Origin of the sequence: Kurthia massiliensis (assembly GCF_000285555.1) — a bacterium.
GTDB classification, from domain to species: domain Bacteria; phylum Bacillota; class Bacilli; order Bacillales_A; family Planococcaceae; genus Kurthia; species Kurthia massiliensis.
Genome location: NZ_HE610999.1, coordinates 141,893 through 198,337, shown reverse-complemented (window position 1 = coordinate 198,337; position 56,445 = coordinate 141,893). Strand labels below are relative to the sequence as shown.

Sequence of the window (56,445 nt, the reverse complement as noted above, 5' to 3'; positions counted from 1 at the left end):
TCAATGTGGATCAATGTCCAAACGAAACACGGACGTGTTGTAGCGAAAGTAAAAGAAGCATATACATTAACAGGTATGAACCAAACTGGTTTACGTGAAAAAAATAAACCAGATATCCAAATGCAATAATAAATAAGGGAAACCGTTACGAAGCGGTTTCTCTTTTTTTATATGAAGTGTCAATAGTTGCGTTTTCATTTTAGATATGTTTCACTTACAATGGTATATTTTATCAAATTTATAGAAAGGTTGAGAAGACTGTGAAATTTAATATTCGGTCAAAAATAACAAGTGGTTATGTCTCGCTTATTATATGCTTGATCGTGGCGGTCAGCATTATTAGTACGCAAATATCATCACTACAGGCTGAGCGTAATAATCTCATTACAAATAATTCACAAGTCCAAACGCTAATTAGCTCGTTAGAAAAAAATATGTTGAATATGAACCGTTCACAACGCGGTTATTTAATCACCGGGAAAACGAACTATTTAGACCCTTATCATGAAGCCGTAACGACATGGGAAGATAACTGGAACGAATTATATACGTTAATGAAAAAACATCCAGATCAGCAACAGCGCTTACGTACAGTAAGTCATCATATTAATACATGGATAGAAATTGCCGGAGAACCTTCTATTTCGTTAAAACGTAATAACGATTCTGTAGGTATTAAAAAATTCTACAGTGAAGAAGTAGGGCAATCTGAAGTCCAATCGACACTGAAAACACTTAAAGAAATTCGAGACAATGAAGCTACATATTTAAAAGCAGAAGCACAACGATTAGATAGTGTAAATAATAAAATCTTCTATACATTAGGCGCATTTTTATTTATTTCTGGTTTAGTAGCCATGTTCTTCTCACGTTTTATTTCAAAATCAATTACACGTGCTATTACGCGTACGACAGCAGCCATTCGTCATACAACAAATGAAAAAGGCGCGTTAAAAACACGTATTCCCGTCACATCAAATGATGAAATTCGTGATTTAACAATCGCTACAAATAAATTGTTAGATTCAATTGAATCACGTGAATGGTTACAAGAAAATACCGCAGAAACGGTCAAAAGTTATCAAGGTATTACGTCTATTCAAGAACTTGCTTCTTTATTCTTAACACAAGTGGCAAACGTGACAAAATCAACTTATGGTGCACTTTACATTCAACCAGATAATGAAGTAGATGTTTATGAGCGATTTGCTTCTTATGCGCTAACAGAAAATACCGTTGCACGTCGTTCATTTAAACTCGGTGAAGGGCTCATCGGTCAATGTGCAAAAGAAGGCCGTATGATGCGTTTAGAAAATCTAGACGACTATCAACTCATTTCTACAGGACTAGGTGATATCGCACCGAAAGACGTACTCATTATACCGATTACTTTTGAAGGGCAAACAATCGCTGTATTAGAAATTGCGAGCGTAGATGCTTACAGAAGTCTCGACATGAAATTCTTATCAGAAGTAGTCGATACACTCGGCTTAACGATTAACAGTGTATTAACACGTATGAAAGTTGTCCGTTTATTAAACGAATCACGTACGATGAGTGAAGAACTACAAGCACAATCTGAAGAATTGCAAACGCAATCTGAAGAATTACAAGCACAAACAGAAGAACTGACAAATATTAACGAACAACTTGAAGAGCGTACACGCGAAGCGGAAGAAAAAACGGCTGAACTCGAAATTACGAAAGCCGATCTCGAACGTAATGCAGAAGAGCTTATTCAAAGTTCAAAATATAAATCAGAATTCTTAGCGAATATGTCTCATGAATTGCGTACACCACTGAACAGTATTTTGATTTTATCTGAAATGCTTGGTGACAATATGAATGGGGTGCTTGGCGATGAGGAAGTCGAGTTTGCGAAAGTCATTAACTCTTCTGGTAAAGATTTATTAAGTTTAATTAATGACGTACTCGACTTATCGAAAGTAGAAGCAGGTAAACTCGAAATGTTATTTGAAGAAGTCAATATCGATGAATTACCGCTTTATTTAACACAATCATTCTCACACTTTGGCACAAAAAATAATGTCGAATTTAACGTCTATAAAGATGATGACGTCGGCGATATTTTCTATACCGACCAAAAACGTTTCCAACAAATTTTGAAAAACCTATTATCAAATGCATTTAAATTTACCGATGAAGGTGAAGTTTCTGTGCATATTACAACACCAACAGTAACAGATAAGCAATTAAGTTTATCTGATAACTGGATTCAAATCGCTGTAAAAGATACAGGTATCGGTATTCCGAAAGAAAAACACGATATGATTTTCGAGTCATTCCAACAAGCAGATGGTGCAACCGTTCGCAAATACGGTGGTACAGGCTTAGGATTATCAATTTGTAAAGAGTTTGCTGCGCTATTAGGTGGTACAATTACATTACAAAGTGAAGAAGGCAAAGGTAGTACGTTTACGCTCACATTACCAAGCTTACCAACCGGTAAACCTTCTACATTCGAAAAACCGAAAGCGCCAAAACAAAAAGAAAAACCAGATGCAGATATGACAACGCTAGCAATCGAAGCGGAACCACCTGCACTGCTTATGAAGCAAGATGAGCGCTTTAAAAACAAACGTGTTTTAATTGTCGATGACGACGAACGCAACATTTTCGCACTGGAAAAAACGCTCACGCAACAAGGCATGATCGTGAATAGTGTCAAAAACGGCGTCGAATGCTTAACGTATATGCAGGGACACGATGATATCGATATTATTTTAATGGATATTATGATGCCCGAACTAGACGGCTATGACACGATGAAAATTTTACGTGAAGAAATGAACGTTACTTTACCGATTATTGCGTTAACAGCGAAAGCGATGAAATCGGATCGTGAAAAATGTATCGCAGCGGGCGCTTCTGATTACATCAGCAAACCGCTTAACTTAGAACAATTATTCTCTGTATTACGTGTTTGGTTAGCGACCGAGGTGATTTAATGGATCGAACATCAATTGAAGCATTAGAAATTGAACTTTTATTAGAAGCTGTGTATCAACTAACATCATATGATTTTAGAGATTACAACCGTTCGTCGATTACGAGACGCGTACACAATCGTATGGCGCTAGAGCATTTACCGACAATTTCTCGTTTAACCGAAAAAATCATCTATCATCAAGAAACTAGAAGTCAGCTACTTAATGATTTTTCGATTAATGTAACGGAAATGTTTCGTGATCCATCTTTCTTCAAAGTGCTTCGCGAAAATATTTTACCGAGATTTCAACATTATGATGAAATTCGCATTTGGCATGCGGGCTGTGCAAGTGGCGAGGAAGTATTTTCAATGGCAATTTTGCTAACGGAGCTAGGAATGATTAATAAAACAACATTATACGCAACAGATATGAATGAAAATATTTTGGAGCGTGCCCGTTCAGCAAAATTCCCGATTCAAAAAATGCAGACGTATACAAAAAACTATATGCTTGCAGGAGGCGATCAAGCATTTTCGGAATATTACTATACCGATAATCATTTCGCCTATATTCAACCTGCGTTATTAGAACGTATTAGTTTTGCCCAGCACAACCTCGTGACAGACCAATCTTTCAACGCCTTTCACTTAATTATTTGCCGTAACGTACTCATTTATTTTTCGCCCAAATTACAAAATAAAGTGTACAACTTATTCCATGAAAGTTTAATGCGCGGTGGATTTTTAGGGCTTGGCGATAAAGAATCGATGCGTTTTTCAGAAATCATGCCAAAATTTGAAGAGACGATACCATCGGAAAAGATATACCAAAAAATTTACGAATAAAAAAAGGAGTTTCGCATTTGCGAAACTCCTTTTTTTATATTATTTAGCTTGAATAACGACCATACACATATCGTCTGGTTGGTTTTCTTGTTGTTCTTTCGGTACGACATAATCTAACACTGGACGGTCTAGCGTAAGCGTTTGCGAACTTAGTTCATCCATTCTTTTTTCAGCTTCAAATTCATCTGGATGCATTGCTTCTAACACACCATCTGTAAACATGATCAATTGTGCCGTCGTATCGTAGTGAATTGTTTCAGATGTCACATCGATATCATCGAAGAAACCGATGGCACATGCATTGTTTGATAAATGAACAAGTTCTTGATCATTTAACCATGCATAGCCATTCGGGTGACCTGCATTCACATATTCAATCGTTTTTTTATCTGTATCGACAAGCATGTAAATGCCTGTGAAGTAGTACGGAATTTTTTCTTTATCAGTATGCAATAACGCCATATAACGATTCAATTCCGTCATGACTTCTGCAGGTTTTACAAATTTATTCACACTCTCTCTGAGCACAGAAGAAATAAACATACATACGAGTGACGCCGAAATACCATGCCCCATCATATCAAATAACATAATGGCATAGCGATTATTATCGATTTTGTCCCAGTAATACATATCCCCTGCTAAATTAAAAGAAGGCTTATAAGAAACATGCACTGATAAATCATCGTTTTCAAACGGCTCACTTAATAAACTGCATTGTACGTGCGCAGCTAGATTTAGTTCGTTCTCAATTTTAGATTCATGAATAACGTGCCAATCCAACTCTTTCTTTAATCGTAGAGCAACTTCCATTCGTGCTAGTAATTCTGTTTTATCAATCGGTTTCGTTATGTAATCATTCCCGCCTGCTCCGAGCGCTTCTGATAACTTTTTCTTATCATCTAAAGCAGTGGTGAACAAAATTTGAATATTTTTAAAACGCTCATCTTTACGAATTTTACGACAGGCTGTGATACCGTCAATTTCTGGCATCATAATATCTAATAAGATTAAATCTACATCCGATTCATGCGTCGGTACGTCGATTTTAATATAATCATATAAAGCTTGCGCCGAAGTAAGGGAGACGCAATCATCATACCCTGCACTTTTTAAAATCTTCTCCATGACGAATAAATTCACATGATTGTCATCTACTAGTAGGATTGTCATCGTATCCCTCCCATTCTTTTTTAGTATACCAAATGTAGCTCAAATAAACCTTAATGCAATTCACCTATTATTCTTATCTATATACAGTAAATTAGACGTCTATTCATACTTTTATAATTTATATCGACAGAAATCATGAGACGTTAAAATGTTTTTAAGAAAAATAGTTTTACTTTTCTGGATATTACGTTATAGCGATTTTTGATTTTAATATGAACAGTTGCTTTGACTAAAAAAGACTACGCGTGTCACATTATTTTCTACACACTATTATTAAAAGACTTAGTAGACGACACTATATCGTCTACTATGAGCGAAAAAAGGTTTATTTTAGAAGCTACCATACTTTTATACCCACATATTATTATTTTAATAAATTTTTTACAAAAAATATTTTAAGCGCATATAAAAAAGAGATGTGATATTCACACCTCTTTCGCTCTTGTTAGATAAAACGTGTTAATTCTTTTACGTCTATACGTGATGAACCGTAAGCTTCCGCTGCTGCTTCACCAATTGAGATTAATAAGATTGGGAATTCATTTTCTGGTACGTCGAATGCTTCAGCAAATTGTTGTTTATTGAAGCCACCCATTGGTACAGTATCATAGCCCATATCTTTTGCTAATAACATGATTTGCATTGAGATTAAACCAGCATCAAATTGAATAACATTTGTTAATGCTTCGTCTGATAAACCACCGTATAATTTTTCACTGTTTTTAATCATGTTGTCGGCTACTTCACGTGACATGAAGCCTTGCTCATATGAAGCGTTGTAAATGTCTTCCGCTTTTTCGTACATTTTTTTATCACCTAATACAGCGATCGTTGCAGAAGATTGTACGATTTGCTCTTGATTGAAAGCGATTGGTAATAATTTTTGTTTTGCTGCTTCATCTTGAATGACCATAAAACGCCAAGGTTGCATGTTGCTTGATGATGGTGCAGATGTAGCTTGTTCTAATAAATATAATAATTTTTCTTGAGGAATAACGACGCCCTCTTTATATTTACGGACCGATTTACGGTCGTGCATAATTTTTTCTAAAGCTGTTTGCGTTTCAATCATTGTAATCCTTCTTTCATTTACATAAATTAATAAAAAAATATTTTTTTCATATTTAGTTGTTAAATACGAGATAATTATACATGGTTTACTATGTATTAGGAATCATTTTGCTCAAAACAAAAAAACGTATCGAAAGATCGACACGTTTTCGCCTATTATTTGTATTTTTCAAGTGCCTCTTTCAAAGCGATTTCTACAAAATCTGCCAAACGCACATGATTTTCTTCCGCATATGTCTTTACACGCGCGGCCAAATCTTGATCGATGTAAAACGTTTTGCTTTTACGATTGTCCGAAGAAAGAGAGGCTACCGCTTCATCAATTTGCGTCGGTGCTTCCGCTGGCTGATCCTTTTTAGCGACAAGCGCTTTTAACGCACTAATTTCATCGGCTGTAAATGTTTCGTCTGATACTGGCGGTGACCATTTTTCCGTCACTTCATCATATGAGAACCCTGCAGACATTAGAGCTTCATCAATTTCTTTTTTCTTCACCGTTACATCTTGTGCCTTTAAGGCCTTTTTAATCGCTTTCGTTGACTTTCCTGATAATGCGGCTTGTACGAGTTTTTCATGTAAATCCATACGATCACCTCATGATTTAGATTGTGCTGCGATAATTTTTTCATGTACAGGAATCGCTTTACGCGCCTTTAAATCAAACATCACACTGACAATTGTTGCTTCCACAAGTTTTTCATTCGCTTGATTGTAAATGACTTGGTGCAACGTAAAGCTTTTCGTCCCGACGCGCGCTAGTTTCGTTCGAATGACGAGTTGGTCTCCGAGTCGCGCTTCTTTTTTTAAAATCTGTCTCTAAATGTACGACAGCTGTCCCGACTTGTTGTTCTTCAATTAATGTACGAACAGGCATCCCAATGCCGTTGTACCAAGTATGACGTGCTTGCTCTAAATAATAAATGTAACGTACGTGATTCATATGCCCGTTTTGGTCTGTATCAGAACCGAGCACTTCTAACGATAAATCAATTATCATGTTTCCACCTCTACTCTTTCTGCATCACTTTGGCAACATCTGCTAACATCGCACGACTATAAAGCTGTACATCTTGGTCATTTGAAGCGGCGACATACGCATGAACGAGTAATGCCGTCGCTTCTGCATATAATTTCAAATCATAATACACAAGCGCTAAAAATGGTGGCAGTGCGTGATATTCTGGGAAACGTTCTCTTCCTTTTTCTAATATGCATCGCGCTTCTTCATGACGACCAATCGCACGATAACATCTACCTAATCCAATATAGACACCTACTTCATCAAAGCCGAGTGATAATGCCTTTTCATAAAAAGGGATAGCTACTGACGGTTGACCGAGCTTATCATCACAACAACCGATGCGGTAATAGGCTTGTGCATCATCGGGCACTTGTTCTATTATGTGCATCAATTGCTTTTTCGCTTCTTCGTAGTTACCTGCTTGCCATAGACGCATTGCTAAATCCCACATCTTGTATTCCCCCTTTATTTCAACATAGTGCTCTTATTCCCCATTTTATATAGCTTCATGCTTACCAATAAAAAAAACAGAGCTACATGCTCGTAGCTCTGACTTGTTAGACAATATTTAAAATATCGAGCGCTTCTGATAATACATATTGTGTATCAATACCTTCTGTTTCATGCGCGCCCCATAAAGCCAATGCAAACATCACTTTGGCATCTCGCGCACATGCATAATCGTAAATACTATCACCTATGTAAAGCACATCGTCTACGGTCGTTCCTAATCGTTCAATACATAAACGCAATGGCGCTGGATCTGGTTTCGGTCGGTCAGTATCGTCCGCCGTAATCATCACATCGAAATATTTATTAATGCCAAATGGCGTGAACTCATGTTGCAATTGTTGACGTGTTTTAGACGTGACAATGCCGAGCTTTTTCCCTTTTGATTTTAATGCTTTTAACACATCAGTAATGCCGTAAAAGAGCGCCACTTCATCTAAGTAAGCTTCAATCGCTTTTCCCCATTCGAGATACGCGGCGTCAACATCTTTAACACCGAGTCGGTTTAAAGCCTCTTTTCCTGGCACTCCAAAAATGACGCGCAAATCATCTAATGAATATTGTTGACCATGTTGTGCTAGCACTTGCTTTAACGCTTTCAACTGCGCACGTTCTGTATCTAGTAATGTACCATCAACATCAAATATAATTGTATCTTTCATATGTAATCACCCCTGTTAGCTCTATACCCTTTTTGTTTCATTTCAGAACAGAAGGGAACAGTTTTTTAACGACAAAGGAGGCTTTTTATGCATATTGAAACTTGTATCGGAGAATGTGTCACGACAGCCAAAATCGCCAATCGTTGCTTTGATTTATGTTTAGCAGAACAACATAATATGGCGGACTGTATTAGATTAACGAGCGAATGTAGTACGTTTTGTCATACGACAGCGAGTGCTTTAGAACGTAATAGCCCTTTTATAAAAGAAATGTGTACGTTATGCGCACAAATTTGCGAGGCATGTGCAACCGTTTGCGAGCAATACGCAGACATGCATGAGCATTGCAAAAAATGCGCGGAGGCGTGCACGCGTTGCCAAGAAGTTTGCGAATTAATGGCAGCTGCTATTTAACGGAAGCTAACAAACTCACTTACAGGACGACGGTATCCACGAATGCGTGGGTGCGTCGTTTTTTCTTTTCCAAGGGCAATCATAAACACTGGAATTTCTTCTTCGGGCAACTGCAAGGCAGCACGCACTAATTTATCATCGAAACTTACTGGACATGTATCCCAACCACTATTTTTCGCCGCAAGCATAAATTGCATCGCTGACAATGATGCGTTACGAATGGCATCAAAATGCTGGAATGATTCACCGCGTGATTCATAATACGTTTTCGTCGTTTTAATTTCTTCGGCTAATTCTTGAGATGATAGAATACCTAATTTTACAGCACCGACATTTAACGCTTCTGTATCGAGGTACGCTTTCGTATTAGCTGTCAAGACGATGACGGCAGAGGCTGTGCCTACTTTATATTGACCGCCACTTGCAATTTTAAGACGCTCTTTTAACTTTTGATCTTCTAATGCGACATAATATTTTGCTGGTTGTAAGTTAAAAGCAGATGGCGTTAATTTTGTCTCATCAAAAATTGTTTTGAGTTCACATTCGCTAATGTTCACTTCTACATCAAAATTAACAGCAGAATGACGTGCTTTTACTAATGCTTCAAATTCCATAGTCCTCATCCTATTCGTTTACATAATTTTTCATTACTTAATTACTTTTCGTAACTAAATATAATTTATATAGTACTATAAGTCAATTGAAAATATGACTTATGATTTACTTTTTGATAAACGTAATAAATAATTACATTTTACTACATCATTTTTTAACTATATTATGTATCAAATCATTAATATGTATTTTAAGATTGAAAAGTGCAAATTATATTTAAAATTATTAACTTTTCTGAAAATTAAAGTTTCATTTTAGAGTAATTGGGAATACATATACTAGTAAGAATACTTACTTCTTACCCATGTTATATTCTCCCTAACGATGTAAAAGACACGGTGTTCCCCAGGCACCGTGTCTTTTACGTACGTTAACAAGAACATATGTTCCCTTTATAAGCAAAAAAACACTCCCCTCATTGGGTGAGAGAAGCGTAAGCGATTTATACAGAATCTGTACTTGATTATCATAGCATAAATTTGATACAGATTCACCACAAAAGTGATTTTTATTCGATAAATTTTTCAATACCTTCTGTTAATAAAGGTAATTGGTCTACCATTGGCGCATGTCCACAGTCTTTTAATTTCAAAACTTGTGCTCTTCCACCAAAATCTGTAATAATCTCTTCTGTCATTTCTTTTGATACAACGTAATCACGATCACCGTATACGACGAGAACCGGCACTTGAATATCATCAATTTCATCGACAATATTAAACGTATGCAATGCATAGTACACTTCCCCAAGATTCCGTTGCTGCATAACGGCACGAATGTATTGACCGTATCGATGGCTATCTGGTTTGTTGTGTGTATACATTGTCTGATCAAGCACAGCTTGTACACCGATAAAGTTATTCATCATTTGCATCGCTTCAAATGATTTTGTCACGATGTCATGTTGAATTTCTTCAATCGTTTCCGCCACGCGTTGATGACTTTGTAAAAAGAATGGGTATCCACGCGTCGACGCAGAAGAAATGAGTACGCATTTTTCAATACGTTCTCCTACATTATCGATACACATATCCATCGCTACTGCGCCACCCATTGACCATCCCACAACGATGACATGTTTTAAATCGAGAATTTCCAACCATTCTTCAACGTCATGACTATAATCTTCAATCCGTTCTGCTGGACATTCATAAGATGAGTCCCCAAACCCTCTTAAGTCTACTGCATAAATCGTATATTTTGGATCTAACGCTTCCATCAATGTATCCCAATAAATAGATGATGATGTATTTCCGTGAATCAGCAAAATCGTTTGCTTCGATGTGCCATCTCCATCGCGTTTACGATATGCTAATGTTTCCCCGTTTTCTAACGTTACTTTTTCAACCGTTTCTAGTCCCAAAACGTTTCCTCCTATATAATTGAATTAATTGCCAATTATATTATACCCTATACCTATAAATCTACTCATGTAAACGCGGCGTCATCGCAAGTTGCAATAAACGTCGTGGCATTAAGATAAATGTAAGGATTATTAAACAACAGCCACTAACGCCAAACAATATGACTGGTGAGACGATATCAAAAAGAACACCGTATAACAACGTACCAGCAGGCATCATCGCCATTGCCATCATTTCAAGTAAACCAAAAACGCGCCCACGATAACCTTCCTCAATTGTTTGTTGGAACCATACCCCCATTGGCATATTCGTAATAATGATAAATGCGCCAAACAATAACATCAACACAGCATAGTAACTAACGTTGAACGTATAAACATAAGATGTCATCAATGGAATGACCATGAAGATCATCAGACTACTAAGCCCAAACAGCCCTATTTTAGAAACAGCGAGTGGATTTTGAAACTTTTTACGTGTAGCCATATAAGCAGACATTATAATCGTGCCAATCGCAATACAACTTTCAATCCAGCCGATATGTTTCGGCAATATCGCTAATTTTTCTAAAAAGATGAAGTTGCTACCAACTGAAAAACTAGAGAAGAAAAAGTTGATAAGCGTCACCATAATAAATACTTTCCGCAACGCTTCATTCCGTTGTACGTAAGCCCAGCCATCTTTTAAACTTTGCATCATTGACGTATTTTCTTCCTCTGCAACATGTGACTGGTGATATAGCGTGAAATGCATCGTCATATCTAAAATCACTTCTACCATCATCGTCACGAGCATGATAATGAAAAATACTTCGAATGACGCAAACCCGAACAATATCCCTCCGACAATCGGTCCCCCAATAGAAGCAACAGACGTCATCATTTGATTGAGCGACATCGCACGCTGTATGCGCTCTTCATCTACTAAATTCGGAATCGCTGCAGTAAATCCGATACTAATTAATGCACCGAACAATTGGAAAAATATAGTCGTTACATAGAGTACTGGTAATGATAGCCCGATAATAGACGTATACGCCAATACAACAGCGAGCGTCAGCACAATCCCAATTTGAGCTCCGACGACGAGCACTTTTTTCGACATACGATCTGCTAATACCCCAGCTATCGGCGACATTACTACACGCGGCACAATACTCAATATTAAGTTAATCGCAAAAGCAAGCGCTGAGCCGGTATGCGCTAAAATATACATCGATACGGCAAATGAATAAACAGTTGTTCCGAGTGTCGATACCATTTTACTGACAACGAACGTGTACATATTATATGAGGCACGTTTTAGTTTTTGCTGTTCTGTCACACTACCACCTTCTTTTTGTTTAATTTTATTAAACTTAATATACATCTTTTTAGACATATGCGCAACTCTAAAGTTTAATTAAATTAAACTTTAGATGTAAAAGAAGTCTTTACATTGTATAAAAAGTAAAGTTTCATTAAAATAAATGATAGAAAAAGATGAGGTGAACGGCATGCCAACACTAGGGGAAACAATTAAAGCGCTGCGAAAAGAAAAGAAATTGACACAATCTGACGTTGCGGGCGAACAAATGACAAAAGGAATGTTGAGTTTAATTGAAAATGATAAAGCGCAACCTTCTATGGACAATTTGAAATATATTGCGACGAAATTACAAGTAGACGTTGGTCAGTTAATGGGCGACTATCAAGATCAACAAGCATTGCGTGCCCTCATTCGTGAAGCGGAAATGATGCTGCAAGATTGGTTACACGTTGATAAACGACAAGTACTCGATTTGTTAACACCACACGTTGAGAAGTTTAAACCGTTGACGACGTTTGAAGAAATTCGGTTATTTGATTTATATAGCCAAATGGCATTAAGTGTTCATCACGTTTTTGATGAACAAACGTTTTTACAATTAAGCGAACGTTATGAAAATCTCGGCCTGTATGACTATATGATTCATTGTTATTTTTCAATGATGGGGCACGCGTTCTTTTCAAAAAATTACCCTCAAGTATTTCAATACATTACCGATGCGACAAAGAAATTTGAACAATATTATTTAGTGATTAGCGATGCTGTAAAACTAGACTTTTACTATAATAAGATGATTGCCGCAACGACTTTTGAAAGTGGCTACTCTTGGAAAAATGATGCAGAAAAAGCACTGTCATTGTCGAAACAAACGAGACTTTATTATCGTACGAACGATTTTTATCGATTTTTATTTACACATGCAATTGAAGAACGAGATGATGCGCTAGCGAAGCACTATTTAAATAAGCTAACACTCTACAGTGAGCTTGCTGAACTACCATTAGACCGTGCTGCTGTTCACTTATTTACGATGACTTATGAAATTTTTATTCAGCGTGACATAGATGCAGCTATTCAAATACCGATGCCTGTCGATCCAATCGTTAATGATGTATTTGACTTCGACATTTCTCATAAAGCACTGCTCTGTTACTGTTATTTACAAAAAGAAGATTTTGAGACATGTTATGAGACGTGGAAAGAAATGCGTGTTGCAGATGAAATGGCCCACCCACTCGACCGGTTAGCGATTTTCTTTGGTATCGCGGCAGGTGCGATGGCAGCTTACGAGCTCGGTCATACACAAGAAGCAAAAAAAGAAATATTGTTTATTTTAAATGAAATTAAAGACTACCCTCGTATGTCTTATACAAAATTTATTGAAGATGTTGCAAAAAAAGTTTTATAAATTTTTAGGAGAAGCGAAGCCCGCTATCATGCGGTTCTTCGCTTTTTTTGCACGCCAAAATATACCCTGCATAGTATTTTATCGTTGACATATACCTTATAGGGTATTATATTTTGTACTGTAGCAAACAAAAAACGCATTTAAACGTCGTATTTATATGATTTTTATTATTATACCGTTTAAAACGTTGTATTTTACCCACAAAGGTATATGAGGAGGTTTTCGTGTCAATGATTCATTCAGATGCACAATTAAATGCTCAAGGGCTTGCTTGTCCGATGCCCATCGTCAAAACAAAAAAGGCAATGGCCACGATTGAAGTCGGTGAAGTATTAGAAGTACAAGCGACAGATAAAGGCTCTATCGCCGATTTAGATGCTTGGTCACATACAGTTGGCCATCAATATATTGGTCATACAATTGAAGATGACATCATTTATCACTACATTCGTAAATGTGACACATCATGCAAATCAGACGTAACATTCGATCAAACGATTACGTTAGAAGATGCACTTACGGGTACAGGTATTTTATTAGACGTTCGCGAACAAGCAGAATATGCATTCGGTCATGCGCCAAATGCGGTATCTATGCCATTAGGTGAACTCGAAACACGTATGAACGAATTATCAAAAGACGATACCATTTATGTAATTTGTCGCTCGGGATCTCGTTCAGCACTTGCAGCACAACAATTAACGAATGCAGGATTTAAACATATTTACAATACACTACCAGGTATGAATGCATACACTGGTCAATTACAGAAAGAGGTACAATAACATGTCAAACAAAGTAGCAATTATCGCAGCAAACGGTGGTCTTTTCGACGCTTATAAAGTATTCAATATCGCAACCGCAGCAGCCGCTTCTGAAAAAGAAGTCGCAATTTTTTTCACATTCGAAGGACTTAACTTAATCCACAAACAAGCAATGCACGCATTAGAAATGCCCGCTGGTAAAGAACAGTTTGCACAAGGTTTTGCAAATGCAAACGTTCCTTCTATCCCACAACTTGTTGAAATGGCACAAGATCTAGGCGTGAAATTTATCGCTTGCCAAATGACAATGGACGTGATGGGCTTAACAAAAGAAGATTTCGTAGATGGTATTGATGTTGGTGGCGCAGTCACATTTTTACAATTTGCTGAAGACGCAGCACCAACTTTAACATTCTAGGAGGGTTTTAAATGACAGTATCAGCTTGGACAGCAAAAGAAGTTGCACAAAAAGTAATTACACAAGCACCACTTTTCATTTTAGATGTACGTAATCATGACGCATTCGCTGATTGGAAAATCGAAGGAAAATCATTCGACTATTTAAACATTCCTTATTTTGAATTGTTAGATGGCGTCGAAGATTTATTACCCCAACTGCCAACAGACCGAGACGTTTTAGTCGTTTGTGCCAAAGAAGGCTCATCAATGATGGTCGCGGATATGTTATCAGAGGCTGGTCGTGATGTTGCTTACTTAGCAGGCGGTATGAAATCTTGGTCAATGCACATTGAACCATTAAAAGTAGCCGATCTTTCAGACGGTAGTGAATTGTATCAATTCGTTCGTCTTGGTAAAGGTTGCTTATCCTATATGCTTATTTCAGATGGCGAAGCGGCAGTAATTGATGCCGTTCGTTTCACAGATGTATTTGAACAATTTGCAGCAGAAAAAGGCGCTCGTATTCAACATGTGTTCGATACACATTTACACGCCGATCACATTTCAGGTGGTCGCTTACTCGCTGAAAAAACAGGTGCAACGTATTACATACCACCGAAAGATGCTACAGAAGTGACATTCGAATATGCTGCTTTAAACGATGGCTTCACTGTCAGCATCGGTAGCGCAAAAATCGACGTCAACGCGTTATACTCACCAGGTCATACAATTGGCTCTACATCATTTATCATTAACGAACAGTTTTTATTAAGTGGTGACATTTTATTCGTTGATTCGATCGGCCGCCCTGACTTAGCTGGTCTTGCAGAAGACTGGGTTGGCGATTTACGCGAAACACTTTACACACGTTACCGTCAACTAGCAGAAAATTTAATCGTCTTGCCTGCACACTTTATGATCATCGACGAATTAAATGAAGATGGTACAGTGAGTGCGAAACTAGGCGATTTATTCGCAAACAATCACGGTTTAAACGTAGCAGACGAAGCAACATTCCGTTCAATGGTGACAGACAACTTACCACCGCAACCGAATGCTTACACAGAAATTCGTCACGTCAATATGGGGAAATTAACACCTTCAGAAGATGAACAAACAGAAATGGAAATCGGCCCGAACCGTTGCGCCGTACGATAAAGGAGTTTTCAATATGCAAACATTAGATGCAAAAGGTTTAGCTTGTCCAATGCCTATCGTCAAAACAAAAAAAGCGATGGATCAACTACAAGCTGGTGAATTATTAGAAGTACTTGTGACAGATAAAGGTGCTGTGAACGATTTCGCAGCATGGTGTCAAGCAAGTGGCAACACATTAGTCGCACAAACTGAGGACGAAGACGTGCTGACATTCCGTATTCAAAAAGACTAACCAATGTTTACCTTCTCGTTTACATGGATTGCTGTCCTCGCAGTCCTCGGTGTCATTGGTTCCCTTTTGTCGGGTATGCTCGGCATTGGTGGCGCCATCATTAAATATCCAATGTTACTCTATATCCCACCAATTTTTGGTCTAACTGCTTTTTCAGCGCACCAAGTATCTGGTATCGTCGCTGTTGAAGTATTCGTCACATCACTTGCTGGTGTATGGGCTTACCGAAAAAGTGGCTTTTTATACAAAAAGCTCATCATGTACATGGGTGGCGGTAGTTTAGCAGGTAGTTTAGCAGGTAGCTTCGGTTCTCATGCGCTATCTGCAGGTGCCGTCAATATCGTCTATGGCATACTTGCATTAATCGCCGCTGTCATGATGTTGTTACCGAGAAAAGGTGCAGACGAGGCAAAAAATGTACCATTTAATAAACCACTTGCGACCGTACTCGCATTCATTGTCGGTTTAGCTTCAGGCATCGTCGGCGCTGGTGGTGGCTTTATGCTCGTCCCTATTATGCTGACAATTTTAAAAATACCGATGCGTACTACCATTGCAACGAGTCTTGCGATTACATTCATTTCATCTATCGGTAGTAGCATCGGTAAAGTGGTAACACATCAAGTTGACTATGCCCCTGCCATTATTTTAATGATTGTCGGTCTCATCGTTGCCCCACTTGGCGCACGTATTGGGAAAAAAGCAAATGTCCGTGTACTACAGTTTTTATTGGCCCTAATGATTTGTGGGACCGTCATTAAAATTTGGTCAGACATTTTATAAACAAAAAGCAGAAATCGCTATTGATGCGATTTCTGCTTTTTTTGTTATATTAACGACTTTTCACAACGAGTGAAATTGCTTGTTCGACAACTTCATTCATTTTTTTATCGTCACCATCGTGTTCACGTAAGCATTCAACTAAATTATCTGTTACGATGACACCCATCGTACGGTCTACACCAGAGCGAACGGCACTTAGCTGCGTAATCACTTCTTTACAGTCTTTACCTTCCTCCATCATGCGGAGTACGCCGCGTAACTGACCTTCAATACGTTTTAAGCGGTTAATCGCTTTGTTATCGTATTCCATCCAACCACCCTTTCTTGTTGGTTTATACCTTTATCATAATACCCCCATCCGTATAAGTCAAATTGTATGTACACAAAAAGCTGAAGCATAACGCTCCAGCTTTTGACGCCTATTGTGTAACTGCTACTTTCGCAACATCTGTAATGCGACCTTCTTTCGTATTGTTCACCTTTTCAAACTTTTTCAATTGCTCTTCAAGGTTTTCCCAATCTGATAAACCTAAATCTTGAACGCGTCCTTCTTTATACGCAGCTTCAAATGTTGCGAAACCGTCGCCACCTTTAGCTGTGAAGGCATTTGTCGCAATAACATATGTTTCGTTATCATTTACATCGACATAGTCATCACCTTGTTTGACTTGGAATGATGTCACACGTTCACCGACAGGTTTTGATGAATCGAACGTATATTTACCACCTGAAATGTGTAGGAAACCACCGTTCTCTTTTGGTGCTTCTTTTACACCGTGTTCTAAAGCTGCACGTAAATCTTTACCAGTAATTGTTACTGTCGCAAGTGTGTTACCGAATGGTAGTACGGTAATCACGTCACCGACTGTAATATCCCCTGCTTTAATTTCAGAACGGATACCGCCGCCATTTTGGAACGCCATGACCACTTTATCATTTAACGTCTTCGCCTTTGCTAACATACCGTCTGTAATGTAGTTACCAAGTGCTGTTTCGTTTGCACGGACGCTATCACCACCGTCTGAAGAGCGTGGGTTCGTTAACGTTTCTTCTGCTACGACACCGATTTTTTCATTGTTAATTTCTGCAATGCGATCTTTATATACTTTTAATTTCGCCGCTGCTTCTGGATCTTCTGCTTTATCCGCTACTTTTACAAGCGTTTCAGATGCATTTGTGACTTTACCTTTATGGTCAAACGTCACGCTTAAGTTTCCTAAATTTTCACCGTATTGACCTGTTTGTACGATGACTGTCGGCGCTTTATCATTACCGTTAATGTCTTCTTCGATGATAACTTCTTTATCTAACTGCGTATGCGTATGTCCACCGACGATGACATCAATACCTGTCACTGTTTTCGCTAAAATTTGGTCGTTATCATACGCTGGGCTATCGTCGTAACCTAAATGTGATAATGCGACAATTTTATCGACATCTTGCCCTTTAAATGCTTTTACTGCTTTTTGTGCTTCTTTAATATAATCTTCAAATGCGATAGAGCCAGGGCTCGCAATATCAACCGTTTCAGCTGTCGTCAAACCGAAAATACCGACTTTTTCACCGTCAATTTCTTTCACGATACCTGTATAAATTTTTCCGTTTTCAGGGTCCGCACTCACTAAATCTGAGAATAGCCCTGTAAATAACTTATCTTTTGAAAAATCAACGTTCGCACTAACGAATGGGAATTTCGCAGCTTTGACGTAATTTGCTAATGCTTCATGTCCTTCAGGAGATGAACCTAAATCAAATTCATGATTTCCGAATGTGACTGCATCATATCCAAGTAAATTCATAAATTCTAAATCTGCTTGACCTAAATATTCATTGAAGTACAATGTTCCGCTAAATACGTCCCCAGCATCTAGTAACAATGTATTGTCCGTTTGTTCACGAATTTCTTTTACTGCTGTGACACGTTTTGCGACATCATCTAAATGCGCATGTGTATCGTTCGTATGCATGATCGTTAACTCAAACGATTGCTTCACGCCATTTTTAAATTTATGCACTTTGCCATTGATCGTCACATTGCCGTTCGCCAATTTACCGTTCGTATAATATTTATCATCTTTCCATCCTTTAAATCGTTTACCATCTTCAAATAAAATATTGCTATAAGTACCTGTTAACGGCGTGCCGTCTTTAAAGCGTAGTTTTTGAAGACCTGAGTAACCTGTATATGGCTTCCCTTGGTGATAATACACGTCTTTATACCAATAAGAAGCTTTCTTTCCTTTTTTATAGTAAGTTTCTTTATAAAGACCCGTAAATAATTTGCCATCTTTATATAATTTGTTTTTATATGTCTTATATCCTTTGACTACTTTTTTTGTCTGAGCATCAATAAGTTTGCCGTTTGAAACTTTGTAAGTTGTTTTTGCATTCGCTACACCAGGTGTTGTGACCGCGACTGTTGATGTGATCATAGTTGCACTTAAAGCTAAAGCGGTTAATGTTCTTTTACGCATGTTCATCCTCCTAAAATGGAAAAAATAGTCTTTCTACTATCTAGTATATACGATTTCACATTGAAACATATAAAAATGACAGAAAATATAAAAATGACAGAAAATATAAAAATAAAGTAGCCACCAACTATGGTAGCTACTTTATTTACGTTTCTGTTTTCGTAAAGCGTTTCACTTTAGGATTTTTATGACCTTTTTTCTTCGCAATCGACTCAAAGGCAAGTTTCTCTAGTTGCTCATCTGATGTATCTACTGCGACATCTTCTAAAATGACACGGTCTTCAAAGTTATCACCTGACACACTGTAATAATAAAGCACTTCTACATCCATCTATAAACCCCCTTTATATAGCGAAGCTTATAGAACGTATACCCTTCTCAACGATACATGCACCCTATGAATGAAAAAAATATAATATAGAAACAATTTTTTAAGTCGTCACTTTAGCTTCATATAAAAAGTGCGTTCTACATTGACTTAGTGCTTGATCAACGTGCTGCTGAAAAATTTTCGTCATATGAAAATGATGAGAGAAAATCGATACAAATACTTTCTGTTCTACATACAATGTCGCATCTAATGGCTTATCATGTAATTTTTCATGCAATAAAAATGCAAAAAAACGTGCGAAACGTTGGATATTCTTGCATCTCATTTCATTTTTTAACTATTGTGTTCTTATTTTGGAAATAAAATTAATCCACTATATCAAAAATAATCATGTTTTTTTATCATATGGATAACTAAATATATGATAGGTAATATCTTTAGCCCTATACTTCCTCATAAATTGATATTTTTAAAAACAGGAAAATTATACTTTGCATAAAAATGATACCGCTTTCATAAAATGAATTTAAAAATTTTTTCTAAAAAAGGCTTATCATCAGCAAAAATTCGTTAGAATAGAACGTCTCTTAAATTCCAACTATCGAACGAGATTAATGATGTGGAAAAGAAGGAATTAATAAACGTGATAAATTTTAATATAAAGGTGGTCAAATGATGGTCAAAGTAGCATTAATTAGTGGTAGTTTACGTAAAGAATCTTATTCAACAAAAATCGCCAAAAATGTCGGTGCACTATTTCCAGAAGGATATGAAACACAATTTGTAGAAATCGGACAGTTACCGCTTTATAACGAAGATATTGATACAGAAGAACATGTACCAGAAGCCTATACAGCTTTTCGTGATACAATCAAATCGGTAGATGCTGTCTTATTCGTCACACCTGAATATAACCGTTCAACGACAGGCGCTTTAAAAAATGCATTAGATGTCGGCTCTCGTCCATACGGTCAAAATGCATGGGACGGCAAGCCAGCAGCTGTCATTAGTCAATCCATCGGTAATTTAAGTGGTTTTGGCGCAAATCATCATTTACGTCAAAGTCTCGTTTTCTTAAATGTACCAACGCTGCAACAACCAGAAGCATACTTAGCAAATTCACCACAATTATTTGAAGATGATGGTACGTTCAAACCTGATACTGAAAAGTTTTTACAATCATTCGTTGATGCTTTTGTGACATTAATCGAAAAACATCAACTATAATCACAAAAGGGCGTTTCTTTCCTAGCACGTCCTTTTTTTATGCCGCAACCATATAAAAAACGCGCACATCCTATTAATGTACGCGTTTTTCATCCTAGACAATCCTATAATCAATTATACCCAATTTCCAGCAGAAATAAACTGTTATTTGTTCGTTCACTACTTGAAACGCCCATGATTTGACCGATGATATATTTATGGAGGTGTCTGCATGTATCTTCTAGGAATTATTGCATTCGTGAGTGCCTTTTTAATGATCGCATTATTTGGCTATTTATTTGCACACCAAGTACCCGTCGTAGATGATTTGAGCGAAGAAGAGCGTGATGTTGTGCTCGAAAATGATGAATATCAACAAACGCTATTATGGCGTAGTGGCTATATTTTAATCGGCATTTTTGTTGTAGCGATTGCACTCATTTTCACACAATCATTAATGCGTTATTACGGATAATGAGAAAAACCTGCCGACATGGCAGGTTTTTTTACAAGTATATTTGTAAACATTTTTATTTATTAACTTTTATCTCGATTCACAACTATAAGTAATTGAATCATTACAAATAACAACATAGATTGTTTAGAATATACCGTATATCTAGATGTCCAGTGATCAGCATATTTTTCTTTATACGTTCTCAATCCTTTAAAAGAATAAAATCGATTGCCATATTCATATAAGAAGAAAGCGAGCCGTTCTTCAATAAAGCTATCTTTAGAAGCACCTACTTCTGAAAATGGAGCCATACCTAGATTAAAATACGTATATTGTTGTTGCTGCATTTCTATAAATAATGAAACGAATAAAAAATCCATCATTCCTGGTACCGTATCTTTTCGATAACGCATAAGATCAATCGATACAATCTTTTTCGTTTGAGTGGGCATTAATGTAACAAATGCTTCAATTCGACCATCTTCTCGTTTTACAACACCAATCGGAGCTTTATTTAAATAATAACGATCAAAACTACCAACCGAATATCCTTTTTCATGTCGGCCAGCCAGCCATTCTGTTGAAATTCCCTCTAATTCATCTAACAAACTATCAGTAAACGGAGGAGAGAGCAACTGAAAATGATAGCCTTCACGTTCTAGCTTGTTCATATTCGCTCGCAATGTTTTACGTTTTTTACCTGACATCGTAAAATTGTCTAATGAAACGTGTCCTTCTTCTCCCATTTTAATAAAATCAAAACCAATTTCATGAAGTTGCATAACTATCGACTCTGTTGCTTCATAAAATACGAGTTTTATATTCCGAAGATCCATTTCATATTTCAATGCACGTAACCCCGACTTGATTGCAGATTGTTTGCCAATAGGGTCTCCCATGACAATACATTTATCGGCGATCAGTTCATACTGCATAAGTAATACATCCTCATCATCTTCTTGATAAAAGAAAAGATATTTATCACGCATAAATGCAAGATGACTGTGTACATGTCCTCCGTATTGCGTTAACAATTTTTTAACACGCACTTCATCAAAATGTTTGACGGGCGGTTTTCCTTTTAAATACCGAATGAATAATAGCTCAATAGCAAACGTCATTAAAATAAGGCACAATCCGTAAAACCATAGACGTTCAGATGGAAATAAATAAAAATGCGCTTCGAGCTTATGCAATTCTTCATGTGGCATAACAAAGTATCCCAGCAATAAATAAAGTGCTATTAATATCGTGTATAACGAAAGATCAAACACGCGTGCTTCCCAAGAATAATAAAAAGCCAATTTTGAAAAACGATGGCGAGATAAAATTGCTAATAACATAATAAATGAAATGTACACGAACATGAACCATGGATAGCCTTCTATAATACAATAGATTCCGGTCATACAGATTACCACACACATCGGAAGAAATGATTTTCGTAAGCGTAACGTCGATGTTCGCCCAAGGAGCAATAATAAAAAGCCAAGAACAATGCCAATGATTATGCTGAAAAATTCTGAAGATAATACTGACTGTTTTACAAATGCTTTAGTTGGAATCGCATTTGATAAAATGAGCACGACCCCGGCAATAAATAACATGGTACTTAACAACTTTTTAGTGCTAAATGCAATTATTTGTCTCGGAATACCATTAAATCGCGCATTTAAATTTTTACCAATATTACCAGCAAATAAACTCATCCCTAGGGCAAAAGGAATAAAATAATAAACAATACGATAAATAAGCAACCAAGATACAGCAACTTCATTATCCACGCCTAATGTACGTAAACTAATAATCATGAAAACATCGAAACTACCTAAACCTCCTGGAACCAGTGAGGCGATCCCGATAATAGAACAAACGACGAAAAGTACGCTGACATCTAATAATGGCATATCTTGACCGAGTACTTTCCCAACGGCTAAAAACGTTACGAGTACCATAACCCATTCCAAAACAGAAATACTAACTAATTGTAATTTAATGCCCAGCTTTAAATCTTTGAGCCAATGACTGCGAAGTGTCATCACATAAATGATTGGAAAATAGAAGCTAGCTGCAATTAACCAAATGATATATTTAGATGCGATATGGTTGTTTAACATAAAAATGGTTATCCCTAATGCAATCATCGCTAAAATAGATAAGCCCGACAATGCGAAAATTAATATAGAAGAAACACGTTTTAGCACATTTCTTTGTTCAGCATCATTTTCACTAAAAAATGTTGACCTTAGACCACTTCCTATTAAACCTCCAAATCCCATCAAATTGTTAAAAGAATTAATAATCCAACTAGACTTAACGATATAACGTTTCTGATATGTTGTTTGTAATAACTTATTTAATACAAAGTCATAACCAATCATCGTCGCTGTAGCTAGCAAACCTATTACAACTAATATAAGTAATTGCATAAATGGAATTTTTTGAAATATTTGTTGTAACTGTGAAAAATCTGTTTGACGAGAAATAACTAATATTTCTCTCAAGACGAGTACAATAATGGAAATTAAAAAAATTGGTCTTACATAGTGAAGCCATTTCTTATCTATTCGTTTCAAAGCCTATCCACATCCTTTTAAAAATCGAGCAATAAACGCTGCATCTATCGTTTGAATCGTATGTCCTTTATTCAATACAGTATGATAACGTACATTAGGCAACATACGAACGATGCGATTTGTTTCTTGTTGTCGTATAATATCATGTTCTCCCACTATTACGAGTGCTTCAATGTTTTTTAAACGTTGGGCTTTTTCTTCATTAACAGGTACATCCATCATTAAAAGTTTTAATACACGATATCCCCGCTTCCAATGTAATATATAACGAAAAAACATATAACGTAACGTCAGCTGCAATTGTTTTCTATATACCAGTCCATGAAATGTTATATTCCCGGAACATAAAACAAGCTTATGGACAGTAGATGGATATCGACAAGCGAATACAAATGCAATGTTTGCACCATCACTAAAGCCAATTATTGCGCATTTTTTGACATGTTCTTGCTTTAAAATTAATGCCAAATCGTCACTAATGATCGTGTAATTTAACTCTGAAGCAAGATTATTTGATTTTCCTTGATCTCGTGTATCCATCGCAATCACTTTATAAAAACGCGAGAAAAAAGCAATTTGTTTCTTGAAATAACGATGATGTTGAAAATTACCATGTATTAATACAATTGGTTTTCCTACGCCAACAACTTGATAATAAATATTCGAGTTATCTTTCGCTATAATTCTACGCATTGGGAGCACTCCTCCATTTATCTTCTAATACAGACGTATAACTTATAAATAGGTGCTATTTATAAACATGTAATTATTTATACATGTTTACAATTTAAAAAAGACTACGTCATATGACGCAGCCTTTCACGTATCTATGATGGAATCGCATCTTCACCGGTTGTATGCGTTTCGTTGCTTGCTTCAATATGACCGCAGTGCGGACAAGTGTAAACAAATGATGGGTGCAAGTTCGTAAAAGTACAATCATCAATGATGATGCGATCCTCTTCTCCTAAAATTCTGCTACAGTTCGCACACATTATGAATTGCTGTGTCATATGCACCGCCTCTTTTCAAAAATTAACAGACATGCTAGCTACCGCTCTGGATCTGCTTACTGATATACATCTGGTAAATCTTCCGGCACTGTTAACGTACGATTTAACATCGTCTCAGCCTCTGGAAGATCAGATGCCATCAATAAGGCGCGCTGTTTTTCTAATGATAATGGTTCAATGTATAATCCTTCATCCAATACATGTTGTAAAATTCGATCGGATAGTAAATCCATGTGAATCGTATAATCTTTCCCGTTCATCTCTAACACAATAGCATCACGTTCAATTTTTTTCATCGTCGCTTTCATGTATCTCACCCTTTCAATAAAATTTGAAAATATTGAGCGGTGGAGCGCTATCTATGCCTATTGCCAACCTTTACCCTCATTTTATTTTTTAAAAACAAAAAACGAGGGAAGTCTTTTAAAAACTTTCCTCGTTTTGATTACTTATATAAGTCCAATTAATTTACATCATAATTGCGCCGTCAACGTGCAATACGTGACCTGTAATATATTTTGCTTCATCTGAAGCTAAAAATGCATATGCATTCGCAATATCTTCTGGCTCACCAAGTTTTTGAAGTGGCACTGTCGCTTCCATTTTTTCAATTACTTTTTGTGGCATTGCTGCAACCATTGCTGTCTTAATAAAACCTGGAGCTACAGCATTAGCTGTTACACCATTGCGGCCAAATTCCTTCGCCCACGTTTTTGTCATGCCTACAACTGCAGCTTTTGAAGCGGCATAGTTTGTTTGGCCGACATTGCCGTAAATGCCACTAACTGATGAAGTTGTAATAATACGGCCATATTGTTTTTCTTTTAAAATTGGATAAACAGCTTGCGTACAGTTGAACGCACCTTTAACATTTACATTAATAACATCGTCAAATTGTTCTTCTGTCATTTTGTGAAGCATCGCATCACGTGTAATGCCAGCATTGTTTACAAGAATATCAACCGTCCCAAATTGATCTACTGCAAATTGTACCATTGATTCTACACTTTCTTTATTACTCACATCGACTTTAAAGAAACGTGCAGCATCCCCCAAATTTTTGGCTACTTCTTCACCTGCATCTGCAAAATCGGCGACAATAACTTTCGCGCCTTCAGCAACAAATTTCTTTGCTGCTGCTTCCCCAATACCATTTGCAGCTCCTGTAATGATAGCTACTTTGTTTTCTAAACGCATATAGAACCCTCCTAATAAATTCATTTTATTTCAAGAAAAACAGTAAACCATTACCTGTTTTGCCTAAAATATGTATTAATTGTAGCAAATAATGACAGGACAATTGATTTATTTTACATTTTTAAGTTAAAACGATACGTAAATTAAAAAATACGTTACACCAATCGGAAAAAAACTAAAATTTTCCATAAAAATAAAAATAAGGTTTATTTCTTACTAGGAATGGGAATGTTAGAAACAGCATAAAGGGGGACTGTCATTGAAATAAAAAACACTTATTACAAATGAAAATCGTCATGAAGCACTCGGCATTTTTGATAAAAGAACGTAAGCCGAACGCTCATAAAATAACCGATATCGACGCGTAACACACGCGTTTTTTTTATGGATTTTATTTTTACATGTAAAAATAATTACTTGTTTACAAATAAACGTTGGAAATTTATCACAAATCAAGACGAGCACACCATTTTTTTTGTATAATAGATAAAAAGGGGGGATCAGTGTGAAGACATTATACGTATCAAAATATAAAGAGGATGCCTATACGACTATTTTAGAAGCATTAGAACATGCTACTGAAAACGATGTAATTGAAATTTCGTCTGGTACTTACGATGAAGTACTCGTGATACGAAAATCGATTACATTCCACGGTCATGGTATTGTGAAAATCATAGGAGATGTGGTCGTTGCACCAAAAGTAGAAGCAACGATTCAAAATATCCAATTCAATCAACTATTCGAAATTAAAGATGCGACAGCACACTTTGAAGGCTGTCATTTCCACACAATTTCTACGATGCAATCTGTCATGGTACAACAAGCAACCGTTACATTTACAGATTGTCAATTCAACGGAGATGCAAAAGATACATCGAAAGCATTTGTGACCCTTGCAGATAGCCAAGCACAATTCACAAAATGTCAATTCAATGGAAACAAATATGCGATTTATGCGAAGGGAAGTACGATCACATTAGATCATTCCGTTCTGTCATCGCAAGCTGACACACAAGTTTATTTAGAAAACACAAAATTACATACATCACATACACGCTTCCAGTCAGCACAACAAGCAATTCAAGCAATTGCACAATCAAGTGTTTCAATCGCGCATGGATTTTTTGCTCACCATAAACAAACACAACTTGTCATCAACGATGGACATCTTACATTGCGCGATAGCCAACTACAAGAAACAAAACACCACGTAGCGTTAACGCATAGTCATGCAGTTGTAACAAGTACGCTATTTACGAAAACGACAGATACGCAAATCTCTTTATTAAACGAATCTACATTGAATGCAAAACATGTAGATTTCACGTATGGAGATAGTCATGCAATTCAGGCTGCTGATAGTGCCATTCATTTAAAGCAATGTACTATTACACAGCACAAAGCGAAAGATAAAGCCCAACTACACATTCAGCATAGTCAATTGCATATTGATGAGACATCAATTAGTCGTGGATTACAACGTGCGATTTTTGCTGAAGCAGCATCAACAGTTACATTATATAAAACAAATTTTGCGACACATCACGCTGTCCAACTTGAAATGATTGGTGGCCGCGCAACGATTACCAATTGTGAATTCCAAGCAGAACTTTCAAGTGCGATTTTATTAGTAGAAGATGTAGAAGCGACAATTACTGGCTGTGCTTTTTTAATTTCTGCTAAAAATCATATTACACTTGCTGCACAATCAAATGTGACAGTTACAGATTGTCGTTTTGACCGTTGTGGTGGTAACGACATTAATGCGAAAAACGTTACGTTGACGTTGCGTAATTTAGCAGTACACAGTCACCCATCGGAGTATCCATCTGTCTATGCCGTACAAACACAATTTACAATTGATCAAATGACATTTGCGAATTGTCGTGGTATCGCGTTGCAGCTAACAGACCGTAGTAACGGTACAGCCCAACATTTAACGTTCCACAACAACCAAGATATTAATATCGACTTATTAAATAGTGAAGCGATTTTTAAAGACGTCATGATTCAAGATGGCACATATGGCATTTATGCGAATAATAGTAAATTAACAGTGAATCAAATCGTTTGTGATCGTCAATTATTCGATGGTATCCACATGATTGAAAACGGCCATCTATTATTATCGAATGGTTGCTTTAAAGGTGCGCAACAATATGGACTTGCGAGTGAATATTGCACGCTTTCTATTGAGCATTCTCAATTTACGAATAATAAAAATGGTCTCTATACAAAAGGCGCGACTGTAACGATCAATGATAGTCAAATTATGCAAAATGACCAGCACGGTATTGAAGCATTTAGTAGTTCATTCAATTTATTTGATACACTTTTCTCTTACAACGAAGGCGTACAATTTGAAGCGACACGTTCAACACTACAATTCCAAAATACATTTTTCAATCATGGTCAACATGCCATTGTTTTACACAATAAAGCGAATGCAACGTTTAATCATGTCGCTTGTACAGACCATAACGACACAACGATTATTACAGAGCAAAGCACGTTAATCGGTAAAAAATGTTTATTTGCAAATGGTCAAAAACAAGGTGTCTTCAGTAAAGGTAGCCAATTAACCTTCACAGATAGCCGTTTTAAAGGTCATTTACAAGATGAATTTTATTTACAAGATAGCAGTGAAGCCGTCCTAACAGATTGTTCGCTAACACCTTCTCGCAAAGAAGAACGTGGTGCAACAATTTTAGATCAGTCAACGGTATCGTTAAACGGTTATATGATGTACCGCAAACGAAGTTCGTAAATGATTAAACATATTTACATGTAAACAAAGGGGCTCGGACATAAGTAAAAACTCCATCCTCTAATGAAGAAGGTGATGTCGAATTTGACATCACCTTCTCTATTTTTATGCCCAAATTGGGAATTATCCTTCCCGTATTGTGTATTTTCTTAAGTTTGTTGCCATTACCCCAGTATCTATTTAAGATACTGGGGTTTATTGTGTTTAAACAAGTATAAATGTTTACATGTTTACTTGTTTAAATGTATATGTGTTGTCTAATTGTTTCTCAATAAATTTCGTAACGATAGCTTTTGGTACCGTATCATTTGCAATCGCTTCATAGGCTTGTGCTACTTGTTCGATTGAAAATGTATCTTGTAACAATTCAAGCGCAATTGGTGTATATTGCATTTGCTCACGCATGCGCAAAATCGCATAAACAATTGCCTTCGCATGGTCAAAACCGATACCGTTACTTTCAAGCAATTCAATTTGCTCTTTTAACTGTTTCCCAACAAGTGTGTAATGCACATTTAGCTTTGCTGTTAGCTGTCCTTTTTCACGATGTGTGAGCGTCAATGTCAATTGTTGTGTCCCTTGTTTTTTAAATACGACCGGACAATCAACGACGAAACGTGCCACATCTTCGGCATCATCTGCTGCCTTTGCTTGTAACAGTGCTTGTTCATTAACGAGCGCTAAATATGAAGCACTAATGACGCGCATACGTGGATCACGGTCTACATCTGACCACGTATATAATTGTGTTGCATATACGTTTTCAAGCCCTGTTTCTTCTTTTAATTCACGAGCAGCGCCTGTATCTAAATCTTCATCCATATTCACAAATCCACCAGGAAATGCCCAACTCCCTTTAAATGGATGTTGCTTACGTTGAATCAATAATAGTTTTAAATCTTTCCCTTCGTTCGTAAAAATAATCATATCCGTCGTCATACTTGGCGTTTCATATTTTCCTTTTTCATTCGCTTTGTACCAGTCGATAAATTGTGCTTCTGTCATTTGTGATGTATCCATTTCAACCACCCTCATTTAACGTTTTTATTCCTATTGTTATCATACCGCTATTATGCAATTCCAAAAAGAATATTTACATATTTACGCAAAAAAACAAAGATTCGCTATTTTTTGTTGTATAACTACTTGTATTTTATTTAATCTGTTATATAATAGATATAATTATATGACATAGAGGGGATTGGTTATATGATTCAACTATACACACATCCAAAAATGCACGCAAAATTTATCGGTCTAGGTTCTACACGTAAAGTCGAAAGATATGATGATTTTGTTGTAAAATCTTTTTTACATGTACTAGGCGAAAAGCAAAGTCGCCTCGAAGAAAAAATGTATGCGCGTCTTCATGAAGAGAACTTACACCAATACGTAGCACCTATTTTATATGTTGATGAATCTGTATGTGTTCAACCTTATTATCGTCCCGTCCCAGCTGATTATGGTCATTACAAAATTGATTTTGAAACAGATCCACGCGTCACCGATTCATTGCGCCAAGCTATTTACTTATTAAAAGAAGAGTTTGCATGCTATGACATTTTTGATAGTAGCAATTATGCATTGTCGAAAGACGGCAAACTCGTTTTAATCGATTATGGCATGACATATGAAATGTACAAAAAAGAATGGCAACCGCTAGCGAGACAAGGCATTTTACCACAAATTGCGCATGGCGTTTGCCAAGAATGTGGCGTTGAAAAAGAGCTGCGTTTGTATGGTATTGATGATCCTGATAGGCGCTGTGTCTCATGTGGAAAAATATAAACATGTAAAAATGTTTACAAATATACAGAAAAGAAACTGAGCGAGCATCTGCTAACTCAGTTTCTTTGTTTTGCGTATTCACTTAAAAATTTACGCATGCGTGCCCCATCTGTCGGGTGTGGCATGTTTAAATGGTGTGCAATGATTTTTGTATAACGTTCAAAAAGTTCACAACATTTTTCATACGAAACGATCAACGCTTCCATATGATGCATTGCCAACGTTTGCAAAAGCGCTTCATATTCTTCATCCGTTATATACTGTTTAATATGTTTATAATGTTTCCCTAAACTAAAATTAAATCCGTACTTAAAACCAATCGACCAGCTTATTAGTCTTAACAGTTCTTGACGCAACACTTCGTTGAAATGATCCACCGCAAAAAAGTAGTCATCACGATAAATCTCTTTTACGACATAACTTGCGACATGCCAAAATTCATTACAACTATCTTTTAACATTTCTGGTGTAGGCTTTTGAATCCAATATTGCTCATCAGTGGCAACGATTTTTTCTGTCACCCAGCCATCTTTGTCGATGAGTACACGCATAAGACCATCACAATCTGCGACATATTGTTGAATTTCATGTAGTGGAATTAGTGTAATATCTATTCTCACACCATCATCAAAATAAGTAAGATAACTCATCCAACCCGGAAAATCTGGTGGAAACAATGTCATTCGTTCGGGCTTCTGTAAAAACACGACATTTCCAAAAGCTGATAGCCAGCGATCATCTTTTTCATAAGAATCTAAGTCTGTCACAAAGAAGCTAACATCATAATCTTGAAAAGCATCTTTTATAGCATTTGGATTTGTTCGTGAACCTTCTAATGTAGCTACTCGGATACGCTCGTCTTTTTGAATGAATGTTTCAATTAAGGCCATCACTTCTTTTTCGCTTCGCATATATTCCTACCTTTACATGTTTATTTGTAAACATTTTTACTTTTTGACTTTTAAATCTGTACAACAAATATAGCATACATATTGTAATGACAGTGAATAGAAAGTATAGCACTCATACATTTTACAAACAAAAAGAGATATTACCCAACGAGGGAATAACATCTCTAAAATAAACATATAAACTTGTTTACATATTTACTTATTTAAAATACGATTCATTAACTCTACATCAGCACGTTTTTCGTCATCTAATGACTTCATATACACGTCGACCATATCATTAATTAATTCATTTGCACTTTTAAAATCACATACTTTTACAAGGTTTGAGATTTTATTTTTCGTTTGCTCATCGACACGTAACATCGCTGCTTTTTGTTGTATCGGTTTTACAGATTTAATTTCTTCTGTTACTTCTTCTTTATTGTATTTTAAATGATCGGGTAAGGCACGATCATGACGTAATAATGATTTCTTAGCCATCGTTATGCTTCCTCCAATTCTTGAATACGTTGTATGAACTCTGCAATAATTTCGTCATATAAATTGTGTACACGATGATCGTGCTGATCATCATTCGTAATACCGACAGAATTGAAACGTTTAATACGCTCCATCGTACGCACATGATTTTCGAAAATATTTTCTTCACCGAAAATTTGAATTGCATTTTGCATCGTTGCTTGCTCCACGCGTGAATCCGCTTTTAAAATGACCGGTAAAATACCGACGATATCTAAATTCGCTTTTTGTTCATCTAATAAGTCTTGTAAATAACTAATGAATACTTCCGCCCCATCTAATGATGCTTCTTGCGTTTGTAATACTAAAACAACATAGTTTGTCGCTGCAAGCGCTGCATCTGTAATATCAGAAATTGTTGGTGGCACGTCAATTAAAATAAAGTCATATTCGTCTTGAATCGGTTCTAACAATTCGCTGAAATAGAAAATACGTTCGCGTTCTGCTTGTTCGCTCATACCTGTAAATTTCTTTTGTAAAAACTTCGGATATAAATGGAACGTCGGTGTATTCGGAATTAAATCTAAGTTTTCTTTAATTGTTAAAATTGTTGGTGCTAAGTCACCGGCCTTTACACCGTCTAACATATATTGATCAATCTTTGGTGATTCGTCATGCTCAATCATATACGTCTTTAATAAAAATGTTGTAGCATTCGCTTGTGGATCTTTGTCGACAACTAACACTTTATATCCTTGCTTCGCAAGTGTATACGCGAATAAAACCGCATTCGTTGTTTTACCTGTACCGCCTTTAAAATTCGCAAATGTAATAATTCTTGTCACAAAAGAAACCTCCCTTTATATATGTATCTATTGAATATACTTATTATACACGATTTTTCGTTAATTTCATAAACAAATAAAATAGTAAAAATGTTTACATGTAAACTAAATACAGATGTTTCACGTGGAACAATGGTATATAGAGCATATAACAATGAGGAGAAAACTACTTAATATTCTTTTTCTCCCTACCAGTATATAAAGAAGATACCTATTATTGAACATTGCGCTTGAAGACGAACAAATTTATTTTTTCTATGAAAAAGGCACCTCTACGTAATGTAAAGCTGCCTTTTTTGTAAACAAATAAACTTATTTACTTGTGAGTAATTGTTGTGCTAACAGTTGATAGCTTTCTAATCGATGCTCAAATGATGATTGATTTGAATTAATCATCACTTCATCAAAACCATATGTTTCTTGGTCTTGTAGTAGCTTTTCAGCGACTTGTTCTTTTGTACCGACTAAATGTAATTTGCGGTTATGCTCAATTTGCATTTTATCCATTTCAGATAGAGGATACTCTTGTGCTTGTTCAGAAGTAAGTGCTGGTTGCATTTCACCACGCATTAACCATAAACGTGAAATGTCGATTGGAAGAGCACGGAATTCTGCTTCTTCTTCTGTCGGTGCAACTGTTGCTGCATAGCTCACGATAATTTGTGGTTTTTCCATGAACATAGTCGGGATAAAGCGATCACGATAAATTTGGAAAATTTCTTGTGTAGCTTGTCCACTGAAAAATTGTGCAAACGAATAACCAACGCCGTAATCAGCTGCTTTTGCGGCACTTTGTCCAGTAGAGCCTAGTAGCCACATACTTGCAGGCGCTACTTTAAATGGCGTCGCAATTACTTGGCTATACGCTTGATCTTCAGATTTTTCACCAGCCATTAAATGTTGAATCGCTTCTAGCTTTTGATATTGCTCATCGACATATGGGCGTTTGCCTTGTGCAAGGGCAAATGTTGCTGCATAATCGCCACCGGGTGCACGGCCTAGACCTAAGTCAATACGCCCTGGCGCAAGAGCACTCAATGTATTAAATTGTTCTGCAATTTTTAAAGCAGAATAATGCATCATCATAATACCACCTGTACCTACATGGATACGGTTCGTTTGTGCAGCGATAAAACTTGCCGTAATCTCTGGTGCACTACTCGCTAATGTTCTTGTACTATGATGTTCTGCTAACCAAAAACGTTCATAGCCGATATCATCCGCCATTTTCGCAAGCGCTACACTATTATGTAAAGCTTGTTGTGGCGTTAGTCCGTTCGGTACGGGAATTTGATCGAGAATACTTAATTTCATTGTAAAATCCTTCTTTCTTTGCTCTAGCATAGTATCATACTAACAAGTAACATTTTTTTTGCCTACAAATATGCACTATATAATAGAAGAAACTCCATTCAGATGAATGGAGTTTACATGTAAACATTTTTACTTATTGACCTTCTTGTGTCATTTTCACAAGTGTATACCACTTTTCACAATAAGCTTCGAGTGGCTTACGATTTTTTAATGAGATTTTTTTCGGTGGATTTTTCAAATAGCGATGCAGCGTGCTATATGAAACATTTGCTTCTTCAGCTGCTACTTTAATTGTAATATTACGTTCTTCAATAATGTATGCAACTTTCTCTATCAATGGTAAGTCGTCTAAAATTTTTGGCTCGATAACCGCTTCATGTGGTACATCGATAATTGGGGTATTTACTTTCATTTCAGCAATTCGTTGATTTTCAATAATGACTTGGTCAGGCGGGGTAATCGCAATCTCAAGATTTTCCCACACTTGCACATACCATAATCGTTTCGTCGTTTCGACTTCTTCAAACGGTTGTGTATACTTCCAACATTTAATTACTTCATCTTTTAATAAATCATCAAGCACGCGTTCAACACGTTCACGCAAGCGCGCACCGTGTACACTATTTTTTCCAAAGTCCATAATTTCTACTAAATGACCAACTTTAAATGTGGACGCTTCTTCAACACGGCTATTTTTCCATTCTGAATTTAAAAAGCGAACGAGTCGTTTATGTTGGCGATGTTTATAGTAATTGTACTGAAACACTTTGTAATCTAAATACGCAAATGCTTGCTCATTATGTACGAGCAAGCGGTCAATAATAGGAGACGGTTTAATCGTCACCGAATAAATACCTTTTGCCTTCTTTGTCTTTTTATCATAGGCCATTTCAATAGAACCAATTTGGAATAGGGGATGGAAGTCTGCAAATTCATAGTTTTGTCGGTCGATATCTTCCGTTTCAGGATTGATAACAATAAAGTCGTCATTATCCATCGCAATCCAAACGGATGATAACGTCGCAACGCGTTGCATAATATCAAATCGTTCTTTCTCACGAACACGGAACGATTTTTCATACGGATTTTCAAATTTCAATCGAAGTGCTTGGTCACTATCGAAATGGATATATCCGTAATCATTTTTTGGTTGCTTCATCCATGAAAAGGCGATCAAATCAAATAAATCCGCAGATAATTCATCGAGCGCTGAGTTCGTGGATTCGAGTAAAGAAAACCAAATATGTTGTTTTTCTAATGTATCCGCAGGTAAACGTTGAATTTCTTCATCGGTACGAATTTCAGCCGTTCCTTGCTTCACACCATCGACAACGATTTCTTTCTGCAAATCGCCATCCTCATTTTCTTCAAAGTCTTTTTTCGTCACTAAATCTCGCAATGCTTGATAACTATGACTCGCATTTGTAATTAAATACTCTTGATCTTTAATAACCGATACGACTTGTTCCGTACCGATTTCCGGAATTTCTAATGATAATTGTTCTTCTGGTACTACTTCAACGACCGTTGCTTCAATAGGGGCTTGTTGTGCCTCACGTATGACTGGCTTCGTATCCGTCGTACTAGGTTTCGGCGAAGGTGTCTTTTTCACCTTAGTAGTGGTTGATTCACTGCTTTCTTCTAATACCGGACGCATTACTTGGTCTAATAAATGACGCTGTGTTGGATCCGCCAATTTCTCTCGCAAATCAATTTTTCGAAACGCACGGCTGTCGAGCATAATTAACTGCACAAAGTTTAATAATTTTTGAAAGCTTTTCGATGGGACGTAATCACGATCTTGCTGCATCATCATGACATCTGTCGTCCATTCAGCTACATGTTCAAATTCATCAATATATAATGGCTGTACCGCTTCGCAAATAGCAAGTGGCTGCAGGTCCTTCGTTAAATATACATTGTCTAGCATTGAGGAATAGTCCATTGCTACATCATCCTTCTCGTTATTCATTATTAAAAGTATATCAAATCTACCGCACAAAATCTTATAATCTCATTTTTGTACACGATGTACCCAATATTTAAGATTTCATTTTTCTACGCTATCTACCCAATATTTGAACACCACTTTTATTGGGTACTTCATGCACTTTTCTTAGATTTCACTTTTTGGCGCGATCTACCCGATATTGGCACTCCACTTTTATTGGGTACATCATGTATTTTTCTTAGATTTCACTTTTTTGCGCCATCTACCCGATATTGGCACTCCACTTTTATTGAGTACATCACACACTTTTCTTAGATTTCACTTTTTTTGTGCCATCTACCCGATATTTTGAACAACTACATCGTAATTTTTCATCCAGTTAGGATATTTTTGCATCATCTACCCAGTATTTGCAGCGCAATCATTGTGTAGATGCGACATTTTTTATCTCAAATCACTTTATGTGAAGGGTATAGACGTGAATAACGTGCACATTCATCAAATTTATTGTGTACATTGCGCATTGAAAACTTAAAAACTACGAAAATGTCGCATGTACCCAATAACTTTTTATAGGAAATCTCATTTTTATGCTGTATCTACCCAATAATTTTAAAAATGTGCTTAAAACGTTGATATATCAGCAATCTTATAATTTCATTTATATACATTATGTACCCAATAACATAAGATTTTTCATCAAAATCTCATTTTTGTGTTCTATCTACCCAATAATTTGCGGTTGTATCTACCCAATAATCCACTTTTCACTCTCATTTATATACCGTATCTACCCAATAATTTTTTGAGCGATTTCTTTAAAGCATTGATATGACTGTATTAATGGCCAATCTCACTTTTATATTTAAAATCTCATTTTCGTGTTCTATCTACCCAATAAATATAAAAATGCGTTGAATTTCTATCATTTTTGCCCAATTTAACGTGTTTTCGTTCTCACTTTTTTTCATATATAAATGAAAACACACATAAAAATTTTTTTGCGGTTGTATCTACCCGATATTTTAATGATTTTCCACTATTTTTTTATGTTATTCGTTAACAAAAAGAAAAAAATGTAATTTATGGAAATTGTCGTATCTACCCAATAATTCATTTTTTGCGGTTGTATCTACCCAATAATTTTTAAATTATTTGTATAAAATATTATCATTACAACGTTTATCGCGGTTCTCTTCAAAAATTTAAAATCTCAAAATCTCATTTTTGCGGTTGTATGTTGCATAGTTTGACACGATTAACGTTGTTCACAATTCCCGGAAAACGTTGTCATATCAACGCTTATCGCTATTTCCAAAAATGAGATTGTGTAAAATGTAACCTTTTTTCTCATTTATACTATACGTATTAAACGAGAGGAGGATACGTATGGACTTTCAAGTTGAACAATTAATTAAAACATTGTTTCACAACAGCTTAAAAAATCCTGGCAATGTTGAGACACAACATCGCCAAGGTGGTATTTTTGCTGTCACTGAAAAGCGCAACTTACAAACTGCTTATGGTGTAAAAGGTGAGATTATTACATCAACTACACAGCTCATGAAAAATATGGACAACTATTCTCATTTCACACCGAATACGTATACGAAATATCGTTATACAAATGGGTTTAAAGAGTATGTAAAAGGATTTAGCGAAGAAAATTTAATGCAGGTGAATGCCTTCGTTATTGATATTGATACGAAGCAATATACACCTCAAGATATTTTGCTCGCTTGCTTAGATGACAGCATTGGTGTCCCAACACTACTGTTAGCTTCTCCACGCGGTTATCAACTTTATTTCATGCTGACATCACCGCTTCACATTAAAAAAGGTGGTACAGGTATTTTCGTGGCGAAAAAAATTGCTGAACAATTAAAAAAAAGTTTAAGCCATGTCGGTGCAGATCTATTTTGTAATGACTTTGGTTTTTTCCGTGTGCCAACGCCGGATAATGTCGTATGGATCAATTTAGAACAAACATACGATATTGCACAACTCATTCGCTGGTCACAACAAGTAAGTGAAGAAGAATTGTTCACAAAAACAAATGCTGTCCGCCACCGTCAAAATTTAACCAATCAAACTTGGTTTAAAGCGCTTTTGCAAACGCCACATATTCGCGGTGAAAAGGGTGTCATCGGTCGTAACAATACATTATTCACACTCGCGCTTGCTTGCTATGCAGATGGCATCTCATTTTCAGATGCGATGTGCACGTTAAGTACATTTAATGCACAGTTATATACACCACTCTCTCAGCGCGAATTCGAAGCGATTATCCATTCAGCTTATAGTGGACGCTACCAAGGCCCAGAACGCTTTTATATCGAGCAATTAACAGCAGCTTATACAGACGTAAAGCCGTACGTGAACTATAAAGGTTGGTACAAACATAAAAAAGACCGCGCAGATCGTACACGCAGCCATTTACATGAATGGGAACAAGATATTATTCGTTACATTGAACGTGCTGAAAAACAAGATGGCTTCGTTTGGATCACACAACGTGCACTATGTGAAGCGATTGGTATTCCGAAAAGCACATTAAATAAATTGTTAAAACAATCTCAAACGTTACTTACACGTACATTCGGTAAAGGTCGTAAAGCCATTACTGGTTTTTCAACACGCACTATTATTGAACAAGAATTTATCGCACGTTATTTAGCAAAGAAAGAACGTACAACAAAGATATATGCAGCGTTCTTACTAACATGCATTCATGAAGTAGAAATCTATGATGCATCTGTTTGTCGCACTTTACTGTTAGATGATTTACATAGAAAACGATCCACTTTATTAAATGGTCCACACTGCCATTACATATCTGTATCTAGGCAGACAAAAAGCACAGCATACGAATATACTGTGCTTCAACATTAATTATTTACTGAATACATCTTTTGCTTCTTCACGAATTTGTTCTAAGCGTACACGGTCTTGTTGACGTTGGATAACTTGTTCATCTTTTACTTGTTTATATTCATCAATACCTTTAACGATTGTATCCCACATATCTTCAATCGTTTCCATTTTGATACTAGATGTACCTGTACGTCGTGCAATATCAACACTTTGATTCATAATGTCTTTTGTTGTTTCTCGTAGCATTTCATTAGCACGATCTTCAAAAGCATTTAATGAATCAGCATGGAGCTTTTGACGTTTAGCATTTACTGCATTGATGATACCCATTTTAAAGATTGGGATTGTTGTAACGAATGCGCTGTTGATTTTAGCAATGAGATCATTGTTCCCACGTTGAATCGATTTGATTTGAGGAGCAGCAATAACAGCAACCATACGTGCTTTCTCAAGATCGTCTACTTTACGATCTAATATTTCTTCAGCTGTACGAAGGTTTTCTAGTTGGATACGAGCCATTTGATTACCATTTGCGACATCAGCTTCAAGCTTTGGAATGTCTTGATTGCGTAATTCTTCTAGCTTTAATTCAGCTGCTACTGCATATTTTTCGAGATTTAAATAGTACTCAATATCTTGATGATACAAGCCTTCAAGATCTTTATTGTTATGTTTCAGTTCATCTTCAATAATTAAAAACTGTTGATGAATTTTATCAATTTCAGTACCGAGAGATGTATATTTTGCAAAGAGGGAATCAATGCTTTTCTTTGCACGATTAAATAGCTTCCCGAAGAAATTTGGTTCTTTTAAAATCTCATTTTTATCAAACTTGTTCATTACTTTTTCAAGTTGTTTCAATAGTTCACTTGAATCATCTAATTTCGATAAAGTCATCGAATGTAAAATTTGGTCGGTAAAGCGTGATAACTCTTGTGAAGGTTCTTTACCGAGTGCAAGAATATCGTTGGAATCACGCCAATCAACAGCTTTAATGATTGCTGCAACTTCAGGATCATTTCGTAAAGCGAGACGTGTCTCATTCGCAGTTTGTTCGTTTAAACCTTCTTTTTGTAACGGGATTAAATCTGACATATCATTTCCTCCTTAGTCAAAAAAACGTTTTCGAATTTTATCAATCAATGAAGCACTTTTCTTACGTTCTTGAAAGGCTTTATCAAATACCATTTCATCTAAGCGGTGGAGCGTGTAAATCTCATTATCTAAATACGTTTCAATATCTTGTTTACCAGTAGGGGTATAAAATATAATGTCAAAGCCATAGCGATTTAAGAAGCTCAATAAAATGGCATCTGCACGACTAAATTGCCCAAGCGTTTCATCGTAGTAGACGATGATTTTAGGAATATGTTGTGCATAGTCAAAACTTTGCATCATGCGTAATATATCTTTCGGTAACATCGACAGTTGTTTCAATGTCGTAATTGACAGTTCTCGATTCGATTCACCCGGCAATGTTTGCACACTCGGTTGTTCGCAACAGTCAATAATAATGAGCGCGATGGCACGCTGAATTTCAGGCGTTAAATCTTTATATTGCCAAAAGTCATTTTGCATCATACGTTCTGCATCTAGCTGACCGCCTACGAGACTTTTTTCGTAATGAAAGCGGAAATTGGCTTTTGATTCTTTCGCATATGGGAACTTTTCGATTCGCAACGTATGTGGCAAATCTAATAGCTCATGCATACGCCGCCAATAGTCTGCACGATCTCGGCTCATACCATTTATTTTTGCAAAAATCGTTGGAATATAAACCGTTGGATTTTGGGCTTTAAATCCCGGACGCATCATTGCAGGTTCTTTTGCATAAATGAAAATATCATCGTACGTATGTTGGAGCTTTACACTATGTGGCTCGTAATGTTGATATTGCCACGGACGATAAATACCTTGCTCGTCTTGTATGAGACGTTCTAACTGTTGTGTCGAACGATAGCCAACTGTCGCTTGTACTTCACGAATTTGCGTTGGAAATGGCTGTAGCGGAGCTGTATTGCCGTAATCGTAAATAACGCTACTTGTTTGTTCTGGGTCAATCGCTGCAAAAGCATCTTTCCCAGTTGGGTCAAATATCGCAACGTCACATCCTAATTTCATCAGAAGTAATAAAAAATATTGTTGGCTTAGGGTGCATTCACCGTACCAAATGACTTTTGGGAAAGGTGTTTCAGGTGTCGCCGTTTCCATCCATTGAATCCAATGATTTTTTAACCATTTTACGATATCAATTAAAAATCGTCTGAAACCATTTGATAACAAGCCTTCTGTTTGTTGTGACTGAAATTGTTCAATGACATCAATCACCGCCAGCTGTAAATGTCGATTAAGTCTTGCATCTTGATGTTGCGGGATGAGTTTTGCACCGTACATCATTGCGACGAGTCGATTAATAGATAATCCTTTTGGGAGCTCTCGATGCTTTTGTAAAATGTTTTGGAGCAGTTGGAAATCTTGATTGTCGATACGTTTATCGAGCTCTTCACTTAAAACGTGAATCTCGCTTCCGGTATGCCATTCATATAATGTATTAAAGTATTCAACTTCATCTAATGGCACGCCGAGTACGCGAACTGCTATGCGCTCGAATGTTAATTGTTCATCACTTGTTTTATAATGCGGACGTTCGTGCGTTGGTGCTAAAAAATATGTTAGCCAATCTGTCGTTTCTTCTCGTAAAACAGGTGTGATGAGAAATGGGTTCATGTGTTAGCCCCCTCTCTAATACGTTCTAATATTACTGTACCACGAAGTACCTCATTTAATCTTTGTGGGTACATCGCGCATATTTTTGGGATTTTGAAATTGAACTACCCCCACTTAGCCGTTCTTCGAACATGCTTGAAGTGGGAGATTCCTACGAATAGTGCTTGCTTGTTTCCACTTGCTCGAAGCAGCGGCTTCACTTTTTGAGTAGGCGAGCCCCGTAGTCCCTACGGTTGTTGGTGTAACATGCTTAGTCCTTCAGCTAAAATATTTTGACTTGCATTGATGTCGCGGTCTAGTGTCGTATCACAAGATGGACAAGTCCACTCACGAATATCCAAGAAGAAATGATAAAATGAGAAACATACGTGGAAATACTATCCACATAATGTGCACATCAGACATAAAAATGAGATTTTGAGATTCATCTAGTATGTAAAAAAGATACTTACTGAAATCAGCAAGTATCTTAAAGGTAGGGAAATTAGTTTACATCTAGACCGTAATCTGTCGCAAGTGCAGCTAAGCCACCTTGGTAACCAGCGCCTACTGCGTTAAATTTCCACTCGCCACCGTGACGGTATAATTCACCAACAACGATTGCTGTTTCGATAGAGAAGTCTTCTCCTAAATCGTAGCGAATTAATTCTTCGTTTGAGTTTGCATCAACGATACGGATGTATGAGTTTGATACCATACCGAAGTTTTGACCGCGTGAGTCTGCTTCGTGAATTGTTACTGTGAATGCGATACGGCTGACGTTTTGTGGGACGTTTTGAAGATCCACTTTTACTGTTTCATCGTCGCCATCGCCTTCACCTGTTAAGTTGTCACCAGAGTGCTCAACTGAACCGTTACCGCCGATTGTGTTGTTATAGAAGATGAAGTTTGCAGGATCATCTACTTTGCTTGCTTCGTTTAATAAAAATACTGATGAGTCTAAGTCAAAGTTTTGACCGCCATCGTATTTATTTGTATCCCAACCAAGACCTACGATAATGTTTGATAAACCTGGGTTGCCTTTTGTTAAATCAACTTTTTGACCTTTTTGTAATGAAATCCCCATTTTAATTCCCCCTTATTTATAACTTGCGATAACGGCGCTTAAATTGGCATCATTTGTGCCATTGCCGATTGCAGCAAACTTCCATTCTGTACCGTGACGATAAATTTCACCAGTAACAAGCGTTGTGTTACCAGAGTAATCGTCCGTTAAGTTATAGCGAATTAATTCTTCATGGCTATTTCCATTCAAGACGCGAATGTACGCATTTTGAATCATGCCAAAATGTTGCTTGCGGTTAATCGCATCGTAAATGTTTACGACGAATACGAGACGATTATATTCTTGTGGGATGCTGCTTAAATCGATTGTGATTACTTCATCGTCACCATCGCCGTCACCTGTTAAATTGTCACCAGAGTGCTGAATCGCACCATTTTGACTTTTGAGGTTACCAAAGTATACGACGTCGTTTTTAGAACGAACGTGATCGTCTTGCAACATAATGACAGAAGCATCACAGTCGATGTTTGCTTGCTTACCGCCACCACCGAATAGGCTACCTAAAAACCCACCGCCACTCGCTTTTTGAGCAGGGTCCCAGCCTAAACCAACTTGAATACGGCTTAAACCAGCATTGCCTTTTGTTAAGTCAACGCGTTGACCCTTTTGAAGATTGATACCCATCAAATGTTCACCATCCTTATAAATGGAAATGTGCTAGTAAAGACTAGTCTTTAATTAATACGAACAGGTACTAGAAAAGTTTCATTTTTTCGAAAATAGGAAAAAGAAAAATGAACTTTTTTGAGAAGAGGGATGAATATGATCGTACTAGCTACATTAAAAGCGCAATTTGAAGATTTACGAACGGCTGTACATCATAGTGAGATAGAAGAGAATTTGACAAAATTCAAAGCGCTTTATGACGAATTTATAAAGATTACCGCATATGATGATGCGATAAAATGTTTCACACAATAAATGCTCGGCATGTATCGAAGAAAAATTGCCAGATAACAGTTTTATGTGTCGCTATAGTGGTGAAGAATTTGTCATTGTGATGCATCAGTAGGAGGCAGTTATGAACTTGTTTGAACAATTATTTTCATGCATTCATGGTTTATCCATTAAACATAAAGACGTAATATTACAATTGTCGACTAGCATGGGCATCGCGATAAGTGTAGAAAATGACTGTTTTGAGACGTTGTTTGCTAGAGCAGATGCTGCGGTATATAAAGCAAAACAATCAGGAAAAAGAGCGTTTTGCGTATTAAAAAAAGAGGCTGGGACATAAGTATAAAAACACCATCTTAAATGAGCATAAAAAAACCGGAATCGCGCTGTGGCACGGTTCCGGTTTTTTGTTGCGAACGCTAAAAAAGGAAAATGAAATGTTTTGTCCCAGCCTCATTATATTAACGCTTATAAGTATGAGGATAATTCATCAATTGTTCTAAGTAATCGAACTGTGCAGCAGTTTGTAATAAACCGCCATCAGGTGAATATGGATTACGATCGAGTTCTTTCAATAGGCGTAAAATTTCACCTTGAGAAATCGGTAGATCACATAAATCGCGATGGAAAGCACTTAAAATGTGAATCGTTTCTGTAAAGTCGAGCATAAAGCTATTATAAGCCATAAAAAACGACTCCTTTCTGTAAAAATGTAAACAAGTTTATATGTATACATAAAACAAGTCTGCTGATAGGTTCAGCAGACTTGTTTTATTTTAGTTGTGGACAACGTTCCGTAAACGAATTTGTTTACGACGGAAAGTATACAACGTTTCTGATAAAATGAAATCGCGCATTGCAGCCGCTTCTGCAACGATTGTTGAAACGTAAGCATCGTCTTCAGTAGGTACTGCTACGGATACTTGAAACAATGTATGACCTTCAACGGTCGTCGTTTTGTAGTGAGCAAGTACGTTACAATGTTTTTCCATTGTTTCTAAGTATGCTTGCTCGTAAAGAGGAAGAAGCGTGAGATCTTCCTGCTTTGGCATGTTTAAAACTTCATCAATGTATAATACTGCATTATGGGAAAAATCGCGTTGAATCGCAAGATCTGGTGTACATGTATATAGCTGAAAATCTTCTAAATCATGCAATTGCAACGAATTTAATTGTCCAGTCAAAACAGGTTGTTCAAAATACATTTCTAAATCTAAAGAGCCCAAGACAAAACCTCCTTTACGTTATTTTAATCATAGAAAAAGTCAGCTGGAATCCAACTGACTATACACCGACCAATGCGTTAACAATTATTTAATTTTAACGATTTTTTCCTAAATGTGCAAGCAATATAACTAGCAAAATTTACGTACAAATTCGAGTAAGTTATCAATTGTCGTAAATGCTTCGTGATATGAGTGGGTTTCGAGTTCGAAAAATTTAAAACGGCGTACGGTAATTGTTTGCGTTTTAATTTCTTGCCCGTATGTAAGTGTATGAACGTCGCGCTCAATGATGGCGATATCATCTAAATGTTCCAGAAGCTCATATAGTTCGATTTGCTCCATAGCCATCATCCTTTCATGCTATTGACCATATTGTAGCGGATAATGGAGGCAAAATACAATAGTCGCATGCATTTATATGGTACAGTTGTAGTGAGGTGATAACGATGAATTTTGAATTAACAGATCGAGGATATGAGTTATTGAAAGATGGTGAGAGTATCGCTCGCATCGTCTGGACATTAGAAGATAACGTGATGCAAGTGACAGGTACGTACACAGATGAGTCGTTACGTGGTCAAGGGATTGCTGGAAAACTTGTAGATGCAGCAGCTGATTATGCACGCGAAAAAGGGTATAAAATGAAAGCCATTTGCCCGTATGTCGTGAAGAAATTTGAAGATACAAAGTACGATGATGTGAATGTAGAAGCTTAACATAGAAGAAGGAAGGCATTTGTTGAGCCTTCATCTATGTAAAATGCCGGCGTATAATTGATACACCGGTATTTTTAGTTGGAATTTCACTTTAGCTAAGACGTGGCTCCAAATTTCTTCTCGCAAAAATTTGGGTATGTAGGCATCTCCTTTTGAAAAAGCGGTCGGTTAGAACTGCTACTTTAAAATTGCATCAGTTTTATAAAATAAATGACACATTTATAGAGGTGAAAATATGGAAATAGTATATATTGCAGGTGGCTGTTTATGGGGAGTTCAAGCTTTTATCAAAACTTTACCGGGTGTTAAGTTTACAGAAGCAGGAAGAGCTAATGGAACGAGCCATACTCTTGAAGGGGATTACGATGGCTACGCTGAATGTGTAAAGACGGGATTCGATCCGACAGTTGTATCAATTACGGAATTAATGGATTATCTATTTGAAATCATTGATCCATACAGTTTGAATAAACAAGGAGAAGACGTTGGAGAAAAATATAGAACAGGGATATATAGTGAAAATCCTGAACATTTAAAAGAAGCAAAGGCGTTTCTTAGTAATAGAGAAGATCATGACCTTATAGTTGTTGAAGTATTACCGCTTAAAAACTATGTAAGAAGTGCAGAAGAACATCAAGATAGATTAGCTAGATGTCCGAATGATTATTGTCATATTCCAGACGAAATATTAAATAAATATAAGAACAGAACTATTTAATAAGCATCTCTGTTCTGAACTGAACCCTATTTTGTAGACAGTTTAATAAAAAACGATGTAGCTAGTTCTTAGGCTGTGATGAGATGACTTCGGTAACTTGCCGGAGTCATCTTTTTTAATGTCTATTGCTTTCTTGTATGGTTGTAATGATTCATATACTCTAATACAAGTGTATGTAAATCCGCTAGGCTTTCAGCTCCCTTTGGCGAAAGTGTGATGTGATTAAATAAAGTAAAATTATCTGGCGTAATTTCTCCTGTTACGATGCATGCAGCATTCGAAACGAACTTTCATAGAATGATTTCCTCACCTTCGACGAAAATTTCAACAGGGTCTTTTTCGTTGATTTCAAGCGTTCTGCGTAGCTCCATTGGGATAACGATACGCCCTAATTCATCGACTTTGCGTACGATACCAGTTGATTTCATGATTGTGTCCTCCTAAAACTTACTTCTTTTTCTCATTCGATTTCAAAAGCTCTTCTAAACGATTTTCATAGAACGCACGAATACGATCGTTTTCAGCCTGAAGCTCTGTAATACGTGTGTTGTATGTATCGAGCTGAGCTTGTAATTTCTCCTGGTATTCACGTTTAGCCTTCACAATGGCACGCTCTAACGCAAGCTCATGGCGTTCTTGTAAAAGGACAGTCGCTTGCTCACCTTTCGCTTTTTCCTCGCCTAACGCTTTTTCAAGCTCAGTGGCTTTCGCTTCATTAGCTTTTGATTCATTTGTGGCAGTCGTTAATGCCTGTTCAAGTTGTTGCTTTTCAGTAGTAACAGTTGTGAGTAGAAACTCTTTTTCCTCAGCAAATGCCACCTTCAACTGTTCATTTTCCTCTGCATAGCTTTGATACTTCGTCACCAGTCCCGTTAAGGAATCATTTTTATCCTTGTATTCAGCGATTAGGAGCTGGATGTTTTCAATGGCTGTGCGGGCTTCATCGAGCACTAGGCTTGAATCGCTATTAGCTCATCTTTATCAGCTTGTAGGGTTTGTACAGATTGCTTTGTTGCTTGTAGCTTTTCCTGAAGCTCGGCAAGTAGCTGTTCTTTCTTTTCAAGCTGCTCCGATATTTCACGTACAGCTTGATCCTTGAAGTACATCGATTGCTGCACCATATTCACGACAAGCTCATAAATACGAGTCGTATGAAGCTTAAGCTCGTTTAAATCACGTGTGTATTCAGGTGCGTTTGTTTGCAGTGCCTTTACTTCATACGTAGCAAGAGCGTTTTCAAACCAGTCACGACTAGAAAGCCCGCTTGTTTCAATGAGGAGCTTTGCCTTTTCATATACTTCATCTGTTACTTTAAAGCCAAATGTTTTATCTGCCATTTGAATCCCTTACAAATTGATTAGAAATAGTTAACTATAAATGCATGTAAATCAATAGTTAACTAGCTAACATTATGATTCAACAACAATAAAGAAAATCCTTTTATTTAATAGAAAACGTAGAGGGAAATTTTGTTAAGCAGGATTAAAGTAATTTCTACAGAAAAATGGCGTTGACTTTATACCCATTAGGGTATATTGTGTATCTAAGTAAGTTAAGAAATAATCTTTTATAGTTAATGGAGGAGTTTCAAGTGAAAAAAGTAGTCATTATTGGTGGAGTTGCTGGCGGTGCCTCGGCAGCGACAAGTATTCGTTTGGGAAGATAGCTGGCTGTACTGGGCTGGATTAGTGACGATTTTTCAGCTCATTTATTGCGCCTTTCAAGAACAATAGCTTGTTGTCAGTTTATGGGCTATTCTACTTGTACTAATTGAACGAAATAAAAGTGAGCGGGTTTTATTAGGACAACTATTTTTGCTCATTTGGTTAGATGGGTTTAGTTCGAGTTTTACAATACTTCAACTTATTGTGATTGGTAGTGTGTATGCTAAAAAGAAACAGGCTCAGATTCTAAGTGTAGCAGGTGTGTTAATTTTAGTGGCGATGATGCTAGGTGATATCGAATCAAAAATAGAGCCTACTACGCGAGAGGTAATCGATTTGCCTACAATGACGGGTGAACACTATCATTTAACAGAACAACAGCGATCGTTAACCATCGTAAATTTTTTTGCTACATGGTGTCCACCTTGTAAAGCAGAAATGCCACATCTTCAAAGCTTTGCAGAAAATGTACCTGAAGATGTAGCACTAATCGGAATTAATTTAACAGCGCGCGATAAAGGTACAGAAGCTCTCGTGAATTTTATCGATACGTACGACGTGACGTATCCAATTTTACTAGATGAAACGGATGACATAGGTTCAGCCTTTCAAGTTCTTTCTATTCCAACGACAGTGTTTCTAAATGAACACGGAGAAGAATTGGAGCGAATTGTGGGACCTGTAAATGAAGAGCAATTACGGAAGCTCACGGAAAAATATCAATCATTATTGGAGGAATAAACAATGGCAATAGTCCATGCAACAGATGCAAATTTTGCACAAGAAATTTCACAAGGTGTCGTATTAGTCGACTTTTGGGCAGCTTGGTGTGGCCCATGTAAAATGATTGCACCAGTATTAGAGCAAGTGGATGCAGAAATTGGCAATGTCGTGAAGGTTGTAAAAGTAAATGTGGATCAAAACCAATTAACAGCTGCAAAATACCAAATCATGTCGATTCCTTCATTATTAGTATTCAAGGATGGTCAATTAAAAGGTAAAACAGCGGGCTTTATGCCAAAAGATGCATTAATTGATTTTATTCGTCAAACAGTGTAAAAACTTAAACCGTATACCTATCGGGTGTATGGCTTTTCAGCATTTAAAACGTATAAAAAAGGAGCGAAAGTGTATGAATCCATGGAATGAACGATTTAAAGCAGAGCAATTTGTGTATGGAACGGATGCAAATGTCTTTTTACAGGAGCAGATAGCTATATTCAACGGCAAGCAAAAGATTGCTTGCTACGCTGAAGGAGAAGGACGTAATGCTGTCTTTTTAGCACGTTACGGTAAAACGGTCACGGCATATGATTATGCCCAGGAGGGTTTAACGAAAACAATTAGGTTAGCTGAACAGCAGGGGGTATTGGTAGAAACAGAACTCACAGATTTAATAAACGATCCATTGAAGCAGGAAGTGTATGATGGGGCTGTCATGATTTTTGGGCACTTTGCGAAAGAGCAACAATATGAGGTATTAAATAAAATCATGCAGTCGCTTAAACCGGGTGGGGTACTACTACTAGAACTATATGAGGATGGCCAATTAGCGTATAACACAGGTGGTCCTCGTGATCTTAACTACCTTTATAATGAACAAGCACTAAAATCATGGGCAAAAACATATGAAATTCTTCATTTTGCTTGTGTAGAGGTGGAACGTACGGAAGGGATTCTACATACAGGGGTATGTAAAGTGCTGCAATGCGTAGTGGAAAAGTAAATTTAAGGAAAGTAAGCGTGTGAAAAACGGACGATTGTTCGGACAACTAAACCTCTTTGAAACATTGTTATACTAATGTTTCGCAGAGGTTTAGTGATTTTTTTAAAAAAAGAGTAGTTAAAATCGTTGACATATACCTATAGGGGTATTAGCATATAAATAGATTTAACAGCAAATCAAAAAGAGTTGAACAACATGCATTACGATGCGAAGGTTACAGTACGCCTGAAAAAAATTGAAGGTCAGCTTAGAGGGATTTTACGAATGATGGAAGAAGAGCAAGATTGTAAAGCCATAATCAATCAACTAAGTGCAGTGCGATCTGCTGCAGACCGGACAATCGGCGTAGTCGTCACAGATAATCTAGTTGAATGTATGACAGATGAGGATACAGTCAGCGTAGATAAAGATATATTAGTCAAACAAGCAGTAGACTTATTACTGAAAAGTTGTTAAGTCTTTTTATTTTAATAAAAATTATACCCCCGTGGGTAGTGGAGGTCCTGATGGAAAAGAAAAGAACAACAATCGTTTTATTTAGTGGAGATTATGATAAGGCAATGGCAGGGTACATTATCGCGAATGGTGCAGCAGCGTACGATCACGAGGTAACAATTTTTCATACATTCTGGGGAATCAACGCTCTACGTAAGCAAGAGCCAGTAGAAGTGAAAAAAGGTTTCCTAGAAAAAATGTTTGCCAAAATGATGCCACGTGGTGCTGAACAGTTAGGTCTTTCAAAAATGCAAATGGCTGGTATGGGACCAAAAATGATTAAGCATGTTATGGCGAAGCATAACGCTTTAACGCTTACACAATTAATTGAAATGGCACAGGAGCAAGACATTAAAATCGTGACATGTACGATGACAATGGATTTATTAGGACTTCAAAAAGAAGAGTTACTAGATGGTATTGAATATGCAGGTGTCGCTGCCTACTTAGCGGATGCAGAAGGCGGCAACGTCAACTTATTTATTTAAGAGATGACTCATGGAAACATGGATCTTACTAGCAGTTGTTGTGGCATTTTTTGCCTAGCGTATGATGCCGACAAAAGGTGTAAAGAATATCTCAACGGCCGAGTTAAAGAAAATCATTAACGATAAAGATAAAGTGTTTGTCGACGTACGCACACAAGGTGAATACAAAGCACGTGGTTTAAAGCAATTTAAAAACATCCCACTTGGTTCTGATTTCTCGAAATTACCAAAGGATAAAGAAATTGTCGTGATTTGTCAAAGTGGGATGCGTTCAAAGCAAGCATGTTCAAAATTAAAGAAAATGGGCTATACAAATGTCACGAATGTTCGTGGTGGCATGAGTGCATACTAAGGAGGATATAGTAATGAAGGAAATTTCAACAGACGCGTTACAAGCAAAATTAGAAGCAGGCGAAACACTTAATTTAATTGATGTTCGCGAAGTAGATGAAGTCGCAGCTGGACATATTCCAGGTATCATCAATATTCCACTTGGCTTACTTGAGTTCCGTATGCATGAGCTTGATAAAAATAAACCCTATATTATGATTTGCCGTTCAGGTGGACGCAGTGGTCAAGCGACAGCGTTCTTACAGTCACAAGGTTATGACGTAACAAACATGACAGGCGGTATGCTGGACTGGGCTGGCGAAGTAAAGTAATTTTTACATTTTAAATAACATTACCTTATGAGGTATGGAGGTTCTATATGATTAAAGCAGATGTTCAATTAGATGCAAAAGGTTTAGCATGCCCAATGCCAATCGTACGTACGAAAAAGGCAATTGATACAATTAATACAGGTGAAGTATTAGAAGTATTAGTAACAGATAAAGGCGCTTTAAATGACTTCCCAGCATGGTCAAAAGCAAGCGGCCATACGATTTTAGAAACAAAAGAAGAAGATGGCGTACATTTCTTCTACATTCAAAAAGCATAACAGTGTTGGGGGCGAGTAGAGCATTGTTCTACTCGCTTTCGTACTATTAAAACGAAGAAAGAAGGAAAAGGCAATAGAAATTGATTTATCCATCACATATATTACCGTCATTTGCGCATTAGGCTTTATTGGTTCATTTATCTCAGGGATGCTCGGGGTCGGGGGCTCGATTATTAAATACCCGATGCTACTCTATATTCCATCACTATTTGGTTTAGCGGCATTTACAGCCCATGAAGTATCGGGGATTAGTGCGGTACAAGTATTCTTTGCCTCAATCGCAGGTGTATGGGCATATCGTAAAAGTGGTTTATTGCATAAAGAGCTCATTATCTACATGGGTGCTTCCATTTTAGTTGGTAGCTTTATTGGTAGTTACGGCTCAGGCTTCTTATCAGAGGACGCTGTCAATATCGTGTATGGCATGCTGGCAGTTATTGCAGCGGTCAGGATGTTTATTCCACGGAAAAAAGTGGAGGACACAACGAATATTACATTTAACAAACCATTAGCCGTGATTTTCGCGTTAATCGTCGGGATTGCATCGGGGATTGTCGGGGCAGCAGGTGGCTTCTTACTTGTCCCAATTTTACTGACAGTACTTAAAATTCCAACGCGTGTGACAATTTCCACAAGCTTAGCGATTACGTTTATTTCGTCTATTGGTGGTTCAATCGGGAAGGTGATGACAGGTCAGGTTGAATATTGGCCAGCCTTCATTATGATTATTTCGAGTATTTTAGCAGCTCCACTTGGGGCAAAAGTCGGACAAAAAATGGACGTGAAAGTGTTGCAGTGGTTACTAGCCATTATGATTGGAGCCACAGCAATTAAAATTTGGTGGGATATTTTAGCATAAGGAGAGTTTATAAATGAAAATTGAAATTTTTACGGATTTTGCATGTCCGTTTTGTTATATTGGTAAAAAAAGATTAGCTCAAGCAATCGAGCAAGTAGGTATAAAAGATGTGGAATTTGTCTATAAAGCATATCAATTATATCCAGAAGAAAGTAAAAATGAAACAACATCATTTTCAGAAACAGGTCTTTCAGCTGAACATATAGAAGCAATTATAATGCAAGCGAAAGAAGTAGGTTTGGATTACGAGCTAGAGAAAGTTCAAATGGGCAACACAGAAAATGCACATCGTTTAGCTAAATGGGCAAAAACGAAAGGGCGCGAATCGGAATTCATTGAAGAAACGTTCCATCGTTATTTTACAAAAGGTTTAAATGTCAATGAAATGCAGCAATTGCTTGATATCGTTGAGCATGTCGGTTTGCCGGTTGAGGAAGCAAAAGCAGTATGGAATAACCCTGATGCATTTCAGGAGCAATTAGCACAGGATCGTTATGATATTCAGCAAATTCCTGTGACAAGCGTTCCGTTTTTCGTCTTCGAAAATCGCTTCGGCATTAAAGGCGTGGAGCCACTAGAGGTCTTTACAAAAACGCTAGACCAAACGAAAAACTACTTGCAGCAGCAAGCACCATCGCTAGTAATGCAAGGGGACACTGGGGCAAGTTGTTCAATCGATGGCTGTGAATAAATGAAGCGTGCTTTTAATGGATAGCCATGCAAAAATGTCGTTTTTAAATGTAGTAAAAGAATAGTGTTATCTAAATTTGAACTGAACCCCGAATAGTGGACACTTTAAAAAAAGTGAACCTATTCAGGGTTCAGTTCAGGTAATAACTATCTTTTTCTTTTAATTACCTTATGTTTTTTATATAAAAGCAATAAAATAATTAAATAAATAATAATGGCAATAAAACTTTTCATGAATCCACTTAAAAGATATTCGCTTAGGCTGATTTCACTGGCTGTAATAATACCTTCATCATCAGTATTGAAAATAGTGGTATGAGTAGTAGCAAAACATATAAAACAAATAATGAATCCAATTAATAATTTAATTTTCATTTTTTTCTCTCTTTCTATTATTCTTTTGTAAGAGAAACTATATTATTTCCTCTCTAAAAAATTACAGGAAAATCCATATATAAAATTTTATAAATTCATTATATCAAATATAATTTTTCAGATGAAACACTTATGGAACTTCTTGAAATTGGTCATGAAATTGAATTCACTTATAAAAATAAGGAATATTTTATTTCAAATTTTCAAGAGGGTCGTTCATTAATATTAGATTCAGAAAAATTATGTGATTATACACATGACAATTATAAATTTGTTCAAATGGCCAACACTGATGGAATGACAATTGAAGCACTATTTAAAATCATGGTGATGAAATCGAACTCGGGACTATCTAATAGAATAACATTCCTAAATCCTTCATTGGGAATGTTAAATTAAGCAGCTGGGACAATGTGACACCCTAGCAGCTTTTTGTTTGCCAAACATCATTTTGGTAGCGTTTCTTGAATAATCATTATCTATGTTAATATGAAAATATTGGCAATATTTGTTCTGGAGGTATAAAGATGTTAAAAAGATATATTGGATTCTTAGCGTTGAGTTTTTTAGTTTTACTGTCAGGTTGTACTGATGCAGTTAATAATAAGCCAAAGTATGTTGAAAAAGAAAGTGACATTCTCGATAAACATGGAGAGATAGAAAATAAAGCGCGATTTGATCTTTTTTTAAAAAATATACAGCAAGGAAAAGAAGATAATATTAGGATTGTGCATTACACAAAAGAGGGAGATGCCATTCTTCATGATTACGAATTCAAAAATAAAGTAATAAATGTTATTCAAGATAACAGTCATGATCACTATGGCGATACGGAAATTGCTAAAACAACTTGTAAAAAAATTAAAGAAAATAAAGATAGCGATAAAACAAGCTATACGCTTATTGGCTGTACTTCACCAAAAGCTATCGATACAGAAATATTAACTGTTAAATAAAATTTACCGAACGTAGCTTTAAGATTATTTCAAGGTATAATTTAACATCTTGTGAGTTCAGAATGATGAGGTGAAGTAGATGTGGAAATATTCGAGTTTCAAAAAAATATATCCGTTATAAATGAATTTATTTATTTTGATGAAAATGATTACTTAAGAGAGAAAACAAACAATCCTATAAAGCTTAAACAATTTATTGCTGAAGCAAAGTATTTATTAAGCGAAAATGAAGAACATAAATATTATCTTTGTGGAATTATAGGTAATTTATATAGAATTTGTGAAGAACCACAAGATGCTTTAAATTATCTATATGAATGTTTGAATATTTCATTAGAGGAAGGCAGTATAAAAAAAGAAATTGTTAGTTTAATACGACTTGGTGAAGCATTAAAATACGCCAACCGGCATCAAAAAGCATTAGAATTATTTAATCATGCTCTTACTAAATGCGATGATAATCAGGTTGATACATATCTAGATTTTACATTGCAGCATAAGGGAAAGTGTTTGATGGAATTAGAGCAATTAGATGAGGCTAAAAATTGTTTTATTAAAGCATTAAAATTACGAGAATCTAAAGCTGAACCTGCTTTAATAGAATCAACTAAATTGGCATTAAATCTAATAGGAACCTTAAAAAAGAAGTGATATATATTTCTTAATTTAATCATGCTCCCAAATTAAGGTGAGGAAGGCTGATAGCTAGGATTAATGCGATTCTAGCTATTTTTCTTTACCAATGGAATGAATTTTTATAAAGCTAAAGGTTTTGAAATCGTTGAGGAATTTGATGATAACTTTGATGGACATATTTAAAAAACTGTTCGGATGGTATTGGAGGTTAGATAGTTTAAAAATAGATTATTTATACATTTAGATACAAAATAATGTCCCCAATAAGCCATTATAAACATTAAATCAAGCAGTTGGAGTATCACATTGTCCTAGCTGCTTTTTGTTTACTAAACATCGCTTTGGGTGCATTTAGTCCTTCAATTCAGATATAATGAATATATTAAAGAGCTAGATATTTAGAGGAATGAAATTATGTATTTAACACAATACGAGAAAAAAGAAAACAAAGCAGAAATCGAGTGTATGCTATATTAGCTAGTATCATGATACTTTTCAACGTCATTTTGTTTATTTTCGAAAAGTATCTAAATCATATTCTTCTAGAGATTTAAGAAAAAACGGAAAATTAGATACACGTAGATATTATGGAAAAGACGGAAAAGCATAATTTGATATTCATTATTCAAATTATGGAAATCCTAAAGTACACATGAAAGTACCTCATCGTCATGATTGGTATAGTAAAAATGGGAAATAGACAAAAAAATCTACGTGGTATTAATAATAAAAAATGGGTGAAATAAATGGATCAAGAAACTTGGGAAACTGTTCAAGAGGCTATTAATGAAGGACAAGAATTAAGTTTTGACTACAAAGGTGATGAATGGTGGATTAGTAGAGTAGATGCAGAAAAAAGCTTCTTATTAACACGTTCTTCAGATAGCTATACTCAATATTTTGCAACTGCTGAAGAACTCTATCAAAAAGGAATGATTGACGGAAAACCATTTATTGAACGAATTGAAGAATTATAGTATAAAAAGCCATGTGTAGAAGAAAAGTGAACTGCATCCCAATTGTTAGACACAATCTAACAATTGGAGGTGTAGTTTTTTTATGATCAAATTTATGAGCGCATTAAAATTAGCGATTGTACAGGGATTTAATCCAAATGAAATTTCACAAAGAGAGTATGCCTCTCAGGTGTGTGTCACAAGATGCCAAATTCAGTTCTGGTTGAGATCATATGAATTACATGGTGAAGAAGTGTTTCAAAATTCCTATACAAATTATCCTGTACCCTTTAAACTAAATGTACTTAATTATATGGTTCAATCTGGTGAATCCCTGATGGAAACGGTAGCGCTCTTTAAAATTTCTAGTTATACAATGGTGTATTCTTGGAAAAAACAGGTGGCGTCTGGTGGCCTAGAGGCCCTTGGACCAAAATCAAAGGTGCATCCATGAAAAAAGAAT

At 36.5% G+C, this 56,445-nt stretch carries 69 protein-coding genes and 1 pseudogene (1 of these 70 running past the window's edge); 34 read left to right on the top strand and 36 right to left on the bottom strand.

Going from position 1 to position 56,445, the window contains the following annotated elements; genetic code table 11:
- The 3 genes from KMHG_RS10590 to KMHG_RS10580 all read left to right on the top strand — a co-directional run.
- Positions 1 to 129: the end of a hypothetical protein gene (locus tag KMHG_RS10590; RefSeq protein ID WP_010289400.1), read on the top strand. Its footprint begins 213 nt before the window's first position; 129 of the gene's 342 nt are visible here — the last part of the coding sequence; the start codon falls outside the window, past its left edge; its stop codon occupies positions 127 to 129.
- A 131-nt stretch (positions 130 to 260) separates the two neighbouring features.
- The gene (locus tag KMHG_RS10585) at positions 261 to 2,969 is read left to right on the top strand and encodes an ATP-binding protein (RefSeq protein ID WP_010289398.1); all 2,709 of its coding nucleotides are present in this window, start codon (positions 261 to 263) and stop codon (positions 2,967 to 2,969) included.
- A complete protein-coding gene (locus KMHG_RS10580; RefSeq protein ID WP_010289397.1) occupies positions 2,969 to 3,796 on the top strand; it encodes a CheR family methyltransferase in 828 nt (275 codons plus the stop codon). The genes KMHG_RS10585 and KMHG_RS10580 overlap by 1 nt, the downstream gene beginning before the upstream one ends.
- Before the next feature lie 39 nt (positions 3,797 to 3,835).
- Here KMHG_RS10580 and KMHG_RS10575 read toward each other — a convergent pair whose 3' ends face one another.
- The 7 genes from KMHG_RS10575 to KMHG_RS10545 form a co-directional block, all read right to left on the bottom strand.
- Positions 3,836 to 4,969, bottom strand: a complete 1,134-nt coding sequence (locus KMHG_RS10575) for a SpoIIE family protein phosphatase (RefSeq protein ID WP_010289396.1) — start codon at positions 4,967 to 4,969, stop codon at positions 3,836 to 3,838.
- A gap of 445 nt (positions 4,970 to 5,414) precedes the next feature.
- Positions 5,415 to 6,041, bottom strand: a complete 627-nt coding sequence (locus KMHG_RS10570) for a nitroreductase family protein (protein ID WP_010289395.1) — start codon at positions 6,039 to 6,041, stop codon at positions 5,415 to 5,417.
- Between the two features lie 155 nt (positions 6,042 to 6,196).
- Entirely contained in the window at positions 6,197 to 6,625 is a 429-nt protein-coding gene (locus KMHG_RS10565; protein ID WP_010289393.1) for a ribbon-helix-helix domain-containing protein, read from the bottom strand.
- Positions 6,626 to 6,634: 9 nt separating this feature from the next.
- Positions 6,635 to 6,811: an acyl-CoA thioesterase gene (locus KMHG_RS19590; protein WP_238984690.1), complete on the bottom strand. Its 177-nt coding sequence runs from the start codon at positions 6,809 to 6,811 to the stop codon at positions 6,635 to 6,637.
- Entirely contained in the window at positions 6,738 to 7,037 is a 300-nt protein-coding gene (locus KMHG_RS10555; RefSeq protein ID WP_010289392.1) for an acyl-CoA thioesterase, read from the bottom strand. The genes KMHG_RS19590 and KMHG_RS10555 overlap by 74 nt, the downstream gene beginning before the upstream one ends.
- A gap of 10 nt (positions 7,038 to 7,047) precedes the next feature.
- Positions 7,048 to 7,512: a tetratricopeptide repeat protein gene (locus KMHG_RS10550; protein WP_010289390.1), complete on the bottom strand. Its 465-nt coding sequence runs from the start codon at positions 7,510 to 7,512 to the stop codon at positions 7,048 to 7,050.
- Positions 7,513 to 7,618: 106 nt separating this feature from the next.
- Positions 7,619 to 8,233, bottom strand: coding sequence for an HAD family hydrolase (locus tag KMHG_RS10545; protein ID WP_010289388.1), 615 nt, complete (start codon positions 8,231 to 8,233; stop codon positions 7,619 to 7,621).
- A gap of 87 nt (positions 8,234 to 8,320) precedes the next feature.
- Between KMHG_RS10545 and KMHG_RS10540 the strand changes: the two genes are divergently transcribed.
- Positions 8,321 to 8,647, top strand: coding sequence for a four-helix bundle copper-binding protein (locus tag KMHG_RS10540; protein ID WP_010289385.1), 327 nt, complete (start codon positions 8,321 to 8,323; stop codon positions 8,645 to 8,647).
- On the opposite strand, the gene KMHG_RS10535 is transcribed toward KMHG_RS10540, so the two are convergent.
- The 3 genes from KMHG_RS10535 to KMHG_RS17770 form a co-directional block, all read right to left on the bottom strand.
- Positions 8,644 to 9,261, bottom strand: a complete 618-nt coding sequence (locus tag KMHG_RS10535) for a nitroreductase family protein (RefSeq protein WP_010289384.1) — start codon at positions 9,259 to 9,261, stop codon at positions 8,644 to 8,646. The genes KMHG_RS10540 and KMHG_RS10535 overlap by 4 nt on opposite strands.
- A 509-nt stretch (positions 9,262 to 9,770) precedes the next feature.
- Entirely contained in the window at positions 9,771 to 10,625 is an 855-nt protein-coding gene (gene phaZ / locus KMHG_RS10530; protein WP_010289382.1) for an intracellular short-chain-length polyhydroxyalkanoate depolymerase, read from the bottom strand.
- Between the two features lie 61 nt (positions 10,626 to 10,686).
- The gene (locus KMHG_RS17770) at positions 10,687 to 12,006 is read right to left on the bottom strand and encodes an MFS transporter (RefSeq protein ID WP_010289381.1); all 1,320 of its coding nucleotides are present in this window, start codon (positions 12,004 to 12,006) and stop codon (positions 10,687 to 10,689) included.
- Between the two features lie 115 nt (positions 12,007 to 12,121).
- On the opposite strand from KMHG_RS17770, the gene KMHG_RS10520 reads away from it, so the two are divergent.
- From KMHG_RS10520 to KMHG_RS10495, 6 genes are all read left to right on the top strand, one after another.
- Entirely contained in the window at positions 12,122 to 13,342 is a 1,221-nt protein-coding gene (locus KMHG_RS10520) for a helix-turn-helix domain-containing protein (protein ID WP_010289380.1), read from the top strand.
- A 230-nt stretch (positions 13,343 to 13,572) separates the two neighbouring features.
- The gene (locus KMHG_RS10515; protein ID WP_010289379.1) at positions 13,573 to 14,127 is read left to right on the top strand and encodes a sulfurtransferase TusA family protein; all 555 of its coding nucleotides are present in this window, start codon (positions 13,573 to 13,575) and stop codon (positions 14,125 to 14,127) included.
- Position 14,128: 1 nt separating this feature from the next.
- Positions 14,129 to 14,524 carry a DsrE/DsrF/DrsH-like family protein gene (locus KMHG_RS10510; RefSeq protein WP_010289377.1) on the top strand — a complete coding sequence of 132 codons (396 nt, stop codon included), beginning with the start codon at positions 14,129 to 14,131 and terminating at the stop codon, positions 14,522 to 14,524.
- Between the two features lie 11 nt (positions 14,525 to 14,535).
- Entirely contained in the window at positions 14,536 to 15,663 is a 1,128-nt protein-coding gene (locus KMHG_RS10505) for an MBL fold metallo-hydrolase (RefSeq protein WP_010289375.1), read from the top strand.
- A 13-nt stretch (positions 15,664 to 15,676) separates the two neighbouring features.
- Positions 15,677 to 15,895, top strand: a complete 219-nt coding sequence (locus KMHG_RS10500) for a sulfurtransferase TusA family protein (protein WP_010289369.1) — start codon at positions 15,677 to 15,679, stop codon at positions 15,893 to 15,895.
- A gap of 3 nt (positions 15,896 to 15,898) precedes the next feature.
- Positions 15,899 to 16,678 carry a sulfite exporter TauE/SafE family protein gene (locus KMHG_RS10495; protein WP_010289367.1) on the top strand — a complete coding sequence of 260 codons (780 nt, stop codon included), beginning with the start codon at positions 15,899 to 15,901 and terminating at the stop codon, positions 16,676 to 16,678.
- 49 nt (positions 16,679 to 16,727) lie between these two features.
- On the opposite strand, the gene KMHG_RS10490 is transcribed toward KMHG_RS10495, so the two are convergent.
- The 3 genes from KMHG_RS10490 to KMHG_RS10480 all read right to left on the bottom strand — a co-directional run bounded on the left by KMHG_RS10490 (position 16,728) and on the right by KMHG_RS10480 (position 19,483).
- On the bottom strand, positions 16,728 to 16,988 hold the full coding sequence (locus KMHG_RS10490; protein ID WP_010289365.1) for a metal-sensitive transcriptional regulator: 261 nt from the start codon (positions 16,986 to 16,988) through the stop codon (positions 16,728 to 16,730).
- Between the two features lie 109 nt (positions 16,989 to 17,097).
- The gene (locus tag KMHG_RS17765; RefSeq protein WP_010289364.1) at positions 17,098 to 19,152 is read right to left on the bottom strand and encodes a bifunctional metallophosphatase/5'-nucleotidase; all 2,055 of its coding nucleotides are present in this window, start codon (positions 19,150 to 19,152) and stop codon (positions 17,098 to 17,100) included.
- A gap of 145 nt (positions 19,153 to 19,297) precedes the next feature.
- Positions 19,298 to 19,483 carry a hypothetical protein gene (locus tag KMHG_RS10480; RefSeq protein WP_010289363.1) on the bottom strand — a complete coding sequence of 62 codons (186 nt, stop codon included), beginning with the start codon at positions 19,481 to 19,483 and terminating at the stop codon, positions 19,298 to 19,300.
- A 675-nt stretch (positions 19,484 to 20,158) separates the two neighbouring features.
- Here KMHG_RS10480 and KMHG_RS10475 point away from each other — a divergent pair.
- Together KMHG_RS10475 and KMHG_RS10470 are read left to right on the top strand one after the other, a co-directional pair.
- A complete protein-coding gene (locus tag KMHG_RS10475) occupies positions 20,159 to 20,710 on the top strand; it encodes an NADPH-dependent FMN reductase (RefSeq protein ID WP_010289358.1) in 552 nt (183 codons plus the stop codon).
- Between the two features lie 211 nt (positions 20,711 to 20,921).
- A complete protein-coding gene (locus KMHG_RS10470) occupies positions 20,922 to 21,164 on the top strand; it encodes a hypothetical protein (protein ID WP_010289356.1) in 243 nt (80 codons plus the stop codon).
- A 62-nt stretch (positions 21,165 to 21,226) separates the two neighbouring features.
- On the opposite strand, the gene mprF is transcribed toward KMHG_RS10470, so the two are convergent.
- The 5 genes from mprF to fabG form a co-directional block, all read right to left on the bottom strand.
- The gene (gene mprF / locus KMHG_RS17760) at positions 21,227 to 23,722 is read right to left on the bottom strand and encodes a bifunctional lysylphosphatidylglycerol flippase/synthetase MprF (protein ID WP_010289354.1); all 2,496 of its coding nucleotides are present in this window, start codon (positions 23,720 to 23,722) and stop codon (positions 21,227 to 21,229) included.
- A 3-nt stretch (positions 23,723 to 23,725) separates the two neighbouring features.
- Positions 23,726 to 24,415: an alpha/beta fold hydrolase gene (locus KMHG_RS18420; RefSeq protein WP_010289353.1), complete on the bottom strand. Its 690-nt coding sequence runs from the start codon at positions 24,413 to 24,415 to the stop codon at positions 23,726 to 23,728.
- Positions 24,416 to 24,549: 134 nt separating this feature from the next.
- The gene (locus KMHG_RS10455) at positions 24,550 to 24,735 is read right to left on the bottom strand and encodes a hypothetical protein (RefSeq protein ID WP_010289351.1); all 186 of its coding nucleotides are present in this window, start codon (positions 24,733 to 24,735) and stop codon (positions 24,550 to 24,552) included.
- A 56-nt stretch (positions 24,736 to 24,791) separates the two neighbouring features.
- On the bottom strand, positions 24,792 to 25,043 hold the full coding sequence (locus KMHG_RS10450; RefSeq protein ID WP_010289350.1) for a hypothetical protein: 252 nt from the start codon (positions 25,041 to 25,043) through the stop codon (positions 24,792 to 24,794).
- 160 nt (positions 25,044 to 25,203) lie between these two features.
- Complete coding sequence (gene fabG, locus KMHG_RS10445) at positions 25,204 to 25,932, bottom strand: 3-oxoacyl-ACP reductase FabG (protein WP_010289349.1); 729 nt, start codon at positions 25,930 to 25,932, stop codon at positions 25,204 to 25,206.
- A 505-nt stretch (positions 25,933 to 26,437) separates the two neighbouring features.
- Between fabG and KMHG_RS10440 the strand changes: the two genes are divergently transcribed.
- Positions 26,438 to 28,702 (top strand): right-handed parallel beta-helix repeat-containing protein, encoded by a 2,265-nt coding sequence (locus KMHG_RS10440; protein ID WP_010289348.1) that lies wholly within the window; start codon positions 26,438 to 26,440, stop codon positions 28,700 to 28,702.
- Between the two features lie 222 nt (positions 28,703 to 28,924).
- Here KMHG_RS10440 and KMHG_RS17750 read toward each other — a convergent pair whose 3' ends face one another.
- Complete coding sequence (locus KMHG_RS17750) at positions 28,925 to 29,722, bottom strand: NUDIX hydrolase (protein ID WP_010289346.1); 798 nt, start codon at positions 29,720 to 29,722, stop codon at positions 28,925 to 28,927.
- A 189-nt stretch (positions 29,723 to 29,911) separates the two neighbouring features.
- On the opposite strand from KMHG_RS17750, the gene KMHG_RS10430 reads away from it, so the two are divergent.
- A complete protein-coding gene (locus KMHG_RS10430) occupies positions 29,912 to 30,490 on the top strand; it encodes a hypothetical protein (RefSeq protein WP_010289345.1) in 579 nt (192 codons plus the stop codon).
- 56 nt (positions 30,491 to 30,546) lie between these two features.
- Here KMHG_RS10430 and KMHG_RS10425 read toward each other — a convergent pair whose 3' ends face one another.
- The 5 genes from KMHG_RS10425 to KMHG_RS10405 all read right to left on the bottom strand — a co-directional run bounded on the left by KMHG_RS10425 (position 30,547) and on the right by KMHG_RS10405 (position 35,967).
- A complete protein-coding gene (locus KMHG_RS10425; protein ID WP_010289344.1) occupies positions 30,547 to 31,401 on the bottom strand; it encodes an aminoglycoside 6-adenylyltransferase in 855 nt (284 codons plus the stop codon).
- Positions 31,402 to 31,596: 195 nt separating this feature from the next.
- The gene (locus KMHG_RS10420) at positions 31,597 to 31,884 is read right to left on the bottom strand and encodes a DUF5388 domain-containing protein (RefSeq protein ID WP_010289343.1); all 288 of its coding nucleotides are present in this window, start codon (positions 31,882 to 31,884) and stop codon (positions 31,597 to 31,599) included.
- Positions 31,885 to 31,886: 2 nt separating this feature from the next.
- Positions 31,887 to 32,708, bottom strand: coding sequence for a ParA family protein (locus tag KMHG_RS10415; protein WP_010289342.1), 822 nt, complete (start codon positions 32,706 to 32,708; stop codon positions 31,887 to 31,889).
- A 312-nt stretch (positions 32,709 to 33,020) separates the two neighbouring features.
- A complete protein-coding gene (locus KMHG_RS10410; protein ID WP_010289340.1) occupies positions 33,021 to 34,022 on the bottom strand; it encodes an LLM class flavin-dependent oxidoreductase in 1,002 nt (333 codons plus the stop codon).
- A gap of 133 nt (positions 34,023 to 34,155) precedes the next feature.
- Positions 34,156 to 35,967 carry a helix-turn-helix domain-containing protein gene (locus KMHG_RS10405; RefSeq protein ID WP_010289337.1) on the bottom strand — a complete coding sequence of 604 codons (1,812 nt, stop codon included), beginning with the start codon at positions 35,965 to 35,967 and terminating at the stop codon, positions 34,156 to 34,158.
- 1,395 nt (positions 35,968 to 37,362) lie between these two features.
- On the opposite strand from KMHG_RS10405, the gene KMHG_RS10400 reads away from it, so the two are divergent.
- Complete coding sequence (locus tag KMHG_RS10400) at positions 37,363 to 38,865, top strand: primase C-terminal domain-containing protein (protein ID WP_010289336.1); 1,503 nt, start codon at positions 37,363 to 37,365, stop codon at positions 38,863 to 38,865.
- Here the strand turns inward: KMHG_RS10400 and KMHG_RS10395 are convergent, their stop codons facing one another.
- The 5 genes from KMHG_RS10395 to KMHG_RS10380 form a co-directional block, all read right to left on the bottom strand.
- Positions 38,866 to 39,942 carry a toxic anion resistance protein gene (locus KMHG_RS10395; protein ID WP_010289333.1) on the bottom strand — a complete coding sequence of 359 codons (1,077 nt, stop codon included), beginning with the start codon at positions 39,940 to 39,942 and terminating at the stop codon, positions 38,866 to 38,868.
- Positions 39,943 to 39,954: 12 nt separating this feature from the next.
- On the bottom strand, positions 39,955 to 41,574 hold the full coding sequence (locus tag KMHG_RS10390) for a YceG family protein (protein WP_010289332.1): 1,620 nt from the start codon (positions 41,572 to 41,574) through the stop codon (positions 39,955 to 39,957).
- Positions 41,575 to 41,801: 227 nt separating this feature from the next.
- On the bottom strand, positions 41,802 to 41,915 hold the full coding sequence (locus tag KMHG_RS18785) for a zinc ribbon domain-containing protein (RefSeq protein WP_390619010.1): 114 nt from the start codon (positions 41,913 to 41,915) through the stop codon (positions 41,802 to 41,804).
- A gap of 143 nt (positions 41,916 to 42,058) precedes the next feature.
- Positions 42,059 to 42,640 (bottom strand): TerD family protein, encoded by a 582-nt coding sequence (locus KMHG_RS10385; RefSeq protein WP_010289331.1) that lies wholly within the window; start codon positions 42,638 to 42,640, stop codon positions 42,059 to 42,061.
- A 12-nt stretch (positions 42,641 to 42,652) separates the two neighbouring features.
- Positions 42,653 to 43,264, bottom strand: coding sequence for a TerD family protein (locus tag KMHG_RS10380; RefSeq protein ID WP_010289330.1), 612 nt, complete (start codon positions 43,262 to 43,264; stop codon positions 42,653 to 42,655).
- Positions 43,265 to 43,402: 138 nt separating this feature from the next.
- On the opposite strand from KMHG_RS10380, the gene KMHG_RS19090 reads away from it, so the two are divergent.
- Positions 43,403 to 43,561 (top strand): hypothetical protein, encoded by a 159-nt coding sequence (locus tag KMHG_RS19090; protein WP_154647370.1) that lies wholly within the window; start codon positions 43,403 to 43,405, stop codon positions 43,559 to 43,561.
- Between the two features lie 106 nt (positions 43,562 to 43,667).
- Positions 43,668 to 43,877, top strand: a complete 210-nt coding sequence (locus KMHG_RS10370) for a diguanylate cyclase domain-containing protein (protein WP_161601008.1) — start codon at positions 43,668 to 43,670, stop codon at positions 43,875 to 43,877.
- A 121-nt stretch (positions 43,878 to 43,998) separates the two neighbouring features.
- Here the strand turns inward: KMHG_RS10370 and KMHG_RS10365 are convergent, their stop codons facing one another.
- From KMHG_RS10365 to KMHG_RS10355, 3 genes are all read right to left on the bottom strand, one after another.
- Positions 43,999 to 44,223: a hypothetical protein gene (locus KMHG_RS10365; protein ID WP_010289327.1), complete on the bottom strand. Its 225-nt coding sequence runs from the start codon at positions 44,221 to 44,223 to the stop codon at positions 43,999 to 44,001.
- Between the two features lie 90 nt (positions 44,224 to 44,313).
- A complete protein-coding gene (locus KMHG_RS10360; protein WP_010289326.1) occupies positions 44,314 to 44,763 on the bottom strand; it encodes a hypothetical protein in 450 nt (149 codons plus the stop codon).
- A gap of 129 nt (positions 44,764 to 44,892) precedes the next feature.
- Positions 44,893 to 45,105 carry a hypothetical protein gene (locus KMHG_RS10355; RefSeq protein ID WP_010289325.1) on the bottom strand — a complete coding sequence of 71 codons (213 nt, stop codon included), beginning with the start codon at positions 45,103 to 45,105 and terminating at the stop codon, positions 44,893 to 44,895.
- Between the two features lie 104 nt (positions 45,106 to 45,209).
- On the opposite strand from KMHG_RS10355, the gene KMHG_RS10350 reads away from it, so the two are divergent.
- Both KMHG_RS10350 and KMHG_RS10345 read left to right on the top strand, forming a co-directional pair.
- Complete coding sequence (locus tag KMHG_RS10350; RefSeq protein ID WP_010289322.1) at positions 45,210 to 45,479, top strand: GNAT family N-acetyltransferase; 270 nt, start codon at positions 45,210 to 45,212, stop codon at positions 45,477 to 45,479.
- Positions 45,480 to 45,714: 235 nt separating this feature from the next.
- A complete protein-coding gene (locus KMHG_RS10345) occupies positions 45,715 to 46,197 on the top strand; it encodes a peptide-methionine (S)-S-oxide reductase (protein WP_010289319.1) in 483 nt (160 codons plus the stop codon).
- Positions 46,198 to 46,319: 122 nt separating this feature from the next.
- Here KMHG_RS10345 and KMHG_RS19440 read toward each other — a convergent pair.
- The 3 genes and pseudogenes from KMHG_RS19440 to KMHG_RS10330 form a co-directional block, all read right to left on the bottom strand.
- Positions 46,320 to 46,625 (bottom strand): annotated as a pseudogene (locus tag KMHG_RS19440) (AbrB/MazE/SpoVT family DNA-binding domain-containing protein).
- A 19-nt stretch (positions 46,626 to 46,644) separates the two neighbouring features.
- Positions 46,645 to 47,148, bottom strand: a complete 504-nt coding sequence (locus KMHG_RS10335) for a hypothetical protein (protein ID WP_010289316.1) — start codon at positions 47,146 to 47,148, stop codon at positions 46,645 to 46,647.
- Positions 47,148 to 47,534 carry a hypothetical protein gene (locus KMHG_RS10330; protein ID WP_010289312.1) on the bottom strand — a complete coding sequence of 129 codons (387 nt, stop codon included), beginning with the start codon at positions 47,532 to 47,534 and terminating at the stop codon, positions 47,148 to 47,150. The genes KMHG_RS10335 and KMHG_RS10330 overlap by 1 nt, the downstream gene beginning before the upstream one ends.
- 588 nt (positions 47,535 to 48,122) lie before the next feature.
- Between KMHG_RS10330 and KMHG_RS19585 the strand changes: the two genes are divergently transcribed.
- From KMHG_RS19585 to KMHG_RS10280, 10 genes are all read left to right on the top strand, one after another.
- A complete protein-coding gene (locus tag KMHG_RS19585; RefSeq protein ID WP_238984688.1) occupies positions 48,123 to 48,602 on the top strand; it encodes a TlpA family protein disulfide reductase in 480 nt (159 codons plus the stop codon).
- Between the two features lie 3 nt (positions 48,603 to 48,605).
- On the top strand, positions 48,606 to 48,920 hold the full coding sequence (trxA, locus tag KMHG_RS10320; RefSeq protein WP_010289310.1) for a thioredoxin: 315 nt from the start codon (positions 48,606 to 48,608) through the stop codon (positions 48,918 to 48,920).
- Between the two features lie 73 nt (positions 48,921 to 48,993).
- Entirely contained in the window at positions 48,994 to 49,587 is a 594-nt protein-coding gene (locus KMHG_RS10315; RefSeq protein WP_010289306.1) for an SAM-dependent methyltransferase, read from the top strand.
- Positions 49,588 to 49,782: 195 nt separating this feature from the next.
- Complete coding sequence (locus KMHG_RS10310) at positions 49,783 to 50,043, top strand: metal-sensitive transcriptional regulator (protein WP_010289302.1); 261 nt, start codon at positions 49,783 to 49,785, stop codon at positions 50,041 to 50,043.
- A gap of 50 nt (positions 50,044 to 50,093) precedes the next feature.
- The gene (locus KMHG_RS10305) at positions 50,094 to 50,570 is read left to right on the top strand and encodes a DsrE/DsrF/DrsH-like family protein (protein ID WP_010289301.1); all 477 of its coding nucleotides are present in this window, start codon (positions 50,094 to 50,096) and stop codon (positions 50,568 to 50,570) included.
- A gap of 61 nt (positions 50,571 to 50,631) precedes the next feature.
- Entirely contained in the window at positions 50,632 to 50,922 is a 291-nt protein-coding gene (locus KMHG_RS10300; RefSeq protein ID WP_147608165.1) for a rhodanese-like domain-containing protein, read from the top strand.
- A 13-nt stretch (positions 50,923 to 50,935) separates the two neighbouring features.
- A complete protein-coding gene (locus KMHG_RS10295) occupies positions 50,936 to 51,232 on the top strand; it encodes a rhodanese-like domain-containing protein (protein ID WP_010289297.1) in 297 nt (98 codons plus the stop codon).
- Between the two features lie 47 nt (positions 51,233 to 51,279).
- Positions 51,280 to 51,510, top strand: a complete 231-nt coding sequence (locus tag KMHG_RS10290; RefSeq protein WP_010289295.1) for a sulfurtransferase TusA family protein — start codon at positions 51,280 to 51,282, stop codon at positions 51,508 to 51,510.
- Between the two features lie 73 nt (positions 51,511 to 51,583).
- On the top strand, positions 51,584 to 52,369 hold the full coding sequence (locus KMHG_RS10285; protein ID WP_026022074.1) for a sulfite exporter TauE/SafE family protein: 786 nt from the start codon (positions 51,584 to 51,586) through the stop codon (positions 52,367 to 52,369).
- A gap of 13 nt (positions 52,370 to 52,382) precedes the next feature.
- Entirely contained in the window at positions 52,383 to 53,060 is a 678-nt protein-coding gene (locus tag KMHG_RS10280; protein WP_010289293.1) for a DsbA family oxidoreductase, read from the top strand.
- Between the two features lie 146 nt (positions 53,061 to 53,206).
- On the opposite strand, the gene KMHG_RS10275 is transcribed toward KMHG_RS10280, so the two are convergent.
- Positions 53,207 to 53,434, bottom strand: coding sequence for a hypothetical protein (locus KMHG_RS10275; RefSeq protein WP_010289291.1), 228 nt, complete (start codon positions 53,432 to 53,434; stop codon positions 53,207 to 53,209).
- A gap of 132 nt (positions 53,435 to 53,566) precedes the next feature.
- On the opposite strand from KMHG_RS10275, the gene KMHG_RS10270 reads away from it, so the two are divergent.
- The 5 genes from KMHG_RS10270 (at position 53,567) to KMHG_RS10250 (ending at position 56,436) form a co-directional block, all read left to right on the top strand.
- Positions 53,567 to 53,833 (top strand): hypothetical protein, encoded by a 267-nt coding sequence (locus KMHG_RS10270; protein WP_010289289.1) that lies wholly within the window; start codon positions 53,567 to 53,569, stop codon positions 53,831 to 53,833.
- A 128-nt stretch (positions 53,834 to 53,961) separates the two neighbouring features.
- A complete protein-coding gene (locus KMHG_RS10265; protein ID WP_010289288.1) occupies positions 53,962 to 54,390 on the top strand; it encodes a DUF4362 domain-containing protein in 429 nt (142 codons plus the stop codon).
- 81 nt (positions 54,391 to 54,471) lie between these two features.
- The gene (locus KMHG_RS10260) at positions 54,472 to 55,041 is read left to right on the top strand and encodes a tetratricopeptide repeat protein (RefSeq protein WP_010289287.1); all 570 of its coding nucleotides are present in this window, start codon (positions 54,472 to 54,474) and stop codon (positions 55,039 to 55,041) included.
- 731 nt (positions 55,042 to 55,772) lie between these two features.
- A complete protein-coding gene (locus tag KMHG_RS10255) occupies positions 55,773 to 56,003 on the top strand; it encodes a hypothetical protein (protein ID WP_010289286.1) in 231 nt (76 codons plus the stop codon).
- Between the two features lie 82 nt (positions 56,004 to 56,085).
- Positions 56,086 to 56,436 (top strand): helix-turn-helix domain-containing protein, encoded by a 351-nt coding sequence (locus KMHG_RS10250; protein ID WP_010289285.1) that lies wholly within the window; start codon positions 56,086 to 56,088, stop codon positions 56,434 to 56,436.
- The last annotated feature ends 9 nt before the right edge of the window (positions 56,437 to 56,445 follow it).

What these genes read in the sequence shown, in the direction of transcription:
- KMHG_RS10580 (WP_010289397.1), top strand. Translation starts at nt 2,969, where the DNA reads ATGGATCGAACATCAATTGAAGCATTAGAAATTGAACTTTTATTAGAA.
- KMHG_RS10575 (WP_010289396.1), bottom strand. Translation starts at nt 4,969, where the DNA reads ATGACAATCCTACTAGTAGATGACAATCATGTGAATTTATTCGTCATG.
- KMHG_RS10570 (WP_010289395.1), bottom strand. Translation starts at nt 6,041, where the DNA reads ATGATTGAAACGCAAACAGCTTTAGAAAAAATTATGCACGACCGTAAA.
- KMHG_RS10565 (WP_010289393.1), bottom strand. Translation starts at nt 6,625, where the DNA reads ATGGATTTACATGAAAAACTCGTACAAGCCGCATTATCAGGAAAGTCA.
- KMHG_RS10555 (WP_010289392.1), bottom strand. Translation starts at nt 7,037, where the DNA reads ATGATAATTGATTTATCGTTAGAAGTGCTCGGTTCTGATACAGACCAA.
- KMHG_RS10550 (WP_010289390.1), bottom strand. Translation starts at nt 7,512, where the DNA reads ATGTGGGATTTAGCAATGCGTCTATGGCAAGCAGGTAACTACGAAGAA.
- KMHG_RS10545 (WP_010289388.1), bottom strand. Translation starts at nt 8,233, where the DNA reads ATGAAAGATACAATTATATTTGATGTTGATGGTACATTACTAGATACA.
- KMHG_RS10540 (WP_010289385.1), top strand. Translation starts at nt 8,321, where the DNA reads ATGCATATTGAAACTTGTATCGGAGAATGTGTCACGACAGCCAAAATC.
- KMHG_RS10535 (WP_010289384.1), bottom strand. Translation starts at nt 9,261, where the DNA reads ATGGAATTTGAAGCATTAGTAAAAGCACGTCATTCTGCTGTTAATTTT.
- KMHG_RS17770 (WP_010289381.1), bottom strand. Translation starts at nt 12,006, where the DNA reads ATGTCTAAAAAGATGTATATTAAGTTTAATAAAATTAAACAAAAAGAA.
- KMHG_RS10520 (WP_010289380.1), top strand. Translation starts at nt 12,122, where the DNA reads ATGCCAACACTAGGGGAAACAATTAAAGCGCTGCGAAAAGAAAAGAAA.
- KMHG_RS10515 (WP_010289379.1), top strand. Translation starts at nt 13,573, where the DNA reads ATGATTCATTCAGATGCACAATTAAATGCTCAAGGGCTTGCTTGTCCG.
- KMHG_RS10510 (WP_010289377.1), top strand. Translation starts at nt 14,129, where the DNA reads ATGTCAAACAAAGTAGCAATTATCGCAGCAAACGGTGGTCTTTTCGAC.
- KMHG_RS10505 (WP_010289375.1), top strand. Translation starts at nt 14,536, where the DNA reads ATGACAGTATCAGCTTGGACAGCAAAAGAAGTTGCACAAAAAGTAATT.
- KMHG_RS10500 (WP_010289369.1), top strand. Translation starts at nt 15,677, where the DNA reads ATGCAAACATTAGATGCAAAAGGTTTAGCTTGTCCAATGCCTATCGTC.
- KMHG_RS10495 (WP_010289367.1), top strand. Translation starts at nt 15,899, where the DNA reads ATGTTTACCTTCTCGTTTACATGGATTGCTGTCCTCGCAGTCCTCGGT.
- KMHG_RS10490 (WP_010289365.1), bottom strand. Translation starts at nt 16,988, where the DNA reads ATGGAATACGATAACAAAGCGATTAACCGCTTAAAACGTATTGAAGGT.
- KMHG_RS17765 (WP_010289364.1), bottom strand. Translation starts at nt 19,152, where the DNA reads ATGCGTAAAAGAACATTAACCGCTTTAGCTTTAAGTGCAACTATGATC.
- KMHG_RS10480 (WP_010289363.1), bottom strand. Translation starts at nt 19,483, where the DNA reads ATGGATGTAGAAGTGCTTTATTATTACAGTGTGTCAGGTGATAACTTT.
- KMHG_RS10475 (WP_010289358.1), top strand. Translation starts at nt 20,159, where the DNA reads ATGGTCAAAGTAGCATTAATTAGTGGTAGTTTACGTAAAGAATCTTAT.
- KMHG_RS10470 (WP_010289356.1), top strand. Translation starts at nt 20,922, where the DNA reads ATGTATCTTCTAGGAATTATTGCATTCGTGAGTGCCTTTTTAATGATC.
- KMHG_RS18420 (WP_010289353.1), bottom strand. Translation starts at nt 24,415, where the DNA reads ATGCGTAGAATTATAGCGAAAGATAACTCGAATATTTATTATCAAGTT.
- KMHG_RS10455 (WP_010289351.1), bottom strand. Translation starts at nt 24,735, where the DNA reads ATGACACAGCAATTCATAATGTGTGCGAACTGTAGCAGAATTTTAGGA.
- KMHG_RS10450 (WP_010289350.1), bottom strand. Translation starts at nt 25,043, where the DNA reads ATGAAAGCGACGATGAAAAAAATTGAACGTGATGCTATTGTGTTAGAG.
- fabG (WP_010289349.1), bottom strand. Translation starts at nt 25,932, where the DNA reads ATGCGTTTAGAAAACAAAGTAGCTATCATTACAGGAGCTGCAAATGGT.
- KMHG_RS17750 (WP_010289346.1), bottom strand. Translation starts at nt 29,722, where the DNA reads ATGGATACATCACAAATGACAGAAGCACAATTTATCGACTGGTACAAA.
- KMHG_RS10430 (WP_010289345.1), top strand. Translation starts at nt 29,912, where the DNA reads ATGATTCAACTATACACACATCCAAAAATGCACGCAAAATTTATCGGT.
- KMHG_RS10425 (WP_010289344.1), bottom strand. Translation starts at nt 31,401, where the DNA reads ATGCGAAGCGAAAAAGAAGTGATGGCCTTAATTGAAACATTCATTCAA.
- KMHG_RS10420 (WP_010289343.1), bottom strand. Translation starts at nt 31,884, where the DNA reads ATGGCTAAGAAATCATTATTACGTCATGATCGTGCCTTACCCGATCAT.
- KMHG_RS10410 (WP_010289340.1), bottom strand. Translation starts at nt 34,022, where the DNA reads ATGAAATTAAGTATTCTCGATCAAATTCCCGTACCGAACGGACTAACG.
- KMHG_RS10405 (WP_010289337.1), bottom strand. Translation starts at nt 35,967, where the DNA reads ATGGACTATTCCTCAATGCTAGACAATGTATATTTAACGAAGGACCTG.
- KMHG_RS10400 (WP_010289336.1), top strand. Translation starts at nt 37,363, where the DNA reads ATGGACTTTCAAGTTGAACAATTAATTAAAACATTGTTTCACAACAGC.
- KMHG_RS10395 (WP_010289333.1), bottom strand. Translation starts at nt 39,942, where the DNA reads ATGTCAGATTTAATCCCGTTACAAAAAGAAGGTTTAAACGAACAAACT.
- KMHG_RS10390 (WP_010289332.1), bottom strand. Translation starts at nt 41,574, where the DNA reads ATGAACCCATTTCTCATCACACCTGTTTTACGAGAAGAAACGACAGAT.
- KMHG_RS10385 (WP_010289331.1), bottom strand. Translation starts at nt 42,640, where the DNA reads ATGGGGATTTCATTACAAAAAGGTCAAAAAGTTGATTTAACAAAAGGC.
- KMHG_RS10380 (WP_010289330.1), bottom strand. Translation starts at nt 43,264, where the DNA reads ATGGGTATCAATCTTCAAAAGGGTCAACGCGTTGACTTAACAAAAGGC.
- KMHG_RS19090 (WP_154647370.1), top strand. Translation starts at nt 43,403, where the DNA reads ATGATCGTACTAGCTACATTAAAAGCGCAATTTGAAGATTTACGAACG.
- KMHG_RS10365 (WP_010289327.1), bottom strand. Translation starts at nt 44,223, where the DNA reads ATGGCTTATAATAGCTTTATGCTCGACTTTACAGAAACGATTCACATT.
- KMHG_RS10355 (WP_010289325.1), bottom strand. Translation starts at nt 45,105, where the DNA reads ATGGAGCAAATCGAACTATATGAGCTTCTGGAACATTTAGATGATATC.
- KMHG_RS10350 (WP_010289322.1), top strand. Translation starts at nt 45,210, where the DNA reads ATGAATTTTGAATTAACAGATCGAGGATATGAGTTATTGAAAGATGGT.
- KMHG_RS10345 (WP_010289319.1), top strand. Translation starts at nt 45,715, where the DNA reads ATGGAAATAGTATATATTGCAGGTGGCTGTTTATGGGGAGTTCAAGCT.
- KMHG_RS10330 (WP_010289312.1), bottom strand. Translation starts at nt 47,534, where the DNA reads ATGGCAGATAAAACATTTGGCTTTAAAGTAACAGATGAAGTATATGAA.
- trxA (WP_010289310.1), top strand. Translation starts at nt 48,606, where the DNA reads ATGGCAATAGTCCATGCAACAGATGCAAATTTTGCACAAGAAATTTCA.
- KMHG_RS10315 (WP_010289306.1), top strand. Translation starts at nt 48,994, where the DNA reads ATGAATCCATGGAATGAACGATTTAAAGCAGAGCAATTTGTGTATGGA.
- KMHG_RS10310 (WP_010289302.1), top strand. Translation starts at nt 49,783, where the DNA reads ATGCATTACGATGCGAAGGTTACAGTACGCCTGAAAAAAATTGAAGGT.
- KMHG_RS10305 (WP_010289301.1), top strand. Translation starts at nt 50,094, where the DNA reads ATGGAAAAGAAAAGAACAACAATCGTTTTATTTAGTGGAGATTATGAT.
- KMHG_RS10300 (WP_147608165.1), top strand. Translation starts at nt 50,632, where the DNA reads ATGATGCCGACAAAAGGTGTAAAGAATATCTCAACGGCCGAGTTAAAG.
- KMHG_RS10295 (WP_010289297.1), top strand. Translation starts at nt 50,936, where the DNA reads ATGAAGGAAATTTCAACAGACGCGTTACAAGCAAAATTAGAAGCAGGC.
- KMHG_RS10290 (WP_010289295.1), top strand. Translation starts at nt 51,280, where the DNA reads ATGATTAAAGCAGATGTTCAATTAGATGCAAAAGGTTTAGCATGCCCA.
- KMHG_RS10280 (WP_010289293.1), top strand. Translation starts at nt 52,383, where the DNA reads ATGAAAATTGAAATTTTTACGGATTTTGCATGTCCGTTTTGTTATATT.
- KMHG_RS10275 (WP_010289291.1), bottom strand. Translation starts at nt 53,434, where the DNA reads ATGAAAATTAAATTATTAATTGGATTCATTATTTGTTTTATATGTTTT.
- KMHG_RS10270 (WP_010289289.1), top strand. Translation starts at nt 53,567, where the DNA reads ATGGAACTTCTTGAAATTGGTCATGAAATTGAATTCACTTATAAAAAT.
- KMHG_RS10265 (WP_010289288.1), top strand. Translation starts at nt 53,962, where the DNA reads ATGTTAAAAAGATATATTGGATTCTTAGCGTTGAGTTTTTTAGTTTTA.
- KMHG_RS10255 (WP_010289286.1), top strand. Translation starts at nt 55,773, where the DNA reads ATGGATCAAGAAACTTGGGAAACTGTTCAAGAGGCTATTAATGAAGGA.
- KMHG_RS10250 (WP_010289285.1), top strand. Translation starts at nt 56,086, where the DNA reads ATGATCAAATTTATGAGCGCATTAAAATTAGCGATTGTACAGGGATTT.